This window comes from Bacillus sp. UNC41MFS5, assembly GCF_000686805.1.
This window is the reverse complement of sequence record NZ_JMLP01000005.1, coordinates 115978-173648: the sequence shown is the minus strand read 5'-3', so window position 1 is coordinate 173648 and position 57671 is coordinate 115978. Positions and strand designations below refer to the sequence as shown.

Here is a 57671-nt window from a genome sequence, read left to right as displayed (position 1 = left end):
TAACGGCCGCCTGAAAGTGTGGAGTCACCGTTATTTTTGGCATTTCTTTTAGTTTTAAATAATGACTAATAAGACCTATGATGCTCCCTTTAAACGCCCAAATGGCACCAGTTATCGTCCCAGTGTGCGCTGCATCTCCTAAACCAATCAAAGTATTCCACTCTAAGCCTTTCATGGTAACTTTTCGAAAAAACTTCCTTATAATCCGATGTAATCCAAACACATGATTAAGTATTTTTTTTGCATTTGAAAAATTATTCTCAACATCTTCAGCTGTGATTTGATTGGAGTCTGTGCTAGTTGATTCAGTTGAAGATTCACCCATTTTAGATTTACTTTCTACAACAATGCTAGGAGAATTATCATCCACTTTTATTAACGGAACGTTAATTGTATATTTTATTAATCCAAACCAAATCTTAAATTTTATCTTTAAATCATCATTGTCATTATGATGATAATAATTAATTAGTATTGTTAATTTAGTAAAAAGAATGAGAATGAAAAAGAGCAATAGAATCGACAAAACTACGAGTACCCAGAACAATTTCAATCACAACCTTTCAGCGGGTAGTATTTGCTTTTCCATATAAAAATAAACCTACCAACAAATGTTGATAGGTTTAAGATCACCGTTCCACATGTATGACCGAAGTGTCAGTGAATAGATCATGCAAGCCTTGTTTTTTGGGTAAAAAAGCAATAATTATATATCCTACGATGATTGTTGACGAAATAAACCGACCAATCCATTCACGAAATAGAATCGTCCCCCATGTCATTTGATTACTTTTTAAATCAACTACTTTCAATCCAAACACCATTTTCCCTAGCGTTTGATTTAGATACTTGGTCATTAGTACGAAATATAGGTAGAAGATTAACGCGGATAGAATTGAAACTGGAGCAAACATGGACGATTCCGATAAAGAAATATCCAGCATTCGAAAAACCGGTTTAATCAATATCCTAACGATACTTCCCACTACCACCAAATCAAGAAGATAAGCCCAAAAGCGCATCCAGAAGCCCGCATATCGAATGGAAAGTTCATCTTTTCTGTCGTTCGAGTATTCTTGATACTCATTCGTTTCCATGGATACTCCCCCTATTCCGCATAAAGGTACATAATTCGCGGAGAATTCGGTCTTGATAAGACCTTCAACAAGCCAGCCATTTCCATATCTTTACCCATTAATTTCTTTGCCTGCATTGTAAATAAGGATCCCAAACCAAGTGAGTCTGAATATCGAACAACTTGTGCACCTTTAAGTTTCTCCTGTTTTTTCATTTGCTTCACCACATCGTCTAGGTATCCAAAATCATCAATTAACTGCAAATCCTTGGCTTGACGGCCATCATAAACACGGCCATCTGCTATTTTTTTCACCTGCTCGATTGGGAGGTTTCGTCCCTCTGAAATAACTTTGACAAATCCTTGATATGAATTATTTATCATCGATTGTAAGATTTGTCGTTCCTCCTCGGTCATTTTTCTTGTTGGGCTCATAATGTCCTTATGTTTACCACTTTTAATCGTAACAAAGTCAACACCATATTTATCGGCAAGCCCTTTATAATTGACTCCTTCCATAATCACACCGAGACTGCCAGTCATTGTCTCGGGACTGGCATAGATCTTTTTAGCCGCTGTTGAAATATAATATCCTCCCGATGCGGCCATGGAACCCATTGAGATATAGACTGGCTTTTTGGTTTCTTTTTGAATTTCAGTTAGTTTATCATGAATTTCTGCACTTTCTACCACTCCGCCACCGGGGGAATTGACCTTAATAATTATCCCCTTCACCGAGTCATCCTTTTTAATATGGTTTAACTTTTTCATAAAGTCCTGATGATTGAAACCAGAGCTTTGCAGGATTGAGCCTGTTTCCCATGTATCCTGGATGACCCCATTTACATCAAGAATCACTATTTTTTTTAATTCATTCCCTTCATTGACAACCTCTTCTGTAAAAGGCTGCTCCGCAGAAGCCATAAAATCAGTGAAATTTGTTTCCCATCCTTTAAAAGCAAAAGAGGATAAAAAATTAATGACTAACGAGATGAAAAATAACGCTGCTGCAATGCCTAGTGCGGCCCACCGTTTTCCATTCATAAATACGTATGTCCCCCTTATTGTTTATCTTAAAATTAAGTCCTATTTCATATTGTCTCAATAAAATGCTAAACTAATTTCAGACTAGCATTATTTCTTAGAGAATATTTTCGCGATTGGGATAATGTTACAAAAAGCTCATTTACTAGGGAGGTACATACCATGGAGAATAGACGCAATATTTACTTTTATCACAAACGAGATTCGGACATGCTGTCAAAAGTTGCTCCGCTTGTAGACATTGCAAATCGATATGGATTTACAATTGTCACTGATTACCGAAACGCAAATATCATTGCCAGTGTTGGTGATGATGGAACGTTTCTACAAGCAGTTCGGAAAACTGGCTTCCGGGATGATTGCCTTTATACGGGGATTTCAACTGAAGATAATTTGAGTATGTATTGTGATTTCCGAATTAGTGATAGATCTAAAATGATTGATGCGATTGTCACCAATGAAAATATAAAAGTTCGCCGTTATCCGTTAATTGAAGTAGAAGTTGATGGTCAAGGTACATTTCCTTGCTTAAACGAATTCAGTATTCGCTCTTCAATCATAAAGACACTAGTAATAGATGTCTACATTGATCAGCTTCACTTAGAAACCTTCCGCGGTGATGGACTTATTGTCGCAACACCAACAGGTAGTACTGGCTATAATAAATCGGTGAATGGTTCGATAGTTGATCCACTTCTTCCATGCATGCAGGTGAGTGAAGTAGCCTCTGTAAATACCATTAATTATCGAACACTTGGTTCCTCCTTTATTGTTGGTAGTGAAAGAACACTTACGCTTAAAGTAATATCTGAAGGCAATGACCATCCAACAATGGGCATGGATAATGAAGCATTAAGCATCCGTCACGTGGAGAAAATCAGCATAAAAATAAGTGATAAAAAGTTAAAAACACTTAAACTAAAAGACAATTCCTTTTGGCAAAAAGTGAAGCGGTCATTCCTTTAAAAGGCGGAAGTCTCTATTTATACAAAGTAAAACCTTATCCAGGCGAAGTGGATAAGGTTTTTTCATTTTATTGTATGCTAGTGCCCTTTTCTTTTCGCAAATGGAACCTTTGTGCAGACAATAGCTTTGTTTTTGATAATGAATAAATCGTTAATGCCGACCAAATGAACATAAAGGATAGAAGTTGTATTTTTGAAAAATGTTCATGGTAGACAAATACGCCTAAAAGTAAGGTTAATGTTGGTGCAATATATTGTAGAAAACCTAATAATGATAAAGGGATTTTTTGTGCGCCTTTTGCAAAATACAGGAGCGGTACTGCCGTTGCAACCCCTGCACCCATTAGTAGTAGGTCAGTTTGAACCCCAGAGTTTAAAAAGTCATTCGAGCCGCTAATAAATAAAAAGCCAATATAGATGACAGCAATCGGTGTAATCACTAGGGTTTCTAAGGTTAACCCTACTGTAGAATCTACATTGATTAACTTTTTCGCCAATCCATATAATCCAAAGGAAAGGGCTAACACAATGGCAATCCACGGAAACTGCCCATGGGAAATAGAAATAATTAATACCCCAATTGCCGCTAAGACGAATGACGCGTATTGGTAAACCGTTAATTTTTCTTTTAGCACAATCATTCCTAATAAAATACTAATTAATGGATTGATATAATAACCAAGGCTCGCTTCAATCATATGACCACTGTTAACCGCCCAGATATAAATAAACCAGTTCACACTGATTAACAGGGAGGCAATCGTCAATGCAGCCATTTGTTTTTTATTTTTCGCAAACCCTTTAATCGTTCGGAGAAAAAGTCCCCATTTTTTGGTTAGGAGAAGTATGATGACCATAAAAATAAACGACCATACCACACGACTGGCTAAAATTTCTTTAGCATTAACATGGTCTAAAAGCTTCCAATAGATTGGCAATAATCCCCAAAGTAAATAGGAAAAGCCGGCATGAATGACTCCTTTTTGCGTTTCTGTCTTTTTCATATGTGTACGAGCCCCTATTCTTTCTAGTTTCGAAATAATCTCTATTATAACGCGAAACTACATAAATGGGGGGGAATTTTGCTTCCAATTAAAAAGCAGACGGAATTCCGCCTGCTTTCTTTCCTGATTGCATTATGCTTGTTTCGCTCCCTCAAGTTCCTTTTTCCGAAGTTCAATCCGGCGAATTTTCCCTGAGGTTGTTTTTGGAAGCTCAGGGATATATTCAATTTTCCTTGGATACTTATATGGTGCTGTAAGCGTTTTCACATGCTCTTGTAATGTTTTTGTCAATTCAGGGTCGGTGGAATCAACATCTTCTTTTAAGACAACAAATGCTTTGACAATAAAGCCGCGAATCTCATCCGGACTTGCCACGACTGCACATTCCTTGACAAATGGATGTTTAACAAGTGCATCTTCCACTTCAAATGGTCCAATCGTATAGCCAGAGCTGATAATAATATCATCTCCACGGCCTTCAAACCAAAAATAACCTTCTTCGTCCATTTTTGCTTTATCACCGGTTACATAATAATCACCGCGGAACTGCATTGCTGTTCTTTCCGGGTCTTTATAATAGTTTTTAAATAAAGCTGGTGTTTCTACATGGACAGCGATATCCCCCACTTCACCGACTGCACACACCTGTCCCTCTTCGTTAATGATTTCAACCCTGTTTCCAGGCGTCGGCTTTCCCATGGACCCAGATCTCAATTCCATTCCTTTGGTAACGCCTACAAGCAAGGTATTTTCTGTTTGTCCATAACCGTCACGAACATCAATATTAAAATATTTTCTAAACGTATCTATTACTTCTCGATTTAACGGTTCTCCTGCAGAGACGGCACTATGAAGATTTGGTAATTGGTAATCAGCTAAGTTATCTACCTTCGCCATTAGTCGATATTCCGTCGGTGTACAGCAAAGGACATTTACATCATATTTTTGGAGGAGACTCAAATATTTTTTCGGTTCAAATTTTCCGCTGTAAACTAATCCTGTACCACCAGATCCAAGAACGGATAGAAATGGACTCCAAATCCATTTTTGCCAGCCTGGGCCGGCAGTTGCCCAAACTGTGTCACCATCTTCAATACAAAGCCACTGTGGAGAAGCTGTTTTTAAATGAGCATAAGCCCAGCCATGTGTATGGACAACCCCTTTAGGATTCCCTGTTGTTCCAGACGTATAGGATAAAAAGGCCATATCTTCTCTAAGGGTGTCCGCTGGTTCGAAGGTTTCGGAAGCAGTTGTCATCTCTGTGTCCAAGTCAATCCAGCCTGGTTTAGTTCCACCAATCGTAAATCTTACCAATGTCTGGGTTTTGTTGATTTCTTCAAATTGATCTACGTATGGATAAAAACTTATCACACCTTTTACATCACCGTGTGTTATCCGGTATTGCAGATCTTTTTCCTTTAACATTTCCGAACTTGGAATAACGACCATGCCTGCTTTTAAAGCGGCCAAATAAACGACATATGCCTCAATGAGACGCGGTACGATGACAAGGACCACATCTCCCTTATTTAGGCCATTCTTTGCAAACAGATTTGCCGCCTGGTTCACTTTCTTTATTAATTGTTCGTATGTAACTTGCTGGGTGTCTCCTGCTTCATTCTCCCACTTTAAGGCGACTCTGTTTGGATCCTGTGCAAAACTCTCCACTTCTGAGACTAGATTATACTTATCTGGTGCAATCAAATCTTCCCGCTTCATGCTTCTCCCCCTTAACATTAACAATATTTTATCCTACAATATTAATTATACAAAATTATTAGATAATTTTAAATTATTATTCAGATACAAATATTTTTTACTATCTGGAGCATAAAAAGAGAGCGGGGGGAAACCCCCACGCTCTCTGTAGCCATCGTATTTATTTTTTATTAACGAGAGAATCCGCCGCCTAATTGTGATTCAGCCATTGCTACTAGACGCTTTGTGATTTCACCACCAACAGATCCGTTGGCACGTGAAGTAGTGTCAGCTCCAAGATTTACACCAAATTCAGAAGCAATTTCATATTTCATTTGGCTTAGAGCTTGTTCTACACCAGGAACTACTAATTGATTAGAGTTGTTGCTTGCCATGTGATATCACCTCCTTGTGAGTATAGAATGTGTAGAACTTAAGATCTTCATTCTATATTACAATTGGTAATTGTTCACAAATTGTTCGAATTTTACCTTTTTAAAATAATTCGCTAAATTCGGAGAGCTGTTTGTGATCCGGCCTGATAACAATTCTTTCTGTCTTCTGCACTGCTTCATTGATTAGAGGTTCAAAATCAAAGAAACTTTCAAAGTGCTGAACCTTTTCCCTTTTTGGCTTTGTTTTTGGAGATGCAGGTACAAAGATGGTACAGCAATCCTCAAAAGGTCTGTTTGAGATTTCAAGTGTATCAATTTCTTGCGCAATTTTTATGATATCCGTTTTGTCCATTGTAATCAATGGCCGCAAAATAGGCGTACTCGTTACCTCATTGATCGCTAACATACTTTCTAATGTCTGGCTCGCAACCTGTCCGAGACTTTCACCAGTAATAATTGCCAAACCTTCATGTTTTTTCCGGATTTCATCTGTAATTCGCAGCATCATTCTTCTTGTTGATGTCATCGAGTAATTTTCTGGGATTTGTTCACGAATCGTTTGCTGAATATTTGTAAACGGGACAATATGCAATGTCAACGAACCATAAATTTCAGCTAGTTTTTGTGAAAGGTCAATGACCTTTTCTTTTGCTCTTTCACTCGTAAATGGCGGGCTGAAAAAATGGACTGCTTCCACTTCTACTCCCCTTTTCATTGCCATATAACCTGCCACAGGGCTGTCAATCCCGCCTGAAAGCATGAGCATGGCTTTGCCGCTTGACCCAACCGGAAGCCCGCCAGCACCTTGAATGGTTTCACAGGAAAGATAAATGGCTTCCTTTCTGACTTCAATCCGTAAATTAATATCAGGATTTTTCACATTCACTTTCAACCCCGATATATTCTGCAGTAAATAGCCGCCGATGGTATGATTGATTCCATCTGTATCCAACTCAAACGATTTATCCGATCTTTTGGGTGTAATCTTAAAGGTCTGTCCATCCCTATATAGGGAACGAACTAATTCTAGCGAGGTCTGCTTTAATGCCTCTAAACCTCTTTCTACCTTTATCGCAGGGCTAAAAGACTGGATTCCAAAAATATTCTTCAATTTATCAATAACTTCTGCGCAGTTTTCACCATTTAATAAGACATACATCCGGTCACGACTCGCTTCCACTTTCACGTTCGGAAAAGGAGCGAGTGCGATTCTTACACTTTTTTTTAACTTATCAACAAATTTATTGCGATTTCTGCCTTTTGTTGAAATTTCACCATAGCGTATTAGTATTCGTTCATATTCCATTTATTTCATTACCTTCCTTAATTGGTTTGCAGATTCTTTGAAGACCTCTAAAGCCGTAATTGCTTCTACTATACTATTTTCAACGGAAAGGCTTATTCTGATGGCACTTTCGGCCAATGTCTCCGGAACACCCATTTCTAGAAGCGTCTTACTTGGCGATTTCTTTTTTGAGGAACAAGCACTTGTTGTTGAAACAAAGATGCCTTTCTGCTCAAGCGAGTGTATAAATACCTCAGACTTAATTCCTTTTAGTGAAAAATTTATGATATGTGGGGCCGCATTTTCATGAGGCGTATGAATTTGAACACCTTCTATTTCAGTTAATCCGCTCCTGAGCATGCTTTGGATCTTCTTCATTCTTGCTAACCCTGTTTCAGCTTTCGTTAAGGTCATTCTAAGTGCTTTTGCCATCGCAACAGCACCTGCCACATTTTCAGTACCACTACGGAGTTTCCGTTCCTGATTCCCTCCAGAAAATAATGGAGCAAGTCTTGTACCTTCACGAATATAAAGGGCACCGGTACCCTTTAAACCATGAAATTTATGGCCGGAAATCGAGCAGAAATCCACTCTACTTTCATTTAGTGTAAGGGGAAGTTTCCCAATACTTTGAACAGCATCAACATGAAATAAAATCGTAGGATGTTTTTTTAATAGGTCACCAATTTCTTCTATCGGCTGAACTGTTCCCACTTCATTATTCACATGCATAATCGAAATTAAAATGGTATCTTTCCTAATCGCGCTTTCAAGATCAGCGACACTAATTCTTCCATACTGGTCAACAGGCAGGTAGGTGATCTCGAAACCCTCATGTTCAAGCTGTTCCATCGCAGATCGAACGGATGGATGCTCTACACTTGATGTAATCAAGTGGCGTCCTTTATTTTTATGCAATAGTGCAGTCCCTTTTATTGCCAAATTATTTCCTTCAGTGCCACCTGAGGTAAAATAAATTTCGGAGGGCTTCACCTTTAGGAGCTTGCTCACTTGTTCCCGTGCCTGGGATAACAACTTTTCTGCTTGTGCACCCATATTGTGTAGTGAGGACGGGTTCCCATAATATTCACTAGACACCGTAACAAAAGAATCTAACACTTCTTTAAACGGTTTTGTCGTTGCACTATTATCTAAATAAATCATTTTTTTCTCCTCCGAACTTCCGAACCATTACACTTACAAAAATAAATCTTATCATAAAGATATATAAAAGGAAAAACAAAAAACCGATTCAGCCAAAGAGTGCACTGATCGGTTTCTAATTATTTATTTACTGACAAATGAGGCTTTTATTTTTTTCAATGCATCTGGATCAATAACATCTAGTGTTGCTGCCGCTTGTTCTAGAGCCTCTTGGTATTCATAGTGCCTAAATGCGATTTCTGCTTCTGTTAAGCCTTTAGCAACTTCTGGGAATTTGCTCTTATATCGATTCCCATATTGAATGGCTTTTTCGGCAAGCATCACATTTTCTAATAGCTCAATCGTTGAATTAGTAAGTTTATCCACTGTTAAAACAGCAATTTCTAAATACTGATTCAGAGCGGAAATATTAAGCGGTTTTTCTTCAAGTTGATATTTCACATTTTGAATACTCTCATTTGTATCCTCAAATAAATACTTATAATCCTCTGGTAAGCCTGGGACGTTGCTTTTCGTCACGAGACGAACGGTCTCGCCCACCTTTTTAGTAAGTTCTTTTAGCTTTTCTCTTGCTTCAAATTCATCTTTCCTAAGGGCTTGGAGTTTTAAAGCAAAATCTTGCTGTCCCTCACGGATAATATCCAGCTGTTCTTTAATCTGAGCCAACTCTTCGCTTATGACGCTTTGTGCGATTTCGTTTAATTTTACTTTTTCTATTAGGATTTCAAAATGTTTATAGACAGTGGAAAGTTCCTTTTCCAGATGACGCTGTGTTTCAAAATCACTATCGGACACCTGATAACTTTCTTGAACATGAAGGAATTCACTTGATAGTTGGCTATTTTCTTCATGGGCGGATAGGAGAAGATCACTTGCAATTTGTTCATTTTTTAAGACAAAATGCTTTGCGTGAACTTCTTTTTCCAATAGATCGAAAAGGATATCGATTCTTTCCTTTACTTCTGTTACTCCTTCCACTGCCTCGTCAATCTTCGTCGCTTCGATGAGTACTAAATTCTCAGATAGCTTTTCCTCTAAGCGTTTTAGCTCTTCATCCACGTTGATATGTTCTAAGTAATATTCTTGGCCAGACATTTCACGGTACCCTTCAAGGATATCGGATAGCTGATTCGGAAGAAGCGATTGGCATTCAATTAATAACTGCGGGATTAAGTCCATATCTTTCTTAATCGTTCCCAGCTGACTTTGAATCGCCAAAACGACTTCACGGGCTTCAAGATAATTACCATGTTCCGTTTTATCATCAAATTCCTGAAATTTTTGCGATACGCCATTAAGCAGTTCTTCTAAAGACTTTTCTGAACTGCCAAAACTGTGGCGGTGGGCAAGCAGCCTTTTCTTTGATTCTCGATACTGCTCTTTTAATTCCTCAATTCCAACACGGTTCTTTTCCTCGCTGCCAACCAGTTCATGTAACTCTTCTAAAATACTTTTTATCTGATCCTCTGTTTCTTGTAACTTCCCGGCAATGGCAAGTTGGACACCTTTGGCTTTTTTAAAACGATACCGATCTATGTACTCTTCTGCATCAAAAAGCATTTCTTCTAAATTAGGAAGTTGCACCGTAACAACCTCGTCCCACTGATTTCGCCAACGTTCGAAAAGCTCTTCAGTTTGACCTGTCATATTAAGCAGCTTAACCTTTGACATTTCATCCAGTACTGGACGATTCATTAAATCGATTTTCCAAGCTTCCAATCGATCCATTTCCTTAAAGTACTTTTTCTTAATTAGATACCCTACTACGAATAAGGCCAGTATTAGGATAAAAAATCCAATGAAAAATTTCACAAGTAAGCCCCCTATTTCCAAAAACATTCGTTCCAAATGCGTTATCGTACATCTATTTTAAATGAATCTTTTAATGTTCTGTTCAATGCTATTATGATACCATGTAAACGACATTTTTTGACTATTAATTTCATTTTTTTTGTAAAATAAAAAAAAATAGCGATTGCCGCTATTTGACGACTGCCCCCATTTTCATTGGCACATCTGAGCATAAAGTTTTTTCAATCCACGAATTAATATCCTTTAAATATTTCTGCTCAAAAAATGGTTCATTAGGAAATACGTACAAGACTTCCCTCATATAGTGAGTATTCATAAATGGCATCATGAGTAATCCTTTTAATTGGATGATTAAATAAGGAATTGAATGCGGGCGGAATTCATTCCATTCAAAACCTCTTTCAAAGATTAATTGAAAATAGTATTTTTCTTTAAGTAGGTATGTTGACATAATCTCTCTTACTATTTGCGAGTCCATCGACATTTCTCGGTAGACCAAACTAGCCAATTTACTATTTTCACATTGATAGTGTAATAAATCCGCGACAATTCGTTTTAAACATTCCTTTGCTCCCCTTTCAATGGATGCATAGGCTTCTTCCATCTTACTAATATATTGTTCAAAAAATTGCGTAAAGCAATATTCTAATAGACCTGGTTTATTTTCAAAATGGTAGGCAATCGTTGCCGTATTTACGTTAGCCAGATGGGCGATATCCCTTATGGACGTTCCTGTGTAACCATTGGACTTAAACAATGTGATAGCAGCCTTTACTATTGCCTCTTTAGCATTTTTCTTCATATAATGGCCCCTTTCTGGAATACCCGATAATCCCCTTACTTAAACATTCTTTGTTACACGACAGATTCCTTTATAAAAATATCGACAAAGTCTGCTTATATTCCTGTAAATTTGATAAAATACTTATATTAAATTGTTGAAACAAAGGGGAAATATCATGTTTAACGTCGAAATGTATTCAGGGAGCCGCGAAGAAAATTATAATCTTGTCATAAAGCAGTTGCATGCTCTCATTCATGATGAGGACAATCAAATCGCCAATCTCAGCAATGCAAGTGCCCTGCTGAACCAATTTCTTGATCGAATTAATTGGGTTGGATTTTATTTAATGGATAAAAACCAACAGCTTGTACTGGGACCATTTCAAGGTCTTCCTGCATGTGTCAGAATTCCGGTTGGTAAAGGTGTTTGCGGAACGGCTGCCTTGAAACAGGAAACGGTTCTAGTGGCTGACGTTCATTTGTTTCCAGGTCACATTGCCTGTGATGCCGCTTCCCAATCAGAAATTGTCGTTCCGTTAATAAAGGATGGAGAGCTTTTTGGTGTTCTTGATATTGATTCACCTGAAAAGAACCGCTTTGATGAGTTAGATCAACAAAAACTAGAAGAGTTTGTGGCTGTGCTGGTTGAACATATATAGAAAAGAGCACAGAGGAAGTTTCCTAAAGGGTTCCGTTTTCGGGTGCTTTCTTAATTAAAAGATACAAGAATTGACGTATGAATTGGCATACGTCTTTTTCTTTACTTATCGGTTGGGGGATCAGGTTAATCACCCGAACTGATAAATAGACGGAGAAATTCCGCCTATTAACTCGAAAAATTCGAAAATGGGTGATTTTGCTTTGCATAAACGGAAAACCTCCCCTTATTTAACCCGAAACGAGCTCCATTTTGCATTTAACCGGAAAATTTCCGCTTATTTTACTTTTGCTGGTTACTCAATTAAAAACAAGACATCGTATTTTAAGAAAAGCACCTCTTAAAAAAATTTCCTTTGTACTCTTTCTATTAAATCTTATCCAGCGCTTGTTCGAGGTCTTCTTGAAGATCCTCCCATGCTTCTAGGCCAACAGATAGCCGCAGTAAGGTATCATCAAAGCCCATTTTTCTTCGTTCTTCCTCTGGTACCACGGCATGGGTCATCGTTGCAGGATGTTGGATCAATGTCTCGGCATCACCGAGACTAACAGCAATTTTTATTAATTGCAGCTGATTCATCAACTGTTGCGCTGTTTCCTTTGTTCCTCTTATCGTAAAAGATATAAGCCCACCAGGTTGTTTCATTTGTTTCTTAGCGATAGAAAAATCTTGATGTTCTGGATCGCCAGGAAAATAAACTGTTTCGATTTTCGGATGGTCTTTCAAAAATCGAAACAATTTACTGGCATTTTCACAGTGACGGTCCATGCGTAATGGCAGTGTTTTCAGCCCTCTTAATAAAAGCCAAGCATCAAAAGGTGAGATAATCCCACCGATGTCTTTTTGGGTCGACTTTGAGACCTGTCTAATAAAATCCTTCTTCCCAATGACAAGCCCCGCAATGACGTCTCCATGTCCGCAGATATATTTGGTTGCACTATGAATGACAACATCGCACCCTAGTGTTAGAGGAGTTTGAATATAGGGGGAACAAAATGTGTTATCAACAACAACAGGAATCCCTTTTTCATTCGCCATTTTCGCCACTAGTCCTAAATCTACCAACTTCATTGTAGGATTTATCGGCGTTTCAATATAGATACATGTGGTGTTTGGACGGAGTTCTTGTTCTAATAAATCCGCCGAGTTCATTAACGAAAAGTCGTGGTCGATACCATATTTCTCTTTTAATAACTCTAACAATCCAAATGTACAACCATATACCCCTTGTGAACAAAGAATATGATCCCCAGTCTTTGTTAAGGCCACTAACACTGCACTGACGGCCGCCATTCCAGACGAAAATGCTAAGCCCGCTTCACCTTGTTCAAGAACCGCAATCCTGTCTTCCAATATTTTCACCGTTGGATTCCCCAAGCGTGAATAAATAAATCCCTCTTCTTGACCAGCAAACCTTCTTTCCCCTTGTTCGGCGTTTGCAAAAGTGAAGGTGGATGTTTGATATAACGGGGGAACTAAACTGTCTTGATGTTCATCCGCCTTGTAGCCTGAATGAATAACTTCCGTTTCAAACCGTGATTTCTTTTTCCCCATTTTAGATTCCTCCTGTTTGAAAACGTTTACATTTTATTAATTTATAATATGTCTGTTATGTAAATATCGTTAGGGCACTCTTAAATATGAGTGCCCTTCCCTAACAAACTCTTATATTTTGCGCTTGAATGACAACCTTGTTCTTTCCAGTCCCCTTTGCAATATACAGTGCTTCATCTGCCCGTTTAAATAAGTAGTTGTAGGCATCGACCTGTTCCTTATTCCAATAAGAAACACCACAAGACACCGTAATATGCGGCTCAGAGGATTCGGCTATTTTTTTCACTAATCTTTCAGCTACAGCCGCTCCTTTGTCTAATGGGACCCCCGGAAGATAAAGGGCCAACTCTTCTCCACCCCAGCGGGCACCGATATCTTCTCCACGAATATTGGTTTTTATCAGGTTTGCAACCTGTACTATGACTTGATCTCCTACCTGATGACCATATGTATCATTTATTTCTTTAAAATTATCAATATCGAGCAGTATAAAAGTACCCTCTCCGGACTCTTTCAATGACCCCTGAATTCTTTCATCCAAAAATTTACGTGAATAGAGCTTTGTTAGGTGATCGGTAATAATCATATGCTCTAACTCTTCTCTCAGCATAGAATTCGTAAGTGCAAGAGATGAATGATGGATAAGAGACTGAAGGAGTTTAAAAGTATCAAAAGAAAAGAAATAGGGCTTTTGGTGCATTACAATGGAAAAACCTTTTAATTTTTCGCTATGAATCATTGGAATCGCAAGAATCGAATGAAATCTGGGTGTATTTTTTATGTTTTGGAGGTTGAAATCTCCAATAAATAAAGGATTTTTTTCTCGTTCAATTTTTCCCTTTAAATAATCAATATAAATTTTGGCTTGTGGTGTGTAAAAGTAGGGTGTTGAGCCTGGGAGTATTTTTATCTTAGCATGTTCGTTTGTGAATAAGAAAAATCCAACTTCTTGTGCATCAATGGATGAGATGATTTGTTCTGACATATATGTCATCGTATCAACTAATCGCAAGTTGGAATTTAAGCAATGCGAAGTTTCGTTGATTAATTGCAAATTGGAGATTTCCTGCTTTGATTGTTGATAAAGATAGGCATTTTCCAAGGAACTGCCTGCAGCACTCGCCAGTAACTTAAGAAACTCTACCTCAAACTCATGGAATTCAGCCGCTGTTGCTGCCACTACCTGCAAGACACCATAGGCTACTTGTTTCCCTTTTAGGGGTACATAAATAATCGCATGGTCACCAGGAGCAGAATACTCAAATTGAAGTTCTCCTGATCCATAAGCTTTGATAGCTGCAATATTTTCACTATCATATTCAAGTTCAATAATCGGAAGTTCATTATGACTATATGTATCCTGTGAAAGCAATAAGGAAAAGGAGGAGTCAGGATATAATTCTTTCAAAGTAACACATAATTCACCCAAAAGGTTCTCTACATCCAGGGATGCATGAAGTGCTTCTGTAATCTCTATTAATTGTTTGTATCTTTTTATTTTCCATTGTAAATCACACTCGAGAATATCCATTTAGGTTTCACCCGATCTAATTCCAGATATATACATCGTCCCTTAATTATAGTTAATGTTCAGACACTTTGGCGATATTTATTTGTATAAATTATTAACTTTTATTAAAATAATATTTCTTACAAAATTCTTCTGTACACCCTTCTAAAAAAATATTCTTGACTTTGTTGGAATAAAAATTATATAATACTTTTTGTGTAAAATATTGCAGCCTATTGTGTTCACTTTGAATAGTCTCATTTTATTCCTCATATTTAAATGATGGTGTATCTCGTAACCCTTAGCTGCAAGGGCGAAGGTGCATGAAAATAAAATGGCTGTCAAAGAGTCTCATAACGGTTTTTATTTTACCAAAATAAAAACACGAAGGAGGAGTCATTCATGGCTCGTTATACTGGCTCTAGCTGGAAAATTTCCCGTCGTCTTGGAATCTCTCTAAGCGGCACAGGTAAAGAATTAGAAAAGCGTCCTTACGCTCCTGGACAACATGGTCCAAACCAACGCAAAAAGCTTTCTGAATACGGATTACAATTACAAGAGAAGCAAAAGCTTCGTCATATGTATGGAGTAACTGAGCGTCAATTCCGTAATCTTTTTGATAAAGCTGGCAAATTAGCTGGTATCCACGGTGAAAACTTCATGGTTCTTCTTGAATCACGTCTTGACAACGTTGTATACCGTTTAGGTTTAGCTCGTACTCGTCGTGGAGCACGTCAATTAGTTAACCACGGCCACATCTTAGTTAATGGTTCACGCGTTGATATCCCATCATTCCGCGTAACTCCTGGTCAAACAATCAGTGTTCGTGAAAAATCACGTAACCTTGATGTGATCAAAGAAGCAATCGAAGTTAACAACTTTGTTCCTGACTTCTTAACTTTTGATGCTGACAAATTAGAAGGTACTTTCACTCGCTTACCTGAGCGTTCTGAATTACCAGCTGAAATTAACGAAGCTCTTATCGTTGAATTCTACTCACGTTAATTGATTTGCTTATTAAATAGCAATCACAAAAACCCTAGAAGCGTTGATTTTAACGCAGTTTCTAGGGTTTTTTATTTATGTTATTTTTAAGTATTCGTGGACATGAAAACCTCTATTTTCAACTTTTAATAAGCTTTTATGATTCTTAAATGTTTATAGAATGGTTATCTATTTTTCCTAGATTACTGCTTGTTTTAGGAACAATAGGTTCAATTTTGCCAAGCCAAAAGAGATAGGTTAAGGCACCGATTAAGGTGGCAGTTCCTGACACTATAAGTGCAGGGGTAAATGAGTGGGTAGTAGAAATTATAAAACCGGTTACAATCGGACCCAAAATGCCACCCATATTTGACACACAGTTTTGAAGTCCTCCAACAACTGAAGTCATATTTACAGGGGCTACGTCTCCAGGAAGTGACCAAATAGCACAAGCAGCAGTCGTTAAACCCGCATAGGAAATCGATAGTAAAGCGATGGAAAGAACAGCTGAATTAACCAGCCCCGCAAAAGCAATCGAGGTTGCTAATAACATACCTCCACCTAGGTTCAATTTACGAACAAAGGTTAAGGAATAGCCTTTAGAATAAAGATGGTCGGAAAACCAGCCCGCTAAAAGTTCAGCAACTAGACCAAAGAGTGGAGGAATCATGGATACCCAACCCATTTTCATCAATTGGAAGCCTCGTTCTTGTACAAGATACGTTGGGAACCAAGTGATAAAGAAATAAATGGCATAGTTTAACATGAAAAACCCTACACACATTGCTAAAATATTACGGTATTTAAGAAGTTGATACCATTTCATCGGCTGGGTATTTTCAAGGCCATCCTTTTTGGCCTGTCCATCACGAATATAGGTTAGTTCTTCTTTGTTTACATACATATGCTTTTCCGGATCACGATAATAAGCCCACCAAATGGCTACCCAAACCAATCCTAACAGACCAGATACGATAAATGGAACTTGCCAGCCAAAGGCAGTCATTAACCAAACAACAAAGGGCATCGCTAGCGCCGTACCCACTTTAGAACCGCTGTCGAAAATAGCAGAAACTCTTGTCCGTTCTCGATCAGGGAACCATTTTGCTGTCACGCCAGCATTGCTTGGATATGCTCCTGCCTCCCCCATTCCTAATAGGGTACGAAAAATGAGGAGGGATTTCATTCCTTGGCTAACAGCTGTCAATGCGGTGGCAATGGACCACCAGGCAACGCTTAAAGCAAGAGAGAATCGTTGTCCAACTTTATCGGCCAGCCAACCAGCAGGAATCTGAAATAACGCATAGGTCCAAAAGAAAGCTGACATGACAATCCCCATTTGTGCCGCATTTAGTCCAAATTCCTTCATGATCGTGGGGGTGGTAGCTGACAGGACTGTACGGTCCAAATAATTAATGGCTATGGCTGCCCACATGAAGATGGCAATCTTCCATCGAACTTTCGTTCTTTTTTGATTTATTTCTCTCATTATAAAACCTCCTATAATAGAAATCGCTTCCAAATTAAATTAAGAATATTATAACAATTTTAGGCATTCCTTGGTTAATCAATTGATAGATTGCCATCGTGCAAAGTCTATAGAGGATAAAATTCTGAGTCTTACCATTTTCTGCTTTATTTCTAATCATTTAAACACAATCTCAAAATTAATAAATGAACCTTTTTAACTTAATGCCGTCCCCCTAAAATCTAAGAAGATTTTAGGGGTTTAATGGAATCTATCTTTCTATGCTTTTACAAATACTGTTTTAATTGCAGTAAAGAATTCGACCGCAGCCTGACCCTGCTCACGGGAGTGCGAGCTGGACTGTTTCATGCCGCCGAATGGTGCCTGTAATTCAACACCCGCAGTTTCCGCATTAATCCGTACAAGTCCGGCATCGATGTCGTTGATAAACGACATCATGGTGCCGATGTCTTTTGTATAAATGGAGGCACTAAGCCCGTACTCGACATCATTAGCCTGTGTTAACGCTTCTTCAATTGATTCCACTTTAATAAGTGCCAGCACCGGACCAAAGATCTCCTCCTGGGCAATGACCATTCCATTTGTAACCTCTTCAAATATGGCCGGCTGGACAAAAAAGCCGTTTTCGCCTCCGTTCTCCGTGTACCGTTCACCGCCGTATATCAATCTTGCACCCTCTGCTTTCCCTTTTTCAATATAAGAGAGAACGGTTTTCATCTGATTCTCACTGGCACATGGTCCCATCCATGAGTTGCCTTCCATGCCGTTTCCAATTGTAATTTCTTTGACCTGTTCAAGCAGCTTCTCTTTAAATGCATCGTATACCTCTGCCTGAACGAATACCCGGCTTGTAGCAGTACATTTTTGTCCAGTCGAACGAAGGCCGCCGTTAATTGTTCCTTCTACCGCCAGATTTAAATCCGCATCTGCTGTAATAATGACAGGATTTTTCCCGCCCATTTCCAGCTGATATTTTGCTCCGCGGGCAAGAGCTGCCTGACCAATTTGTTTCCCAGTGGCATTGGAGCCTGTAAACGTAATGCCGTTTACGTCTGAATGGTTAACGATTGCTGTGCCGACTTCTGATCCAGCCCCGGTAACCATATTGACTACACCTGCCGGGATGCCGGCCTCATGCATACATTCCATAATCTTAGCTGCTGTAACAGCTGCTTCCTGTGCCGGTTTAAACACAATGGTATTCCCATAAATCAAGGCAGGGGCCATCTTCCAGATTGGGATGGCTACCGGAAAATTCCAAGGGGAAATTACACCGATGACTCCAAGCGGAACGCGTGTCGTAAACATTAACGCCTTGCTGTCAGTGGATGGAATCACATCACCCGCTTTGCGCATCCCCTCACCAGCATAGTAACGGAGGATTGCAATCCCACGAATTGTCTCACCTTTTGCTTCAGGGAACGTTTTACCCATCTCTCTTGTCATCGTTTCGGCAACCTCTTCAAGCCGCCTTTCCAGACTATTTGCTATTTTATAGAGATAATCACCTCGTTCTGCTCCTGAAAGACGGCGCCACTCTTTTTGCGCTCTCTTGGATGCAGCCACAGCCATGTCAACATCTTCCCTTGTCGAGCACTGTACGTAGCCGACGATTTCATTTTTATTGGCAGGATTAATGGCTGCGCCGACTTTATTTCTGAGGGATGATACCCATTCACCGTTAATATAGTTAAGATGGGTTTTTACCTGAACTGAAGTGGTCATGATTAAAACTCCTTTCCATATTCCTAAAATGTAGGGCCAATGCGCCAAATACCAAAATCATACTGCTTCAGAATTTCTGCCTTCGTCAGCTTTCCAGAAGCAACAAGCTCAATTTCATCAAAAATATGCTGGCCAACCGACTCAATTGATTCAATGCCTTCGATAATCGTTCCGGCATTCAAATCGATGTTATCTCCCATACTTTCAAAAATTCCAGTGTTGGTTGCAATTTTTATAACAGGAGCAATAGGTGATCCAGTAGGTGTACCTCTTCCTGTAGTAAACAAAACGATTTGGGCTCCACCAGCCACCATCCCCGTTAGCTGTTCAATATCATGTCCCGGTGTATCCATCCAAACTAGACCTTTTTTGGATGGGACTTGTGCATAATCGATTACTTCTTGTAAAGGGCTGCTGCCAGACTTATTGGAAGCACCTAACGATTTTTCTTCGAGAGAACTCAACCCTCCCTTGATATTTCCAGGGCTTGGATTCCCTGTACGGATATCTACTCCCATCATGATAGCCCGATTTTCCATAGCACCGATTACTTCATATACTCGCTTGGCTGTCCTGTCATCAACTGCACGTTGTGCCAATAAATGTTCAGCACCAATTAGTTCTGTCGTTTCGGCTAAAATCGCAGTCCCTCCGTGATCAACCAGCATATCGCTAACGACCCCTACTGCTGGATTGGCTGATAGGCCGGAACATGCATCCGAACCGCCGCACTCGGTCCCGATAATGAGCTCATTGAAATCACAGAGTTCCTTCAATTGAGCGGAAGCATCCTGTACCATTTTCACTGCTATTCTAGATCCTTCAGCGATGGCACCAAGTGTTCCATTGTGGTCCTGAATGGAAACCACTTCAACCGGCTTTCCTGTCTTGGCTATCTCTCCTGCAACACTGCGTGCTTGATGGGTTTCGCAGCCTAGCCCTAGAACTACCACGCCATAAACATTTGGATTGGCCCCCATTCCTACATAAGTACGGAATGTTTGATCATAATCTACACCTACCTGTGCACATCCATGCTGATGTATAAAAGAGACCGTACCTTGCACTAATTCGGTAATTTGTTTTGCTGCCTGGGTTGCACAAGTAATCGTAGGCAAGATTAACACGTGGTTTCTTACCCCTACCTGACCGTTTGGGCGCCTATATCCCCAAAACTTCTTTCCACTATTCAACTTTATCCCCCCGTCCTCTTTTTCCTTCCAGATTGTGAATATGAACATGTTCACCAATATCAATCTTTGTAGTGGCTGAACCAATCACTTCACCATATTTAAGAATATCCTCCCCCTTGGAGATCGACTTGACAGCGAACTTATGCCCGAATTCAATTTTTTCCTTTAATTCAACGTCAAAGCTGTTCCCCTGGCATGTGACCTTGACATGACTGCCTGCTGGAATACCCTCTAAAGCCACAGCCACTTTATCATTCGGCTTCATCATCACCGTTTTAAAAGCTGTACTCATCTTAAATCTCCCCTGCTTTATATTGGTCTTCTTTTAAAAATAGTTAGTGAATGGGTTACAAATTGTGTACAACATTTTTTGCAAGATAGACAGTATTTTGTAAAACCCCAATATCAGATATGTCAATTTCTATTTGGTCTCCATCTGCTAACGTAAATTCATTTGGGGGAACAATACATGTGCCTGTCAATAAAACAGTGCCGTTAAAAATCAGATTATCTTTAAGGAGATATGAAACAAGCTCATCAAATTTCCGCTTTAACTGGCGGGTATTAGCGCTCCCTTCCACCACTTTTTCGCCGTTCCGATAGATTCTGCAGGTAATTTCAAATTGATAAGGATCTAGAACCGCTTCAGATAGAAGAATGGCTGGACCAATAGAACAAGAATTTCTCCAGATTTTTGCCTGGGGTAAATAAAGCGGGTTTTCCCCCTCAATATCACGGCAGCTGAGGTCATTTCCAATGGTATAACCTAAAATTTCTCCCTCGCTATTAATGACAAGCCCTAATTCCGGCTCAGGGATTTGCCACTTAGAATCACTTCGAAGATATAGCTTATCATTTGGACCCACTGTCCTTGCGGCTGTGGATTTAAGAAAAATTTCAGGACGTTTGGCATCATATACCTTGTCATAGACAGTGGTTAAACCGTTTATACCATCAATAGATTCGAAGTTTCTGGCGTCCCTGCTTCTTTCATATGTAACACCAGCCGCCCACACTTCAGGAGCTTCAATCGGAACGAGCAATGATAGTTTTTCTAGAGATTGTGATAGTGGATCTAAGGTTGAGATAGCGTTTTCAACAAAGTGAAGAAGAGAAGTATCTTGATCTTTTGCTTGCTGAGCTAACTCAAAGAAGTCTTTTTGCGGCAGTGGATAGATAAGCCCCTCATTTGTTAAAGCAGCAAGAACTGAAACTGAATTTTCATTTAAATAAGAAATAATACGCATATAGTCCTCCTTTTAAATATTAATTACAGCGTTAAAATGGTTGTTTCACTCCCAATTAAATTTTTCTTGCGTTCTCACTAACTTTAAATGCAAATTTCGTGCCAAAATGAAAGATGAATTCATTTTTCAAAAAAATAAACACCAAACTACCTATCAAATCAAGGTTTGTCATGTTCTAACAAAAATAACTCCTATTCATTAAAGAACAAGAAACTATTTAATTTAATTGCTTATTCACTTCAAATCTTTCATATTTGAAATTCATATTTCAAATATGAAAGATTAAAGACTAATTTAAAGTATAAAAAAACAAGGGGTCTGCATGACCTCCCTTGTAAAAAAAATTGTTTCTTTTTTTCTATTCTTCTATAAATCTTTTCGTTAATCTAACTAGTCTCTCAACTTACGCCAAAGGGTAGTTTTACTTATTCCAAAATCCTTGCAAAGTCTATCCTTGTTTCCATGATAACGCTCAAGAAGCTGCTTCCAGAGCTGATTTTCCATGTCCTCAAATCGATTTGAAATGGTGACCTGTAACTCGTCTTGATTTTGTCCCCCTCTGTCGTAAAGTTTCCCTTTCTTCTCAGCCAACAGCTCACAAATCTTGTACTCTGTTAACTCTTCACCCTCCTCAGTACTAATGACTAACCTTTCGATGAAGTTTTGCAATTCCCGCGCATTACCAAACCAATCGTAACTTTTTAGACAATCAAAAATTAGATCCAGCGGCAAAAACAAAACCTTTTGCTCTTTTATACATTCGCTCTTGAAAAAGGATATAGCCATAGGGACGATGTCGTCTTTTCGCTGCCTGAGTGGCATTAATTGTAACTCCAATACACTCAGCCGGTAATAAAGATCTTCACGAAAACGCCCCAATCGAACTTCTTCACGCAGATCCCGGTTTGTAGCGCAGATGATCCGAACATCGATAGGAGTTACCCGATCTCCTCCAACACGTCGAACCTCCTTTTCTTGCAATACCCTTAGAAGTTTCGCTTGAAAATTAAGGGATATTTCCCCTAATTCATCGAGAAATAATGTACCTCCATGGGCTAATTCAAAAAGCCCCATCTTACCTCCTTTCAGTGCCCCTGTAAAAGTACCCTCGACATATCCAAAAAGTTCACTTTCAAGTAGATTTTCACTCAATGCAGCACAGTTAACGGAAACAAAAGGTCCCTTAACCCGCTTACTCTCATTATGAATGCTCTGTGCAAAGAGTTCTTTTCCTGTCCCTGTCTCACCATAAATTAAAACTGTACCGTTAGATTTAGCATACTGTCTGGCTTGTTGAATACATTTGAGCATTTCAGGGCTACCTCCCTGAATATCATTGAAGGATTTCTTGGCCACTAATCCTTTTTCATTAAGCCTAGTCCTGATGTTCATTTCTAAATTTTGAATTTCACCAATTTCTTGAAAAATAGCCACTGCTCCATGGAATCTACCATGAATGATAATAGGAATCCGGTTACAAACAATCTTCTTTCCATTAATCTTAAGAAGGATATTTTTTTCCTCATCATGTTCGGATAAAACTTTATTCAATAGACTTTCGGGTAAGCACTCCGTTAACTTATTCCCGAGTACCTGGTTTATTGGCACGCCAAATATTCTCTCAGCTGATGCATTATAAACGGTAACCTTCTCGTTATTATCTATTGTAAGTACTGCCTCAGTTGTAAAATTAAGAATCGCTTCAAGCTGCTTTAAACGAGCCTTCTCCTTTTCCATTGATTTTAAAATTGTTGCGGCTTCATTAAGGGCAATTTGAAGGGACATAGGACCCGATTCTAAAAGACAGCCATAAATTCCACGCTCTATTGCTTGTTGTGTGGCTACTACATCACCCACTACTGCATCTATTCCCTGTTCTTCAATTAGATGTTTCACCTTCGCAGGTATTTCGTTAGCATCTTGACAGGGCAAGATTTGCAAATCTATGTCCATAATGTTATTAAAATGCTTAGCTTGAAATAAAATATTTAACGTCGTGATAAAGGCGATTTTTTTAAAACCTTGCTCACTTGCCTTACTTAACGCCATTAAAATGTCGACAGACGTAACGGGTATTTCAATGACAGGTAAATCGAATGAATTTCGTAAAGCTTGGGCTGTTCCCCCACGAGAGATGAGGATCTTTACACCTTGATTGATATAAGTGCTGATTTCATCAAGATTCTCCTTGAGATTCCCCGGAATAACAGTATAGGGTATATCACAAATTTCATTCATTCTTTCGGCTTGCTCTACTAAGGCTTCATAGGGGGCAATGACGAGTATATTGTTCATTAAGTAGACACCTCTATCTTTTTAAAATAATCTGCGAAATTAATCGCGGCTTTATCTCCCCCATAAACAGGGAGGTGATCAAACCATTCCCCACAGATCCACATCTTTTTTAGTTCGTTTGATTTGGAGCAAAAGAAAAAGCACCACATTGGGTGCTTCCGAATGTTTTTATTCCACTAACAAAAAAACACGAAAAATATTCTGTTTTTTTGTTAGTGGAGAATTAGTATTTGTTTAGCTCCTTAATCGGAGTTTGAATGATAACTGGATTCTTTTTAGGATTCAACCATTTCAAGATGTTTACAACATTCTTTTGAGATGTTGAGGTACATCCGAGCGTGTAGCCACTTCCAATGTGAAAGAAGATAGCACTGCCTTTATACGGAGTTCGTTTTGTATTGTAGTTAATAACGAAACCGTAGGTATAAGCTGAGATATTCATGTTTTCAGCACTCTTCCATTGACCTCGTGTTTTACTTCTTGATTGCCAAGTGTTGTAAAGTTTTGAAGTTGGGTCATCTACCCAAACATCATCGTTTGTGATTTTTCGGTAAGGCATTTTGGTACCCGGATTTCCATAACGTCCAAATGCTGTTCCAATTGAATACTTCCCAATTGGCGACTTTTTACCGCCTTCATTCATATTTGCTGCAGAGGCAAATCCATATTTACCAATATGGCCTGTTGTGGTTAAAACAGGAACCCATTTACCTTGGGAATTTCTTTCAAATGTACGAATTTGAGCATTAGGGGTATTGTACCCATTAGAAGTGACAAGAATTAACTGTTTGTTGCTTCCTACTGTCTTTAAACCTTCCGCCAAATTCTTAGTAGTTAGGTACTGATTGGATGCCCAACCTGTTTTACCACCAACAGTTACTCTATCCCAAGACCCTTTAGTTTGTGAAACTGTTACAGCTTGGTATTTCTTAACAGTTGTTACCACTTTGTAGTTTGTTCCCGGACCAGTTCTAACATTCAATGCATTGGCTGTGACATATTTTGTTACGCTTGTCGCAGCATGAACCGGTTTAACCGCATGAAATCCTGTAAATAAAACAAACATTGCAACAAAGATTGCAAATCCTTTTTTAAACATCTACTTCAATCCCCATTCTAGTCATGATAACTTATTTATTTTTTATTATATAACGATTATATCATTCTATTTCAATAGGAATTAAAGCACATTTAAAAGGGCCGTCCTGGCCCTTTTTTGTTTTTCCCTAGAGGATACTTGTTTGAACCAGATCAATCTACCTAGGTAATAGTCTGCCTTTTGTCTCCATTTGCAAAGCATAGAGGAATTTTTTAATGTCGATTCGGGTAGTTGTGGTCTGGTTTTTTCCTTCCAGTTCGAGCATCTTCATTCTTACTTGGGTGTAGTCGAACAATTTGGATGAGTAGTACTCAAATGTTGGGTTGGCATAATCGGTTAATCCCAGTGAAGCAAGATGCTCGAGCACCTGTTGGAGGATGCGACGGATCCGTTGTTCCATAGCCTTACCTTCTTTTCTTATTTCCTCCGGAGAGACGGACGAACCAAGCCGCTTTTTGGCCGCCTGCTCATAAAGATCCTTCATAGGCGGGAGCTCCCGATTTCCCTCCATGTCCCATTGATGTAAAATTTCTAGAAGATCCAACAAATCCTTTTCACCGTTTTTGCCAACAATTCCAAGTTCAAGCAAGATACTTTTGGCAGAGGACGGAAACAAAGGTTGTTTACTTGGGAGAGTGTTCTCAAACAGCCGTTTTTTTGTATTATGTGTATTTAAAAAGCTTAATGACTTTTGAATGTTATGAAGTGATTTTTCCAGTAACAGATATTCACTTACTTTCTTAATGACACTTACCACCTCAAGCCGGTTAATCGGCTTTGTGATATAATGCTCGACACCCAGGGAATACGCTTCACTAATCATATCCTTCGTTTCGACTTGGGAGATCATGATGATTTTCCCCCGAAAGGAGGGAGCAATTTCTCTGACTGTCTCAATCCCGTCCCTGATGGGCATGAGCAGGTCAATCATTAGAATATCAACTTCCTGTATATCGAGGGTATGTGCATCTACTTCAGACCCGTCAGCTGCCTCCCCCACAACCGAACCCAATCCCTCTTCTTCAATAATATTGGATAACATCCCTCTGATAGTTGGGGTATCATCGACAATAAAAAATTTCACTGTAAATCACCCCTTTTTCGTTAAATTCACAACCGGAAGCTGAACTTCAAAGGTGGTTCCTTTTTCTTTTGAAGACTCAATCAGGTTAATTTTGCCATCAAGATCTTCAATGACATTTTTGGTGTAGGATAAACCAATTCCATTAGAAGCGATTCCGGCTTGGTCAAATTTCGTCGTAAAGCCTGGTTCAAAAATATACACTTTGTTTTTGTTAGAAATCCCGTTTCCATTATCCTTAATAGTTATTTTGACTAGGTCTTGAACCTTTTCAACCGTTACCACAATCTGCCCCTCCTGATAGATAGCTTCCACAGCATTGGCGACAAGATTATTGATTAGGGAAAGGAGGATAAAAGTGCGGTACTCCGGATGTTCACCGGAAATTCTTACTTGGAAATCAATCGTTTTCCCGAGCAACTCACTATAATTTTTATTCGAGATGGTTGCAACAAAAATGATTTCCTGAATGTTCATAAAATCATCTAATTTTTCTTTGGCCATTAATTTGGACAAACCGGCATATATACGTTGATTATCTTTTTTAATCTCGTGTAATTCCCCGGCGATTTTCAGCATCGCTTGCGCTTGTTTCTGATTGTTTAGAGCTTTCAAATCACGATAAATTGCATAGCAAGCACTGGTTAACTTCTCCGCATCTTTCGCTGATTTTTCCAATTGAAACATTTCTACATACAAATTTGAGACTAATAGTAAAACCTCTTCGGTCCGCTTTTTTTGCTGCTCTTCAGCCAACCTAGTTTCCCGTACTAAGATGGTATTGAAAAAACCGAGGACAAAGAAGCTGCGGATGATCGCTACCCCTATAATAATCAAGAAGCTCGAAGTTGTCATTTTCATATCGGTTGTAAAATGGCGAATGGTCATTTCGGTAACATTCCCCATGATTTCGAGCACCATGCCAAGCAGACCAATGAGAAGCGGCCGATGATACAATTTCTTTACCTTGAAAATATGGAAAAACATGCCGAAGACCATGTAATAAAAAAATACAGGAAAATGGATAGGGAAATCGAATGAGCCAACCTGTACCTTGTCCAGAATCATCCGAAAACAAACAACTGCACTTCCCGTTAAAAAGCCGGCTAAAACGGGATGAATTTTTCGTGACCATAACAAAATGAAGAAGAAAACAGTTGTACTCATGCTGAATCTTAAATCAGCTCCGCTTAAGGGGTAAAACTTTAATTCTCCAGTTATGGGCACAGCAATAATCATAAATAAATACGCTAATAATTTATCGCGAATACAATCACTCCCTTTCTATCGTAAAAAAAATATTATAAATTGTAAAAATATTTTTAATCCATTTTGTAGTTTTTTGTAGTTTATCGTAGTACTACAGGTATGATGTAAATGTTGGAAACGTTTACAGACTATATTCTACTTTAATACTATCAAAAAACTTATCGATGGGAGAGAAGCGAGTGAAAAAAATTAGTTTAGCATGGCAAATTTTTATTGGTTTAATTCTTGGGATTATTGTGGGTGCCATTTTTTACGGAAATCCTCATATTGAGCAATTCTTACAGCCGATTGGAAACATCTTTTTACGATTAATTAAAATGATTGTCGTGCCGATTGTTATTTCGTGCCTTGTTGTCGGTGTTGCCGGTACGGGCGATATGAAATCGTTAGGGAAGCTCGGCGGAAAAACGCTCCTTTATTTTGAAATTATAACAACGATCGCAATCGTTGTTGGATTATTAATCGCCAATGTTTTCCATCCGGGTACAGGCGTGGACCGTTCACAACTCGTTAAATCGGACATCAGCTCCTATGTAACGACTGAAAAAACAACGGAGTCACACTCCCATATTGATACAATTGTGAATATCGTACCGACTAATGTGGTGCAGGCGTTCGCAAATGGGGACATGTTGGCAATTATTTTCTTCTCCGTAATGTTTGGACTTGGTGTTGCGGCAATCGGTGAAAAAGGCAAGCCGATTATTGCGTTTTTTAGGGGTACTGCTGATGCGATGTTCTATGTGACCAATCAGATTATGAAGATTGCTCCATTTGGGGTGTTTGCCTTAATTGGGGTTACGGTTTCGAAATTTGGGTTGGAATCATTAATACCGCTAGGAAAATTGGTTATGACCGTTTATGGTGCAATGATATTCTTTGTTATTGTGGTCCTTGGCATTGTTGCGAAAATAGCCGGCTATAATATTTTTAAGCTATTAGCTTATTTAAAAGACGAATTAATTTTAGGGTATTCCACAGCAAGTTCGGAAACCGTCCTTCCGAAAATTATGGAAAAAATGGAGCGAATCGGCTGTCCGAAAGGGATTACTTCATTCGTAATTCCGACTGGCTATTCCTTTAATCTCGATGGCTCAACCTTGTACCAGGCGATTGCAGCACTGTTCATCGCGCAAATGTATGGCATTCATATGAGCATTGGACAACAGATTACATTAGTGCTTATTTTAATGATTACCTCAAAAGGGATTGCAGGTGTCCCTGGTGTTTCAATTGTCGTCCTGCTTTCAACCTTAGGAAGTGTCGGTATTCCAGTCGAGGGCTTGGCGTTTATATTAGGCGTAGACAGGCTGCTGGACATGGCCCGTACATGTGTAAACATTGTTGGTAACTCACTAGCTGCTATTGTTATCACAAAATGGGAAGGTCATAAAGTCAAAGAACACATCGAAGAACAAGCTGCATAAGCGATCATATTGGAAAAGGCACAACTAGTGAATAATAGCTAGTTGTGCCTTTTTGGTTTGATTTTTATAGATGTTGGTACCGGGGCTTTTTCTATCGTCGATTGACCCATTGGATTGATTTCCGATATAAATACGCTAGTATGATATAGATAACGATAACAATAGCGGCAGTCCAAAGTCTTTCTTGTAAAACACCGTCTGCGAATAATACAGGACCTAATCCGAAAAATGTCACTAATGCGATGAGAATGATAAATATGAAGTGTAGTAAAAATTTCACTTGATTCACCCCCAGACAGCAATTTCCTTTGTATATTAGACGAATACAATTAACACGTTGTTACAAGGATTCTGTTGCAGACAAAAAAAGGGCTTTGAACTCCAAAGCCCTTCTCCTATTAGTATTTGATTAATGTGTACTTCTTCTTACCTCTTCTAATAATCGTAAACTGCCCCTCGATTCGATCTGTTTCCGTTAGAGCATAAGTCGTGTCAGTGATTTTTTCGCCATTAACTGTGACGGCACCATTTGCGATGTCTTCACGTGCTTGACGCTTGGATGGAGAAATTTTCGCCGCAACTAAAAGGTCTACCAAATTCTCTTCATTTTGTGAAGTATATGCCGGAACATCTTTAAAGCCCTGAGCAATTTCTGCCGCTGAAAGACTGCTTACATCCCCGCTAAATAACGCTTGAGAGATTTTAATCGCCTGTTGTAAAGAATTCTCTCCATGTATTAACCGAGTCATCTCTTCCGCTAATACCTTTTGTGCTTTACGAAGATGAGGCTCTTCCTGAACAGCTTTTTCTAATTGTTCAATTTCCTCGTGCGAAAGGAACGTGAAAATCTTTAAGTATTTAACAACATCAGCATCTGCTGTATTAATCCAGAACTGGTAGAACTCATAAGGTGTTGTTTTTTCAGGATCTAACCAAATCGCACCGCTTTCCGTTTTCCCAAACTTTGTACCGTCTGCTTTTGTCACAAGTGGAATAGTTAACCCATATGCCTTCGAGCCTTCTGGCTGAACTTTACGGATTAATTCCAACCCTGTAGTGATATTCCCCCACTGGTCACTTCCTCCGATTTGCAATCTACAATTGTGATGCTCATATAAATGAAGGAAATCCATTGCTTGTAAAATGGTGTACGTGAATTCTGTGAATGAAATACCTGTCTCAAGGCGGTTCGCAATGGTGTCTTTTGCAAGCATATAATTCACACCGATATGTTTACCAATATCACGCAAGAAGGTAACAACATCCATAGAGCCTGCCCAATCATAGTTATTAACCATGATAGCCCCATTTTCGCCTTCAAATTGGAAAATAGATTCAAGCTGCTTCTTAATACCCGCTACGTTATCTTGAACCGTTTCAAGAGTTTGCAGCTTTCGTTCTTCACTTTTTCCACTTGGGTCACCAATTAATCCTGTTGCTCCGCCAACTAATACAATCGGACGGTGTCCGTGCTGTTGAAATCTTCTTAGTGTTAAGAACGGCAGTAAATGGCCGATGTGCATACTATCTGCGGTCGGGTCGACACCGCAATATAAGGAAATTGGCTCCTTGTTTAATGTATCCTTCAAACCTTCTTCATCGGTTTGCTGGTAGATAATCCCTCTCCATGCTAAATCCTGTAACAAATCCATAAATATTCCCTCCAATTTTGTAAAAAAATAAAAACGCCCCTGCAAAAAATGCAGGGACGTAAATTTACGCGGTACCACCCAGCTTGAGGAAAATTCCTCCAACTCAAAAAATTAACGGTTTAGACCGTCCTCTGCTACTAATAATCAATTTTCACAGAGAAAGCTCAAGGAGGTAATTCATTCTTCTATATGTATCAGCTTGCACCACCGCTGACTCTCTACAAACAGGGATAGAAGAACTACAGTTGGTTCCCTTCACAGCTTTTTATTAAATTAATGTATAGCTTTTTTTACCATAATAATAGTTCCTTGTCAAACAAAACTGGAAATTTCAGATAATGTAGAACTTTGTCAGTTTTTATACCTTTGATATGCTATAATGTATGTGATTTTAGATGAGGTGATACTATAGATGGTCGAAAAATTACAAGCATGGCTCGAAAAATCAAAATCCGTACTGAACATATTTACCCATAGAAAAACGGTTAAAAGTGCAAGAATCACATATCAAGTCGTTTGGAATCTGTTTCTCCTTGTCTTAACAGTAGTAATTCTAGGTGGATCATTTGCTACAGGTGTCGGTGCTGGTTATTTTGCCTCACTTGTTAAAGATGAACCTGTCCGCTCCTATGACAGCATGAAAAAGGATATTTATAACTACACGGAAACATCTGAGCTATATTTTGCCGATAATAAATATCTTGGAAAACTCCGTACAGATTTAGAACGGGAAGAAGTAAAACTAGACGATGTATCCGATTATTTGGTGAACGCAGTTGTTGCAACTGAAGACGAATACTTCTACAAACATAAAGGTGTCGTACCAAAAGCCGTATTTCGGGCTGTCTTCCAAGAAGTGACAAACTCCGCTGTTCAATCCGGCGGTAGTACTTTAACACAACAATTAATTAAAAATCAAATTCTAACCAATGAAGTTTCATTTCAAAGAAAAGCGAGTGAAATATTACTTGCCCTTCGTTTAGAGAAATTTTTTGATAAAAAAGAAATTTTGGAAGCTTATTTGAACGTATCTACGTTAGGAAGAAATTCGTCTGGACGAAATATTGCCGGTGTCCAAGCAGCAGCAAAAGGAATCTTTGGTAAAAAGGCAAGTGATTTAACACTGCCACAAGCAGCCTTCATTGCAGGATTGCCTCAAAGCCCATTCGGATATACCCCTTTCACAAGAGAAGGAACGATAAAAGAACCAAAATATCTTGAACCAGGTCTTACACGGATGAAAACAGTCCTAAAAAGAATGTTTGATGGAGGCTATATTAACCAAAAGCAATATGCGGAGGCCTCGGCCTACGATATTAAGAAGGATTTTATCAAACCCGTTCCCAACCCACTTGAAAAATACCCGTGGCTGACAGTCGAAATAGAAAAGCGTTCAATAGAAGTTTTAACTACTGTCTTAGCAAAAAATGATGGGATTTCAGAAAAAGAGTTAAAGAACGATGATAATCTCGCTTATAAATATCAAATTTTAGCTAGAAATGCTTTGCGTCAAAATGGTTACCAGATTCATTCGACAATTGACAAAAAAATCTATGATGCCATGCAGAAGGTAAAGGATAATTATCAATATTACGGACCTGATAAACCTCAGGAAAAAAAGGATCCTGAAACTGGTGAAGTGAAAACGGTTATGGAGCCTGCTGAGGTGGGTGCAGAGCTGATTGAAAACAAAACTGGAAAAATTATCAGTTTTGTGGCTGGAAGGAATTATGATGATCAACAGCTTAATCACGCAACCAATGCGATTAGACAAAACGGCTCCACAATGAAACCGCTTCTAGTATATGCACCAGCGATTGAGTTAGGAAAAGCAGCTCCAGGCACGCCGCTGCCAAACGTAGCGTTAAGTCTAAATCCCGGCAGTAGTGCTCCTTGGCCGCAAAACTATGACTATCGATACAGCGGACTGGTTTCAGCAAGATATGCCCTGGCGAAATCCTATAACGTACCAGCGGTTAAACTTTACAAGAGTATCGTAGAGCAACGTCCAGCCAAGTATCTTGAAAAAATGGGATTTACCTCTTTAAGAAAAGATGACTATACAAATCTAGCTACTTCCATAGGCTCAATGACAAATGGAGTAACAATTGAAGAAAATACAAATGCATTCAGCACCTTTGCTAACAATGGAAATTTTATTGATGCCTATATGATCGATAAAATTGTTGATAAAAATGGCAAGGTTATCTATCAGCATAAAGTAACACCCGTTAAAGTCTTTAAACCACAAACAGCTTATTTAACCATTGATATGATGAGAGACGTAGTTAAAATGGGGACGGCTGCAGGTGTTAGAAGCCAATTAAACTTTAGCAGCGACTGGGCTGGGAAAACGGGTACAGGAAATCAATATATTGACTCCTGGTTCGTTGCTTCAAACCCTAATGTCACCTTTGGTCTTTGGAGAGGATATGATACACCAAAATCGCTCCAGACTTCCGGAATGTCTTATAGTGCACGGACCAATAACTTATGGGCGAAGCTAATGAATGCCGCCTATAAAATTAGACCAGATTTAATTGATCCAGACAAGTCATTTAAAATGCCAAAAGGAATCGTGAAACGCTCCTATTGTGCTGTTTCTGGAATGCTTCCTTCTGAAGCATGTTCAAAAGCCGGCTTAATCGAAAGTGATTACTTTAATGCCAATAATGTACCAACTAAAGTAGACGATAGCTTAATTGAAGCAAACTATGTCACGGTTGGCGACAAAAAATATTTGGCCTTAGATTCTACACCAAAAGAGTTTTCCCAATTTGGTCTTGTCTTAAATCCTGATTTTATTAAACGGATTGTTGGAAGTAGCTTCCACAATTATAGTCAACTGATTCCACAGAAAGATCGTTGGGGAAAAATTCTGGTTTCAACCGCAAGAATGTCCGATAACGGAAAGAACCCTGCTAGTGTTAGCGTACAAGCTAAAGGAAATACCTTATCATGGTCAGCCTCAGAGGATAAGGATGTTGTTGGTTACCGCATCTATCAAGGTGGGGTAAGTTCTAAAAAAGTAGGCAGTCTAGTCAATGGTTCTAAGCGGTCATTTAAAGTGGGGACCGGATCATTTTATGTAACAGCAGTTGATATTGCCGGTAAGGAGTCTGCTCCATCGAATCTAGTTGATGCAGGAGTCATCACACCAACAGATCCAACTAATCCTGTTGTACCGAATGACCCAAACGTTCCAACTCAACCGAATCAACCAACTAATCCAACAACACCTTAAAAAAACGCACCGACAGCAAATGTGTCGGTGCGTTTTTTTTATTTTGAAATTGGTCGGCTGCTTTTTAATCTTCCATCGTAGAAAGGTCACCAGTTGGAAGGTTTAATTCCCATGCCTTTAATACGCGTCTCATAATCTTACCGCTTCTTGTTTTCGGCAGTTTATCACGGAAATCAATTTCACGTGGAGCAGCGTGGGCGGCAAGTCCTTTTTTGACAAATTGACGAATTTCTTCTTTTAGTTCGTCTGTTGCCGAGTAACCGTCCCGGAGTGCAATGAAGGCCTTAATGATTTCACCGCGAACTGGGTCTGGTTTTCCGATGACACCTGCTTCTGCAACGGCAGGATGCTCGACAAGCTTGCTTTCTACTTCAAATGGTCCCACGCGCTCTCCTGATGTCATAATGACATCATCTACACGTCCTTGGAACCAGAAATAGCCATCTTCGTCCATGTATGCTGAATCGCCTGAGACATACCAATCACCTGGCATAAAGTAAGATTCATATTTCTCAGGGTTATTCCAAATTGTATGCATCATGGAAGGCCAGCCCTTTTTAATCGCAAGGTTCCCCATTCGATATGGAGGCAGCTCGATTCCTTGATTATCAACAATCGCTGCTTGTACACCTGGAATTGGTTTACCCATGGAACCAGGCTTAATCTCCATACAAGGGTAATTACTAATCAGCTGCGCACCAGTTTCTGTCATCCACCAGTTATCATGAATGCGTTTGTTGAATACTTTTGCCCCCCATTTAACTACCTCTGGGTTTAAAGGCTCTCCAACACTTAGGACGTGACGGAGGCTGCATAGGTTGAATTTCTTAACCAATTCATCACCTGCACCCATTAACATCCGAAACGCTGTTGGTGCACTGTACCAGACCGTTACCCCAAAGTCTTCAATCATTTGATACCAGGCTTCCGGACTAAAACGCCCGCCTACAATCACATTCGATGTTCCTGTTAGCCATGGTCCAAAGATTCCGTAAGTTGTGCCTGTTACCCAGCCTGGGTCTGCCGTACACCAGTAAACATCGTCTTCTTTTAAATCGAGCACCCATTTTGCTGTTTGATAATGCTGAATCATGGCATTATGTACATGCAGTACGCCCTTTGGTTTCCCAGTCGACCCTGATGTATAATGCAGGATGAGACCATCGGTTCTGTCTACCCATTCAATTTGAAGATCTTTACTTGCAGATTCAAATTTTTTCAGAAAGTCAATATATGGTCCTTGTTCATCTACATTGCTACCAATAAGGAAGATAGACTTAAGTGCTGGCAGCTCTTGAACAGGTACACGTTCCAACAGTTCAGGTGTGGTAACTAAAACTTTCGCCTCACTGTCTTGCAAGCGGTCCCTGACAGCCCCTTCCATGAATGCCTCAAATAATGGACCAACAATTGCACCAAGTTTGATGGCACCCAATACCGTAAAATAAAGTTCAGGAGAACGCGGCATAAAAATAAAGACGCGGTCACCTTTATCAACATCACCGTATGTTTTTAACACATTGCCCGCTTTGTTTGATAGTTCTTTCATTTCCTTAAAAGTATACTTTTCATTTCTAGAACCATCGCGATAATAGAGGGCTACTTTATTTTTCCGGAAGGTTTTTGCGTGACGGTCGATTGCCTCGTAAGCCATGTTGACAAGACCAGTTTCACTCCATGTAAATTCCCTTTCCGTTTCCTTCCAATCAAAGTCCCTGTACTTTTCTTGATAATTTACTAGATTATGATCCCCTTGTACGACTGGTAACGCTTCCACTTTCATTCAATCTCCCCCTTTGACCTAATGTTAAAATTACTATATTACAAATATATACTATTCGCAATTTTTTAAAAAGTAAATTATATGTATTTTTTATTTTTACTTACTAAATGCCTAGAAAATATTATTTTTATCTTACAGAAAATTTTGTGAAGTTACTTATCATTGATAGATTTTATGTATAATAGAATTAATATGGATTGATTTTCCCAAGGTAGGTGACCGTATGGAACACAAAAAGACATACAATGCCAAACAATTAAAAACACCTCATGGTTCTTTAATTGTTGAAGGACCTATTACTGCAGATAAACTAGCAGGCTTCGATTTCCACGAAGACCTTATAGCCTTTCGCCAGCCAACACAGCAGCATCAGGCCTTAATTGGAATAGCAAACCTTACAGAAGGCAGAATTATTATTGCCAGACATCAAAATACCATTGTTGGTTATGTAACCTTTCTATACCCTGATCCGCTTGAACGATGGTCAGAGGGCAAAATTGAAAATTTAATCGAATTAGGTGCGATTGAAGTCATTCCAAAATATAGAGGATGTTCTGTTGGTAAAAATCTGCTCATAGTCGGCATGATGGATGATGCGATGGAAGATTACCTCATCATCACGACTGAATATTATTGGCACTGGGATTTAAAAGGGACCAAATTGAATGTGTGGGAGTACCGGAAAATTATGGAAAAAATGATGAATGCGGGTGGTCTTGAATGGTATGCAACCGATGATCCTGAAATTTGCTCGCACCCTGCCAACTGTCTCATGGCACGGATGGGGAAAAGAATCGATCGAGAAACCATTCAAAAATTTGATCGGCTTAGATTTATGAACCGATTTATGTACTAACTCAATTTTTGTTCATGTTAAATACTTAAGCTAAGGAGGATGTTCAAATGATAATAGAACAAATCATGAAAACAGATGTCGCCACACTTCTTCCGACAGATACCATTGCAGATGCCATTCAATTAATGGAGTCAAGAAAAATACGCCATATCCCTATTATCAACCAGGAAAAACATTTAGTGGGCCTTTTAACAGTGGCAAAAATCCATGAAGCAACTCCCTCTATTTTCCATGCGAATGAGCATCCAGAAGATATGAAAAAACCACTTAACGCAATTATGGAGCGAAACGTTATTACCGGGCATCCCTTAGATTTTGTAGAGGAAGTAGCTGGCGTTTTTTATGAGCATAAAATCAGTTGTCTTCCTATCATAAATAACCGAGAATTGGTCGGAATCGTGACTGAAACAGATTTACTTCGGACAATGGTGGAATTAACGGGGGCCCATCAGCCAGGTTCTCAAATTGAGATCAAGGTCCCTAATCTTGCCGGTAAACTTAGTGAAATAACCACTGTGATTAAGAATCGGAATGCAAATATTCTGAGTGTCCTCGTCTACCCTGATAAGTTGGATGATCAGTTTAAAATACTTGTGATTAGAATACAGACAATGAATCCTACTGTGTTAATTCACGATCTTAAACAGGCAGGTTTTCAAGTGCTTTGGCCTAATCTCCCGGGGATTTCAATATGAGTGATAAGTGTTCCTTCGTATTTTCAGATGAGCTGCTGAAATATAAATTCAGTAATCAGCATCCTTTTGACCAATTCCGGCTTAAATTAACAGTGGACTTATTAGAAAAGATGAATGTGCTTCATTCAGAAAATGTCATCCCGCCAAGGATAGCCACTGATGAAGAGCTAGCGTTAATTCACGACCTGAGTTACATAGAAGCAGTCAAAAAAGCAGGCAATGGTCAATTGTCTCCAGATATAGCAGAAAACTATGGTCTCGGAACAGAAGATACCCCTATATTCCCAAACATGCATGAAGCGAGCGCCCTACTTGTTGGAGGGACACTAACAGCCGTCGATCAAGTTATGACAGGTAAGGCCCAGCATGCTCTCCATTTAGGCGGTGGGTTACATCACGGATTCAGAGGAAAAGCGTCAGGATTTTGCGTGTATAATGACAGTTCGGTCGCCATCAAATATTTACAGGAAAAATTTAATGCTCGTGTTTTATACGTTGATACAGATGCTCATCATGGAGACGGGGTTCAATGGTCCTTCTACGATGATCCAAAGGTGTGCACACTGTCCATCCATGAGACAGGAAGATATTTATTCCCTGGCACTGGCAATGTAAATGAACGCGGACAAGGGGTGGGCTATGGTTATTCATTTAACGTACCCGTTGATGCATTTACCGAAGATGAATCTTGGCTTTACGCCTATACACATGCTCTTAGAGAAGTAGCAGATTTTTTTAGACCCGATGTGATCCTTACCCAAAATGGTGCAGATTCTCATTTTTTGGACCCATTAACACATCTTTCTTCAACCATGAAAACCTATCGTGAAATACCTAGACTAGCCCATGAAATCGCCCATCAATATTGTAATGGAAAATGGATTGCTGTAGGCGGCGGCGGTTATGATATCTGGCGGGTGGTACCGAGAGCGTGGGCTCTTATTTGGCTTGGGATGACTGAAAACTCAAACTGTTATGGCAGTTTACCTCAAGAATGGCTAGATACTTGGCAAAAAGAAGCTCCTGTAGGATTACCAAAAGAATGGGACGATCCAGAAAACTTATATACCCCCATCCCAAGAAAAGCAGAGATAACCGAAAAGAATTTATTAACCCTTGAAAAAGCACTCTACCCAATTAGAAGCCAGCAAAAAAGTGAATCGGTATAAAAAGATGGGTTGACCAAGTTTGGTCAACCCATCTTACCGATTATTTTGTTGATCGACGGTGTTCAATCCGGTGTGGGAGAACCACAATTTGGTCTGACACCTTTTCTTTGTTCATCAATTTGGTTAAGAGTCGCATCGCAACCGCCCCAATATCATATAACGGCTGAACGATGGTTGTTAATTGCGGACGCACCATCAGTGACAGCCTTGTATTATCAGATGTGATTACCTCAAAATCCTCAGGGATTTTATAGCCTTTGTCCTCTGCACCGTGCACAACTCCAAGAGCCATTTCATCAGAACCAACCAAGATCGCCGTAGGTCTAGCTGAGATTTCCAGTAGTCTTTCGATTGCTTCAATCCCAGAGTCGTAAGTATAATCACCTTCCACAATAAGCTCCTCATTATAAGCAATACCGGCTTCTTGTAATGCCCTTTGATACCCTCTCAGTTTCTTGATTGTATTCTTAGGTTCATGGAGTGGACCCACGACAAAAGCAATATTCTTATGACCTTTTTCGATAAATTCCTTGATGGAGTCATATACTGCTTCCTCATAATCAATATTCACGGAAGGGATCGTGTTCGATTCTTCAATTGAACCCGCAAGCACAATCGGTACAGGTGATTTTTCAAATTCCTCGACATGGTCAGCTGTAATATTGCCACCCATGAATACTAGCCCGTCCACTTGTTTGCCAAGCATTGTATTGAGCAAATGTAATTCCTTGTCTTTGTTTTGGTCTGAATTGCTTAAAATGATGTTGTACTTATACATCGTCGCAATATCTTCAATCCCACGAGCCAATTCTGCAAAAAAGATATTTGAGATATCAGGAATAATTACCCCGACAGTTGTTGTTTTTTTACTAGCCAATCCTCTTGCCACAGCGTTCGGACGATAGCCTAGTCTTTCAATTACTTCTAACACTTTTTTCCTTGTTACTGGTTTAACGTTCGGATTTCCGTTTACTACACGGGAAACCGTAGCCATCGAAACATTTGCTTCTCTTGCAACATCATAAATTGTAATATTCACCTAAAATACACTCTCCTAGAACGATCATCGTTTTCATTATTTTACAACAGGTTGTATAAACTTAATCATTAGTTTTTTGTTTTTGTTTGTGAGAACGTAAACAATCTTTAATATGTATTTAATCATACGACAAGAAGGGAAAAGCCGCAATTGCATTTGTCAACATTTTATGCAAAATAACTAAATATTATCAAAAAAACCTCCTGCAATGAAAATGCAGAAGGTTTTAAATCATATTTTCTTACAATTAGACGCGAACATAGTTGGATGCAAGCAGTTCGTTATAGAATTTATCAAACTGATTAAGATCCATTTGCTGCTTTTGATCAGAAAGTGCTACAGCTGGATCTGGATGTACCTCCGCCATCACACCATCTGCACCAATTGCAATAGCAGCTTTCGCACATGGTAATAACAGGTCTCTTCTACCAGTAGAATGTGTTACGTCAACCATGACAGGTAAATGTGTCTCTTGCTTTAAAATCGGTACCGCTGAAATATCTAGAGTGTTTCTTGTGGCGCGTTCGTACGTTCTTATGCCTCGTTCACAAAGAATAATTTGGCTATTCCCCTGTGACGCAATGTACTCGGCAGCATTAATAAATTCTTCGATTGTTGCCGCAATCCCTCTTTTTAACAATACAGGTTTATTTACAGAACCGGCTGCTTTTAACAATTCAAAGTTCTGCATATTTCGTGCCCCAATTTGAATGACATCGATATAATCAATCGCCATTTCTATATCGGCAGGGCTGACAATTTCACTGATTACTGCCATATCGAATTCCTTAGCGACACGTTTTAGGATTTTTAAGCCTTCTACCCCTAACCCTTGGAAATCGTAAGGAGAAGTTCTTGGTTTATAAGCACCGCCACGAAGAAGCTTTAAGCCTTTTTCTTGCATGGATCTCGCTACAGTTGCTACTTGTTCATATGATTCAACTGCACACGGACCGAATACAAAGTGAGGCTTTCCATCGCCTATTTTTTCACCCTTTAATGTAACAATGGTATCTTCTGGCTGTCTTTTTCTAGAGACGAGCAATGCCTTACTATGGTCATCCTGTTGGAGGTCAAGACCTGCTTTAAAAATCTCTTTAAAAATATGATCAATCGTCGAATTTTCAAAAGGACCATCATTATGCTCTTTTATTTTATCAAGCATCTTTCTTTCACGCACTGGGTCGTAACGGTACACACCTTGGTTTTCTTTCACCCGGCCAATATCCGAAACTAGCTGTGCTCTCTCATTAATTAACCTTAACAATTCTAAGTTTAGCTCATCGACCCGTGCCCTCAATTGTTCTAATTCGATTTTTTTGCCCATCCTTCGTCCCCGCCTTTTCCTTTGCTAAACAGATCTCCCTTTAAAAAGGTCTGAATGCATATATGTTCTTTTGTGAAAAGCTAAACGTGTACACTCAAATATTTACATTTTTATAATTAGGCTTATTATATCGGATATGTTTTTATTTGTCACTAATTTTTTCTTTAATGGTTAAACGCTTTTAAGCGCTAAAGTATTTTATGTGATAATAGAACGAAATCAGCTAGTACATTTAACGAAAACTTTAATGGATTTATTGATTCTCACCAACAGCACCTGTTAAGGAACGGCTTGTAATTTTCCAGTGGGAAGCATTCCATAATGGCTCCCCATTTGAAAACAGGATCGTTTGCGGCGATTCATGTTTGATTTGGAATTTTTCTGCCACTTCATTAGACAATGGACGGGAATCCTGAACGGCTAGGAAATATGTAGGTACAGACTGATTTTCATTTGCAAACTTTTCATATTCCTTGTAAGCCGCGTGGCTAATTGGACATGTTAAACTGTGCTTTAAAAGAAAGAACTTACTTTCCTTTTTTAATACTTCATCAAATTGTTCTATGGAATCGATTTTCTCTAACATGTGTACATTCCTCCAAAAATGAAATAAACGGTGAAGTAATTTTATCACTCCACCGTTTCTATCACAAATAAACTGATTCAACTCATCCATGTTTTTTAAAGTTTGACCTTATTTTCTTCCTCGGCTAATGCCTTTTCAGCTTCTTCAAGTTTTCGTCTTATTTCAGTGCTATCTAGGGTTCCAATTTCGATGGATTTCTTTGCTTTACTCTTTTCTTTCAAGGTTTGAATAGGAATATATGTTGATTCTGATTCATCATCTTCCCGTTCGCCTTGGTTTGTTACTTTTCCTTTTACCTTATCCAAAAGTCCGGTAGATTGCAGGACAATCCCTTGGGACAGGGAGGAACTTTTGGAGACTAATTCATTACTTTTGCTCATTACATTTTCTCTTATTGTCGATGTCTTATCGATAATGGAACCAGCTTGGTTACTAAACGTATTCCGCAGATCTTTTCCCGACTTGGGAGCCAAAAAGAGTGCTGTAGCAGCACCAACAACTCCTCCAATAATTGCACCAAGCAGAAAACTATTAGATGACCCCTCATTTCGAGTTTGATTCGTCTCTCTTGAATCAAATTCCCTATTTGACATCTTCAAATTCCTCCTCTATTTTCTAATGTGATCTAACCTTCTTACCCTCACTTAAGCTAATCTCATTTTTTGATTGCTTTCTTGCCTGCCATTTATCCTTTAATTCCAGGATGACATTACTCCATTGCACAATTTGCGAAATTTTTTCTTTGCTTTCCTCAACTTGGTTGTCCACTGATTTGGTAATATTTTTTAGTGTTCCATTAAATTTAGTGACTGTTGTGCCCACGTCTTTTACCGCTTCAACCACACTAGTCAAACTTTCAGTTTTCTCTTTTAGGTCATCAGCTAATGCGTTTGTTTTTTGTAAAAGTATGGTCGTTTCAGCTGTTACTCCATCCAACTGTTTTTCTAATCCAGTTAATGTTTTCGAAACGCTTGTAAGTGTAACTTGAAATGATTTGAGTGTTGTCGATAAAAAGATGACAAGCACAAAAAACGCGATTGCTATCAAGGCTACGCTTAAATATAAAATTATTTGCATCGTGCACCTCCGCCTTAATCCTATCAATATGTATATCCCATCCAGGAAAGATATAAACCTCGCTAATTATCTTATACTACTTCCATATTTTTGTCCTCTTTTCCTGCCGTTTCTTTAAAAAATTTCAACATGTATGGCCACTATAGTTTTATTTTTCAACTTTAAGGCTTGATTCGGTTACAATATGTTAGTAAGAACATAATTTTTTGTTGGAGGCGTAAAGAATGAAAGATCCTCGTATTGAGAAACTAGCAAAAAACTTAATTAATTATTCGGTCCAGCTTCAAAAAGGAGAAAAGGTTTTAATTGAGAACTTCGGGCTGCAGCGTGAGCTTGTGACCGCCCTCGTAAAGGAAGCCTACTTAGCCGGGGGATACCCATTTGTGCTGTTAAAGGACCATCAGGTAGACCGTTCACTCCTATTCGGAGCACAAGAAGAGCAATTTAACATGATGGCCGAATTCGAAGCAAATGTAATGAGTAAAATGGATGCATACATAGGTCTTCGTTCCGGTGATAACATCAGTGAACAATCCGATGTCCCAGATGATAAAATGAAAATCCACGGAAATACGATTGGTAAAAAAGTTCATCGCGACATTCGTGTTCCAAAGACAAAATGGGTTGTCCTTCGCTACCCAACTTCTTCCATGGCTCAATTAGCTAAGATGAGTACAGAGGCATTTGAAGACTTTTATTTTGATGTTTGTAACCTCGATTACGGAAAAATGGATAAAGCAATGGACAGTCTGAAAGAGCTAATGGACCGAACAGACAAAGTACGAATCACAGGTCCAGGAACAGACCTTAGCTTTTCAATTAAGGATATACCAGCCATAAAATGTGCAGGACGATTAAATATTCCTGACGGTGAGGTCTATACGGCCCCTGTTCGCGACTCTGTCAATGGCGTAATTACGTATAACACCCCATCACCATACCAAGGGTTTACGTTTGAAAATGTGAAGTTAACCTTCCGAGATGGAAAGATTGTTGAAGCAGAGTCAAATGATTCTAGTCGGATTAATAAAATCTTTGATACTGATGAAGGTGCGCGGTATATTGGAGAATTTGCCATTGGCGTTAATCCATTTATCCTTAATCCAATGCAAGATATCTTGTTCGATGAAAAAATTGCTGGCAGCTTCCATTTTACACCTGGGCAATGTTATGATGATGCCTTTAATGGCAACCATTCCAATATTCACTGGGATATGGTTAATATTCAGCGGCCGGAGTATGGCGGTGGAGAAATCTACTTTGACGATGTCTTAATTCGAAAAGATGGCCTATTTGTTCTTCCCGAATTAGAAGTGTTAAACCCTGATAATCTAAAATAAAAAAAAGGATGCCAACTATATGCTGGCATCCTTTCTTTTTTAGTTCGCTAACTGTTTTTCATAGGATTCTTGGAACTTTTGAATGTCTCCAGCCCCCATAAAAATAATGACGCTATTGTCATAGTCATTTAAAACTGAAGTATTTTCTTCCGAAATGACTTCAGACCCATCGATTCTTGCCTGAAGGTCTTTGATGGTTAGTTTTCCATGATTTTCACGAGCAGACCCAAAAATCTCACATAAATAGGCTTTATCTGCTTCTCTTAAACTTTTGGCAAAGTCTTCAAGGAACGCTTGAGTGCGTGAAAAAGTATGTGGTTGGAAGACCGTCACAATCTTACGGTCGGGATATTTTTGCTTAGCCGCATCAATTGTTGCTTTAATTTCAGTCGGATGATGGGCATAATCATCGATTAATATTTGTGAACCAATTCTTTTTTCTGAAAATCTTCTCTTTACACCTTGGAAGGTCATTAATTGGTTCTTCACTACTTCTACACTAAGTTCTTCATAATGACACAGACCGATAACGGCAAGTGCGTTTAAAACGCTATGATCGCCGAAAGTTGGGATAGTGAATGTGTCATAGAATGTATTACGAATGAAAACATCAAAAGTCGTTCCAGTAGTTGTCTTCACAAGGTTTTTTGCTTGATAGTCATTTTCCTCGCCAAAACCATAAAACAAGACGGGAACCTTTGCCTGAATTTTCTGAAGCTGTTCATCATCTCCATAAGCAAATATTCCTTTTTTCACTTGGATGGCCATCTCTTGAAACGCAGAAAAGACATCATCAATGTTTGCAAAATAATCAGGATGATCAAAATCAATATTCGTCATGATTGCATAATCAGGGAAGTAAGACAAGAAGTGTCTTCTGTATTCACAAGCTTCAAATACGAAATATTCTGAGCCTTCTTTTCCTTTACCTGTCCCATCACCAATTAAAAATGATGTTGGCTTAGCTCCTTCAATCACATGGGCAAGTAAGCCTGTTGTAGACGTCTTTCCGTGCGCACCAGTAACTGCTACACTAGTAAAGTTTTGCATAAAATCACCTAAAAACCGGTGGTAACGAACAATAGGAAGCCCGAGTTTCATCGCCTCTTGAATTTCCTCATGTGTATCTGGAAAAGCATTCCCTGCAATAATCGTCATTCCTGGCTTGATATTCTCCTTTTGGAAAGGAAGAATGGTAATCCCTGATTGCTCAAGGGCCAGTTGTGTAAAAAAGCGCTTTTCGACATCGGAGCCTTGCACCTGAAATTTCATATCATGCAGAACTTGTGCGAGTGCACTCATTCCAGACCCCTTTATACCGACAAAATGGTAAATAGTCATAGAAGAACCTCCAACAACGTCTATCTGTAAAACAGTATATGACATCTGTCTGTATTTGCTAACAAGAAAACAGAGGGCTATTGTACACTATAACTTCAATAACCTCTAAAAAACATATTTAATAATTATATCATTAATTAGCCTGAAAAACTATTTGCAAACAAATTCTTTAAATTCTGGCTAGTTTTTTCACTATATATTATTTGTCCTAGTCATGAAAGAATACTATCAATTAATTATTTGCATTAGCCTCTAAAATCGATTCTAAATCTGCTTGGGTAATTAATACTTCACGCGCTTTGCTTCCATTTGCACTAGTAATATAGCCACTAGTCTCAAGCATATCCATCAATCTTGCAGCACGATTATAGCCTATTTTAAAGCGCCTTTGCAGACTTGATGTTGATGCTCCGCCTTGTTCAATGATAAATTCACAGGCCTCATAAAAAAGTTCATCTTCCGTTTCCGTTACTTGAGCTTTTTTTAATAATTCTTCTTGCTCAAACAAGTAATCTGGTTCGCGCTGTTCCCTTACGTGACCTACGACCAGATCAATTTCTTCATCCGAGACAAACGTTCCTTGCAAGCGGACAGGTTTAGATGAACCATTTTCTAAAAATAACATATCACCGCGGCCAAGTAACTTTTCTGCCCCGCTAATATCAATGATTGTGCGTGAATCCACTTGAGAAGAAACAGAAAAGGCGATTCGGGTAGGAATATTGGCTTTAATTAAGCCGGTTATTACATCAACTGATGGCCTTTGTGTGGCGACAATTAAATGAATCCCACAGGCTCTTGCCTTTTGAGCAATTCTACAAATAGCTTCTTCCACATCTGCTGGTGACATCATCATTAAGTCGGCTAACTCATCGATAATAATCACAATAAATGGAAGTTTGTCCGCATACTGTTTATGCTTTATTGCCAGTTCGTTAAAGCGATTAATGTCACGAACACCGGTATGGGCAAACAATTCGTAGCGTCTTTCCATTTCGTCGACCGCCCATTTTAATGCAGCTGTCGCCGCCTTAACATCCGTAATAACCGGACTGACAAGATGTGGAATACGGTTGTATGGTGCGAGTTCGACCATTTTTGGGTCAATTAATAATAGCTTCAAGTCTTCTGGCCTGGCTTTAAAAAGTAAGCTAACTAAAATAGTATTAATGCACACACTCTTCCCTGACCCTGTCGCACCAGCAATCAAACCATGCGGCATTTTCTTCAAGTCTGTGACAATCGGCTTTCCGGCAATATCCAGACCAAGCACAGCTGTTAAGGGCGAGGTAGATTCATTGAAAGTACTACTTTGAATAATTTCGTTAATGAATACAGGACGTGACTTTTGGTTGGGAACTTCAATCCCAATCGTATGCTTTCCTGGGATGGGAGCCTCCATCCTAATATCTCTAGCAGCAAGGCTTAACTTAATATCATCAGTTAAGTTGGTAATTTTGTTTACCTTGACACCTGGCTCCGGCTGAACTTCAAAACGAGTTACCGAAGGACCTTGTGTTACATTAACGACACTGGCACCGACATTAAAGTTTTTTAATGTTTCGTTTAAAATTTCCTCTTGCTCTAATAACCATTTCGTATCATTCACCACTGTCACAGGAGGATTAAGCAAACTAGATGTTGGGAGCACATAATGACTATCATCTGGTTTATCCTGGGTGATTTCTTCCTCTCTTGGGAATAGATCGATTACTTGGTTATTCTGTTCCGGCTGCACATGTTCTTGCGGCCGCACAACTTGCGCTTCCAATCCCCTATTTCTCTTTCGCTCTTCCCATTTTTGTTTATCTTGTTTTAACATCATCACATTAAATGGCAAATGGGAACGCTTTGGTACTGTGGGTTCTGGTGTAGTCTCTGGTACTGGTGTAGTCTCTGGTTCTGGTGTAGTCTCTGGTTCTGGTGTAGTTTCTGGTCTTGAGATGGTCTCAGGTTCTGTGATGATCTCTAGTTCTGATTCGGACTCTGGTTCTAATATAGTTTCTAATTCTAATATGGTCTCTAGTTCTGGTAAATCCTCTTCTGCATCATTTGAATCGTTTGAATCGTTTGCTGTTGCTATTAATTCTTTTACCTCTTCATATGAGTCTTCATCCTGTGCTTCTACTACGAATTCTTTTTGAATCATTTCTCCATGAAATGTTTCCACTTCGTGGATTTCCATGTCAATTTCTGATTGTTTAGTGATTTCTATTTCAGTTGACATGCTTTCTGAAGGAGTTAGACTGTCCATCAGATTTTTTTCATCCTCTTCTAGAAAGTGGCTTAATTCATGCTCGACAATTTTATTCGTATTCTTCGGACGATTAAACCCAAAAACGGGAGAAGGAATTTCTGTCGGTTGGAAGGGAACGCTCTTCTTCATAGATGGTTCTTTTTTAAGTTTAGGCAGTTCCTGTTTAACCGTTTGAACTTCTGGTTTTTCCTTAATGATTCTCTTATCCGGTTCTGGGTGCAAATTTTTTCTTTTTTGGCGTAATGTTTCTTCTTTTATCTTGAGTGTTTCCCTATGTTTTGGACGTAATGTTTCTCCTTTTGCCTTTGGTGTTTCCTTAAGTTTTGGCGGATGAAAAAGATGATTACTCCCTTTTGGGTATTGATAAGATACCTTGGTCTCTAAATCCTTAAAATTTTCATTTTTGTTTAGAAACGGCAGACCTTCTTGTTTATGTATTATGTAACTTTCAAATTCATCATCATCTTCTTCTTTTCTTAATTTTTGAAATAGGTTTTGGAACCAGCTCAAAACTATCACTCTTTCTACTAACTACTTTAAATCTATCACTTTATTCTATCAGTTTTTTAGATTTTTTCGACATAATTCTAATAAATGAGGCAAAATACACTCTGTGAAAATAGTTCAATGAAAAAAGATCACTTTGAATGTGATCCTTTATCTATTTTTAATTATTTGTTTTTTCCTAAAATAAAAATAGGTTCTAATTCACCATTTTCATATAAAAATGATAAGGCTGTAATTGGCACACGACCATTTGCAAAAAAGCTCATGGCCATTTGAGCCATCACATCATACCCTCGATCATTACGAATATCAGCAATAATTAACACATCCTGGTGTGGAACAGCCAGCACCATCGTCCCCGTCATCTTCTTTTCGAATTCATTTAAGAACACCTTATTTAAGATCCGGCTCGCATCGTATCCATCATTTGTGTTTAAAAAGTAAAAGCTGTTGCCGGCGACTTGATCCTCTTTTAGAGGAGTAGAAAGGGATCTGGCATTAAATAAAGCAATTTCCTTAATTCTGTTTGCTTCCCAGCCCTCTTTTGCCATGATACGAGAGTCGATTAACCGATAGGTATTGCCTTGGTCATAGGCATAATAAATCTTTGTTTCCGCGGTGTGCTCATCAATTAAAAATGGCACCCCCTCTTCTGCTTCCATTGGGAAGGATGAGGAGCGAATTACGGGGAAGATTTTTTTCTCATGATCGGTTAACTGAACTGCGTCCTCCATAGCTCGAAGCCCTTCTTCGATATAATAAACGACTTCATCGATGGCTTTTTCCTTTTCGATATGCCATTTGGCAATAATCCCAGGCAAAGCGACTGTTATTCCTTTGCCTGACTCTTTACTTTCAAAGCGCAGTTGGTCCTTCTCCCGATCATAGGAAATCATCCGATCTTCACGAGCCAAGCGCCTCTCTAATTCGGTTCTCATTACTCTGCTATCCATTTTCATTTTGAATTCCTCCATTTTAGGAGCTGCATGTCTATTTTACATTAAAAACCCTCCATCTCAAAGTGATGGAGAGTTACTTACTCATTATTTTAAACCTGAAATAAAGTTTTCTATTTCTTCTTGTGTCTTTCGGTCTTTGCTTACGAATCTGCCTAGTTCGTTTCCGTTTTCAAATGCGATAAAGCTTGGGATTCCGAAGACATCTAATTGTTGGCATATATCGATATACTCATCTCGATCAACATGAATAAATGTATACTCATTAAATTTTGATTCTATTTCTGGTAAAATTGGCTCAATAATTCGACAATCTGGACACCAGCCTGCAGAAAACATGAAAATTGTTTTTCCATGATCGCGCAGCTGTTCAAATTGCTCTACTGACTCTAAATTCTTCAAATTCAACGCCTCCGTTTGAAACTTTTGCTCATTTTTATTGCTATCTTCTTAAATCATAGCAGTAGACTGCTTTTCAGTCCAATCATCTGCCCCTTTTGTATTGTCCCACTAATAGGTTCATAACATGAGTAAACATTTCAGAGCGATTGACCATTCCGTTAGTAAAAATACCGACCGCCCCCTCTTGTTTCCTTACATTTTTACTTTTCACATAATCTTCCATAACTGGTCCGAGTTCTTCACCTGCCCTTAATCGGACCGCTACTTCTTCCGGAAGAGGAATTCTTGCCCCGCCGGCAATAATCGGTTCTCTATCGTTGGCTACAAGTGCTCCCCAGTTACAAATAAATAATCCATAACTCGTTTCTTGTACACCTCCTTCAAGTCCAATCCCAATATCACCACTTCCTAAGTTTAAGGCACCTTTTGCCCGATTAATAGCTCCTTTAATTGTTTCTTCGTCGGAAAACGGCTGCTCATTAACACCTGATGGAATGTCTAAGTCAATAAACTCATGTGTCTCAGTAAAACAATTTTTCACCGCAGTAATTTTAGCAGGGTTCTTTGACCCAATGATAATTTTCATGATGATATGTACTCCTTTTGACAAAGTAAAGGGAGCATAAAAATGCCCCCTAAAAACATCAACTTAACTGTTAGCTTTAATCGTATCAACCGTTGTTTTGTCACATGCCTTGACTAGTTTAACAATTAGTTCTTTCGCAGCTGCATAATCATCCACATGAACGATTGAAGCATGGGTATGAATATAACGCGAGCATATACCAATAACCGCACTTGGAATACCCTCATTTGATTGATGGACCCGGCCGGCATCTGTTCCTCCCTGTGAAACAAAATATTGGTAAGGAATTTTATGCGTTTCAGCTGTATCGAGGACAAACTCTCTCATCCCACGGTGCGTGACCATTGTCCGGTCAAGGATGCGAAGCAATGCCCCTTTACCTAATTGGCCAAATTCATTTTTATCGCCCGTCATATCATTAGCTGGACTTGCGTCGAGTGCAAAAAAGATATCCGGATTAATCATATTAGCGGCAGTTTGGGCACCACGTAAACCGACTTCTTCTTGGACCGTTGCCCCTGAAAATAGTGTATTTGGTAAAGCCTCATCTTTTAATTCCTGAAGTAACTCAATAGCTAAACCACAACCATAGCGGTTATCCCATGCTTTGGCTAATATTTTTTTCGGATTGGCCATCGGCGTAAATGGACAAATTGGCAGAATTGCCTGCCCTGGCATAATCCCCAACCGTTTCGCATCTTCACGATTATCTGCACCGATATCTATCAACATATTTTTAATTTCCATAGGTTTATTACGTTTTGCATCGTCTAAAAGATGTGGGGGGATCGAACCAACGACACCAATCACTGGGCCATTATTAGTCATCACTTGAACACGCTGGGCAAGAATTACTTGACTCCACCAGCCGCCGAGCGGCTGAAAACGAAGCATTCCATTTTCCGTAATAGCCGTTACCATGAAGCCTACTTCATCCATATGACCGGCAACCATGACCGTCGGGCCTGTCTCCACTCCTCTTTTCATGCCAAAAATACTGCCCAGATTATCTTGAACTAGCTCATCTGCGTATTGAGATAATTGTTCCCTCATAAATTTTCTGACTAAATGTTCATTTCCGGGAGCACCGGGAAGTTCTGTTAATGTTTGAAAAAGTTTTAAGGTTTGATCGTTCATTTTTTGAGCTCCTTTACGTTTCTCGAGTTAATTTATGTATATATTTAATTTTACAGAACATTGGTTTCTCTTTCCATCAATTGAATTTAATATTTGTAATAGTATGTTCCTATCCATAAATACGATATACTGAGAAGAGAATCCTATCTTTTCCAAATTTATCTTGGGAGGTCCTTTATGAACTGGAAGTCATTTCTCCTCGGTGCAGCGGTCGGTATGATTAGCGGGTATGCTGCCAAAGAAATCATTTATAGTAAAACTAATGTATCGCCCGAAAAAGTATTAGAACAAGTTAAAAAGCAATTTACTAAGAATGGACCAATCAATGGTTCCTGGATACATATGGAAGCAGAGCCGTATGAAAAGCAGCACATCAATTACCTCGTTTACAAAGGAGGCATTTCTAAAAACAATGATGGTACAACCGAGCAATTCGAATTCATTGCCGATGCCCAAACAGGTACCCTTTTGGATATTCGATCTTTGTCCAACGAACTTGTTTCATAGTAAGAATAGCCGTACCTGACAGGTTACGGCTATTTTTTTGCTTAATTTTCTCTTTTAATACTTTCAACAATTTGCTTTCCATCTGAATCCCATTTCACTGCCCGGTAAAAAGCATCGTGATAAAAACTAAACCATGCGTCGTTCTGTAATCCATATGGAAGCCATTTTTCCTTAGCTGCAATCGAGGTCATTGGATAGTCGTCATAAGCCATCACCCATAACACAGGTTGATGGGCATGAGTTGCCATCAGATCAGCCATATGAATTAACATTTCTCCCCGGTCCTCTATGACTAGAATCGAATGTCCATTACTGTGACCGCTAGTATGAACCATGGTCAGCGCCCCTAAGTTCCATTTTTCTTCAAAAGGAATTACCTGAGCTTCAATCGCTTCCCAGTTTTCTCTCCAATATGTATTTTTCGAACGAATATTAGGATTACGCATTTCATCCCATTCTACTTGTGAGGTAATGATTTTTGCATTAGGAAAGGCAGAAACGTACTGTCCATTCTCTACCTTTGTCAGGCCGCCTGCATGGTCAAAATGCAAATGAGTCATCAAGACGTAGTCGATATCTTCTGCATGCAAACCTAACTTAGCTAAAGATTCATCCAGTTCTGATTCTTTCGTTACACCAAAATTTCTTAATTGTTTTTCTGATAATTTCCCTTTACCAATCCCCGTTTCGACTAAGAAATTTTTCCCATCCATTTGAATGAACATCGGATCTGTTGGTAATTCAATTAGATTTCTTTCATTAGAGGGGTATTTTTTCGCCCACATTCCTTTCGGTACAACTCCAAACATAGCACCGCCATCTAAATTTGTTACGCCTCCTGATAACCAGGTTAGTGTCACACCGCCAACTTTTACTGTTTCCAACGATTCTTCCCCCTTTGCTCCTTTTCTATATTTTAACATTGTCTGATTATTTGAAGAAATAAAAAAGAACAGCTCACTAATGAACTGTCCTGAAAAAGTTAGTTTTGATATTTTACTTCGCAGCGATAAATACGGCTTCCTTTTTCTGAAAATTTCTCTTCGTACTCAGTCATGATGTTACCTTCATAATCACTTTTATGGAGGTCTAGACTAATGTACTTTAATAATAATCCGTACTCTGAAAAGCTAATTAAAGAATGTTCAAATAACCCTTGATTGTCCGTTTTAAAATGGATTTCTCCACCATCAGCCATAATATCCTCATAAAGCTTTAGGAAGTCCTTATAAGTTAATCTTCTTTTTCTATGACGATATTTTGGCCATGGATCAGAGAAGTTCAAATAGACCTGGTCCACATCATTCTTGGCAAAATATTTCGGCAAATCCACTGCATTTACATTAAGGAGCCTGAGGTTCGGTAAATCGGCTTCAATTAAACGTTCCAGTGCGGTAATGATGACACTGTCGTATAATTCAATACCAATATAATTTATCGTCGGATTCGCTCTAGCCATTTCCGTAATAAATTGACCTTTGCCTGTACCCACCTCAATATGAAGTGGCTGATTGTTATTAAAAACTTCATGCCATTTTCCTTTATGTTCTTCAGGATTGGCAACAATATATTGAGGATGCTGCTCTATTTTTTCCTTTGCCCAAGGTTTATGTCTAACTCTCATTTATGACACTCCTAAAAATAATTTTGTTCGTTACATATATCATGCACCATTTTTCAGTACAAGTTTAACTTAATGGAAAATAAGATCATGAATAAACAAAAAAAGAATTCACAACCTAACAGTGTGAATTCTTGTTTTTAAATAACACTTGAGAGGGTGTACATTCATGCCATTAAGTCATGATGACCAAGTCACTTTATTAAAAGATATATTAAACAATCATCAAACCGATTGCTGCGGGTCTGTTGCCGAATGTGAACAATTAGAGCGATTAGTGAAATCTCTTATGGTAAACACTGAGATTGATCAAAATGTTAAGAATATCTTACAGGAAGTATACCAATACAGCCACCATGGAGTTGGTACAGCTGATTTGGATCAACACATTTTATCTAACCAAGAAAACTTATCAAGTTGGGTAAGTAATATTGATCAATTTTCCTAATTAGAGAATTTCATCTAAGAACTTTATCCATTTGTTCATTTCTTCCAAGCGATTTTTATTCTTATACCATTGAATTGAAGAAAGCGTCTGAATGGTCACATACCATTTCATTCGTAACTTTAGGTTATCAGTCAGCTCTTTGCCATACATGCTTAACCAATCCTGCCAATTCTCTTTTGGAATATACCAATAAAGGAGCAATCCTAGGTCAATGGCGGGGTCTGCGATCATTGCCCCGTCCCAATCAATCAGATACAACTGGTTGTCTTCCGCAAGCAGCCAGTTGTTATGGTTAACATCTCCATGACAAACCACTTTCTCATCGCAATAGACATTTAATGCTTCCTTTTTTAAAAAGTTCATTGCATTTTGCACTTCAGGCAAGGAAAGTACCTGCTCATCTAACTCGTTTACCACCGATTTCAAAATAGGCTCTGGATGTAATGGAGAAGTCTCTATCCGGCTTAACATACCCAGCATTGGTTCTGAGCAATGAATCTTCTTTAGCAGTCTTGCAACGAGTTTTTGATTCATTTCTGACGGCTTTAGTTCTCTACCGGGAAGCCACTGCTGAGCAGTAATTACGTCTCCACTTTCCAACCTTTTTGTCCAAACAAGCTTTGGAACAATACCTTCCGCTGATAATACGGCAAGGAACGGAGACGAATTCCGCTTCAAAAAAAGCCTTTGATCTTTATATTTTGCATAAAAGGCTTCACCTGTTTTGCCTCCAGCAGGGGTAATTTCCCACTCTTGTCCTAGTATATGATCCAAAATTGCTCACCTTCAATTTATGCCGTTCTTATGGGCTTATTCCCCTATATCAGGGGTATAACCTGCGCTGCCGGAAGGTCTTATATTACCACAGTTTCATCAACAGCTTTTATTTTTTTGAAATAAAAAAAAAGCTATTGAAACCATTGCACACAATAGCCATCTTATTAAATTTTATCTTGAATTACCTTTTTTCGTCAAGTATATCTCCAGAAACTATTTTTTTAGCAAAACATTTATGGAGACTGGCTCGATACTCAGTTCTTTCCCATACATAATCCGCTTGGCAGTAATCCCTGCGTTTTCATGATCAACTAAGACCGTCCAATCCCCGTCGGGTAACGTAATTTTATGCTCTTTAGTGGTGGGATTGATTAGTAAGATTAGTTCATTATCACCTTTAAACCAATAACCCAACAGGGGTGAAGCTAAGGGCATTTGGTGGATATGTGATCGGATTTCTACAGAAGTTCTCATTCGGAAACAAGAAAATTCCTTACGTACTTGAATCAGTCCTTTTACATATTCTACGTTATCTTTATAAATAATCTTTCTTTCCCAGTCCAGTTGATTGATTTCATCAGAGGAACGATAACTATTCCCTTCCCCCTTTTTTGTTCGAAAGAACTCTTGGCCACTGTGTAGAAAGGGGATTCCCTGAGACAACAAAACAATCGCTGTGGCGAGCCGATGATACTTTATTCGTAAAGAATCATCAGCATCGGGGAGACATGCTTGAAGTTTATCCCACATCGTGTGGTTATCATGACATTCTACATAATTTAATGACTGAAAGGGTTCATTAAAAGTACCTTGCCCCTGTTTGGTAAAACCGATGCTGCCAGTTATAACTTCATTTGCTGCCCCGAGATAATGATCATTACCTAAGGCAAAGCCTTTATCAAATAAGTTAAATGAACTCCCTTTTATAGAATCACGAAATTTATCATTGAATTGAGCGATATGTGGCATTTTCGCCTGATTTCCGATTGTTGCTTTTTGCTCTGAAGGAAGTGGTGTGTTGAGGTTCCAGCCTTCACCAATGATTATCGTCCCTGTTGAAAGCCTATCACAAACTTTCCTTACCTCTTTCATCGTCTCCACATCCAGGATTCCCATTAAATCAAAGCGAAACCCATCAATATGATATTCCTCCAACCAATATTGAATTGAATTCAAAATATATTTTCTGACCATTTTGCGTTCCGAAGCAATATCATTTCCTACTCCCGTACCATTTGAAGGAAGTCCAATCTCGTTATGACGAAAATAATAACCTGGAACCACCTTTTCAAAGGATGAAGTCTCACGAACATAAACATGATTATATACGACGTCCATGATTACTCTAAGGCCAAGACTATGAACTTGATCAATTAACTGCTTTAATTCGATAATTCTTGAATATGGATTGGCAGGATTCGTTGAATAGCTTCCTTCAGGGGCATTGAAATGAAGAGGATTGTATCCCCAATTATATTCCTTATTTCGATGCAGTTCATCCACACCTGCAAAATCATGGAAAGGAAGAAATTCAATATGGGTAACACCTAAGTCTTTAATATACGCTAACCCCGTAGGTTCCCCATCCATTCCTTTTGTATTTTGCTCGCCAGCACCTAGATAAAGACCCTTATTCTTTACACCACTTTTTGGATGAATCGTTAAGTCCCTTATGTGGGTCTCATATATGATGGCATCCACTGAATTTTCAATTTCAGGTAAGTTAGGACGCGATCGCTGGGTATTATCAAGTTTTACAACCACTCCAAGTTCTCCATTAACGGTCACAGCTTTAGCATAAGGATCGACAGCCTCACGCCATTCTTGATTGACTAAGATAAGAAAACTATATTGATAGAGCTCTAAATCACGGTTAACAGAAACGGTCCAAATGCCGTGATCTTCTCGTTTCATTTTTACAATTTCTGAAAAACTGCTATTCGATGGACGTAACTTTAATTTAACCTGTGTGGCGGTAGGTGCCCAAAGCTTAAACCGGGTTAGCCCCGGTTGAAAGGTAACACCGAGATCCTTTCCGTCATAATAAAATTTCTCGTCAAATTCTTCAGTTCGAATCACGGCACCAATTTGGAGGTCGGTTTTCCCTCCATGCTCGTCGATAATCACATATTGTTTTTCAAAGGAAAACTCTTTTGAAAATTCACAAATATATTTCATTTTATTATCTATTTGTCTCTTCTCGAGGATTTTCAATGTGTGTTCTTGAAAATCGGTTGTAATCGAAAAGGAGGACGACAATCCGTGATGATAGGAAAGAGGAAGAAGAATCGTAATGATCTTCATCTCATCTAGATAGGCAAAGAAATTTCGGTCAGTAGCAATCATTCGAGTCCCTCTCTTTCATCTCCACTTCTTTCGGACCTAATCTTCTTGTTAACACTTCCAGCGCGCTTGCTTGAAGGTCTATCTTCAATGGTGTAAATCCGATATGCTCCCCATCGGCATGGACAAAAAGTTTTGTTGGAGAATGGATGGAAACACTCCTGCCCGTATAAGTTTTCACTTCTTTAAAATGGATGTGCTTTCCCCAAAATACACTTATAAAAACAAGCAGCAGTTTCCATCGTGATAATTGATGGACCACGGTAATGTCAAAAAGGCCATCATCTGGTTCAGCTGCAGGGGCAATTTTCATCCCACCGCCATAATAGGGTTGATTGGAAGCAGTTACAAACCATGTCTGTTCAAATATATGCTTTTTCCCGTCAATTGATAAATCAATTGTTGAGGTTTTATAAGTAAATAATTTTTTTAACAAAAAATAAACATAAACCATTCTGCCCATCGAAAGTTTATTTAATATGGCTTTCATCCGGGAGTGATTCACTTCATAAGAAATGATGGCATCAAATCCAGCACCCATGTTATTAATAAAAAAGTGTTCATTTGATTCAGCCACTGTAATTTTCCCAATATCGATTGACAAACCCTTTTGTTTTGCCAGACGGAGTATTACTGCTAATGCTTCAATAGGATCAACAGGAATTTGAAAACCTCTAGAAAAGTCATTTCCAGACCCGCCAGGAATAAATCCTAGTGTAATTTTATTATCCTTGACTGCCCCATTCATCACCTCGTGCATCGTTCCATCTCCACCCACAGCAATAACTATCTTTTGCTCAGAATTCTTTTGCGCAATTTGGCTTGCAAGGAACTTAGCATGTCCAGGGTATTCGGTAAAAAATGCAAGGTACTTTACATGATTAGCTTTTAGTTGGTGCTCCACTCTTTCCCATATCTTAAAGCAATGACCGTTGCCAGCTTTGGGATTAATAATAAAGTATATTTGCTTCATACTACCAACCTTTATTTATTTTATGTTTTTGTGCTGGTTAAAGGATATATTTTTATTGCTTCATACTTTGGTGTTTTGTTCAGGTGTGTTTGATAAAGCACCACATCAACAGCATCAAATGAAAGGGGCGTAGGCTGGAGTTCTTCCCACAATTTAAGCATTTCGTTTTGGAAAGGATGTTCGCCTATCCATTTTCTCGCAAGAGTAATATGGGGACGGAATGGTCTTGTTTCCAGTTGAAACCCTGCCTGCTCAGAAGCGGAAAATACTTTTTTTCTAATTATTTGTAAAT

50 protein-coding genes, 2 pseudogenes and 1 other annotated feature (2 of these 53 only partly in view) are annotated in these 57671 nt (G+C 38.9%); of the genes and pseudogenes, 11 read left to right on the top strand and 41 right to left on the bottom strand.

All coding sequences use genetic code 11. The features are described from left to right. The 3 genes from BR30_RS0100910 to sppA all read right to left on the bottom strand — a co-directional run. Window positions 1-547 carry the 5' portion of a DUF2953 domain-containing protein gene (locus tag BR30_RS0100910; protein ID WP_026563313.1) on the bottom strand. 146 nt of this gene lie to the left of the window's left edge, so only the first 547 of its 693 coding nucleotides appear in the window; the start codon lies at window positions 545-547; its stop codon lies off the left edge, out of view. Between the two features lie 82 nt (window positions 548-629). Beyond that, entirely contained in the window at window positions 630-1097 is a 468-nt protein-coding gene (locus BR30_RS0100905) for an RDD family protein (protein WP_026563312.1), read from the bottom strand. Between the two features lie 11 nt (window positions 1098-1108). Further along, entirely contained in the window at window positions 1109-2119 is a 1011-nt protein-coding gene (sppA, locus tag BR30_RS0100900) for a signal peptide peptidase SppA (protein ID WP_026563311.1), read from the bottom strand. A gap of 162 nt (window positions 2120-2281) precedes the next feature. On the opposite strand from sppA, the gene BR30_RS0100895 reads away from it, so the two are divergent. Beyond that, entirely contained in the window at window positions 2282-3085 is an 804-nt protein-coding gene (locus BR30_RS0100895; protein ID WP_026563310.1) for an NAD kinase, read from the top strand. Window positions 3086-3152: 67 nt separating this feature from the next. Here the strand turns inward: BR30_RS0100895 and rarD are convergent, their stop codons facing one another. The 7 genes from rarD to refZ all read right to left on the bottom strand — a co-directional run bounded on the left by rarD (window position 3153) and on the right by refZ (window position 11244). Further along, the gene (rarD, locus tag BR30_RS0100890) at window positions 3153-4088 is read right to left on the bottom strand and encodes an EamA family transporter RarD (protein WP_026563309.1); all 936 of its coding nucleotides are present in this window, start codon (window positions 4086-4088) and stop codon (window positions 3153-3155) included. A 132-nt stretch (window positions 4089-4220) separates the two neighbouring features. After that, window positions 4221-5807 (bottom strand): acyl-CoA synthetase MbcS, encoded by a 1587-nt coding sequence (gene mbcS, locus BR30_RS0100885; protein ID WP_026563308.1) that lies wholly within the window; start codon window positions 5805-5807, stop codon window positions 4221-4223. 170 nt (window positions 5808-5977) lie between these two features. Further along, window positions 5978-6181 (bottom strand): alpha/beta-type small acid-soluble spore protein, encoded by a 204-nt coding sequence (locus tag BR30_RS0100880; RefSeq protein WP_026563307.1) that lies wholly within the window; start codon window positions 6179-6181, stop codon window positions 5978-5980. Between the two features lie 100 nt (window positions 6182-6281). Further along, entirely contained in the window at window positions 6282-7487 is a 1206-nt protein-coding gene (thiI, locus tag BR30_RS0100875) for a tRNA uracil 4-sulfurtransferase ThiI (RefSeq protein WP_026563306.1), read from the bottom strand. Continuing rightward, window positions 7488-8630, bottom strand: coding sequence for a cysteine desulfurase family protein (locus BR30_RS0100870; protein WP_026563305.1), 1143 nt, complete (start codon window positions 8628-8630; stop codon window positions 7488-7490). It lies immediately after the preceding gene. A 123-nt stretch (window positions 8631-8753) separates the two neighbouring features. Then, complete coding sequence (gene ezrA, locus BR30_RS0100865) at window positions 8754-10442, bottom strand: septation ring formation regulator EzrA (RefSeq protein ID WP_026563304.1); 1689 nt, start codon at window positions 10440-10442, stop codon at window positions 8754-8756. 169 nt (window positions 10443-10611) lie between these two features. After that, entirely contained in the window at window positions 10612-11244 is a 633-nt protein-coding gene (gene refZ / locus BR30_RS0100860) for a forespore capture DNA-binding protein RefZ (RefSeq protein ID WP_026563303.1), read from the bottom strand. Window positions 11245-11401: 157 nt separating this feature from the next. On the opposite strand from refZ, the gene BR30_RS0100855 reads away from it, so the two are divergent. Then, the gene (locus BR30_RS0100855) at window positions 11402-11884 is read left to right on the top strand and encodes a GAF domain-containing protein (RefSeq protein ID WP_026563302.1); all 483 of its coding nucleotides are present in this window, start codon (window positions 11402-11404) and stop codon (window positions 11882-11884) included. 368 nt (window positions 11885-12252) lie between these two features. On the opposite strand, the gene megL is transcribed toward BR30_RS0100855, so the two are convergent. Together megL and BR30_RS0100845 are read right to left on the bottom strand one after the other, a co-directional pair. Continuing rightward, the gene (gene megL / locus BR30_RS0100850) at window positions 12253-13437 is read right to left on the bottom strand and encodes a methionine gamma-lyase (protein WP_026563301.1); all 1185 of its coding nucleotides are present in this window, start codon (window positions 13435-13437) and stop codon (window positions 12253-12255) included. 100 nt (window positions 13438-13537) lie between these two features. Then, window positions 13538-14968 (bottom strand): sensor domain-containing diguanylate cyclase, encoded by a 1431-nt coding sequence (locus BR30_RS0100845; RefSeq protein WP_026563300.1) that lies wholly within the window; start codon window positions 14966-14968, stop codon window positions 13538-13540. A gap of 381 nt (window positions 14969-15349) precedes the next feature. Between BR30_RS0100845 and rpsD the strand changes: the two genes are divergently transcribed. Further along, window positions 15350-15952 carry a 30S ribosomal protein S4 gene (rpsD, locus tag BR30_RS0100840; RefSeq protein WP_026563299.1) on the top strand — a complete coding sequence of 201 codons (603 nt, stop codon included), beginning with the start codon at window positions 15350-15352 and terminating at the stop codon, window positions 15950-15952. Window positions 15953-16097: 145 nt separating this feature from the next. Here the strand turns inward: rpsD and BR30_RS32490 are convergent, their stop codons facing one another. The 9 genes from BR30_RS32490 to BR30_RS0100785 form a co-directional block, all read right to left on the bottom strand. Next, window positions 16098-17420: an MFS transporter gene (locus BR30_RS32490; protein WP_035444918.1), complete on the bottom strand. Its 1323-nt coding sequence runs from the start codon at window positions 17418-17420 to the stop codon at window positions 16098-16100. A 258-nt stretch (window positions 17421-17678) separates the two neighbouring features. Then, window positions 17679-19145, bottom strand: coding sequence for an alpha-ketoglutaric semialdehyde dehydrogenase GucD (gene gucD, locus BR30_RS0100830; protein WP_026563298.1), 1467 nt, complete (start codon window positions 19143-19145; stop codon window positions 17679-17681). A gap of 23 nt (window positions 19146-19168) precedes the next feature. After that, window positions 19169-20338 carry a UxaA family hydrolase gene (locus tag BR30_RS0100825; RefSeq protein WP_026563297.1) on the bottom strand — a complete coding sequence of 390 codons (1170 nt, stop codon included), beginning with the start codon at window positions 20336-20338 and terminating at the stop codon, window positions 19169-19171. Then, window positions 20331-20630 carry a UxaA family hydrolase gene (locus tag BR30_RS0100820; protein ID WP_026563296.1) on the bottom strand — a complete coding sequence of 100 codons (300 nt, stop codon included), beginning with the start codon at window positions 20628-20630 and terminating at the stop codon, window positions 20331-20333. The genes BR30_RS0100825 and BR30_RS0100820 overlap by 8 nt, the downstream gene beginning before the upstream one ends. 55 nt (window positions 20631-20685) lie before the next feature. Continuing rightward, the gene (locus BR30_RS0100815) at window positions 20686-21585 is read right to left on the bottom strand and encodes a fumarylacetoacetate hydrolase family protein (RefSeq protein ID WP_026563295.1); all 900 of its coding nucleotides are present in this window, start codon (window positions 21583-21585) and stop codon (window positions 20686-20688) included. Window positions 21586-21975: 390 nt separating this feature from the next. Beyond that, on the bottom strand, window positions 21976-23880 hold the full coding sequence (locus tag BR30_RS0100805; protein ID WP_026563294.1) for a sigma 54-interacting transcriptional regulator: 1905 nt from the start codon (window positions 23878-23880) through the stop codon (window positions 21976-21978). Window positions 23881-24103: 223 nt separating this feature from the next. Continuing rightward, complete coding sequence (locus BR30_RS0100795; RefSeq protein WP_026563293.1) at window positions 24104-24979, bottom strand: SH3 domain-containing protein; 876 nt, start codon at window positions 24977-24979, stop codon at window positions 24104-24106. A gap of 157 nt (window positions 24980-25136) precedes the next feature. Further along, window positions 25137-26063 carry a response regulator gene (locus BR30_RS0100790; protein WP_026563292.1) on the bottom strand — a complete coding sequence of 309 codons (927 nt, stop codon included), beginning with the start codon at window positions 26061-26063 and terminating at the stop codon, window positions 25137-25139. A gap of 6 nt (window positions 26064-26069) precedes the next feature. Next, window positions 26070-27227 (bottom strand): sensor histidine kinase, encoded by a 1158-nt coding sequence (locus tag BR30_RS0100785; protein ID WP_231507601.1) that lies wholly within the window; start codon window positions 27225-27227, stop codon window positions 26070-26072. 281 nt (window positions 27228-27508) lie between these two features. On the opposite strand from BR30_RS0100785, the gene BR30_RS0100780 reads away from it, so the two are divergent. After that, complete coding sequence (locus BR30_RS0100780) at window positions 27509-28756, top strand: cation:dicarboxylate symporter family transporter (RefSeq protein ID WP_026563290.1); 1248 nt, start codon at window positions 27509-27511, stop codon at window positions 28754-28756. Between the two features lie 91 nt (window positions 28757-28847). On the opposite strand, the gene BR30_RS0100775 is transcribed toward BR30_RS0100780, so the two are convergent. Together BR30_RS0100775 and tyrS are read right to left on the bottom strand one after the other, a co-directional pair. Beyond that, window positions 28848-29036 carry a DUF6954 family protein gene (locus tag BR30_RS0100775; RefSeq protein ID WP_026563289.1) on the bottom strand — a complete coding sequence of 63 codons (189 nt, stop codon included), beginning with the start codon at window positions 29034-29036 and terminating at the stop codon, window positions 28848-28850. Between the two features lie 118 nt (window positions 29037-29154). Then, on the bottom strand, window positions 29155-30408 hold the full coding sequence (tyrS, locus tag BR30_RS0100770; RefSeq protein WP_026563288.1) for a tyrosine--tRNA ligase: 1254 nt from the start codon (window positions 30406-30408) through the stop codon (window positions 29155-29157). Between the two features lie 49 nt (window positions 30409-30457). Beyond that, window positions 30458-30676, bottom strand: a binding site (T-box leader). Window positions 30677-30820: 144 nt separating this feature from the next. Between tyrS and BR30_RS32485 the strand changes: the two genes are divergently transcribed. Next, window positions 30821-33652, top strand: a complete 2832-nt coding sequence (locus BR30_RS32485) for a transglycosylase domain-containing protein (protein WP_081825311.1) — start codon at window positions 30821-30823, stop codon at window positions 33650-33652. 64 nt (window positions 33653-33716) lie between these two features. On the opposite strand, the gene acsA is transcribed toward BR30_RS32485, so the two are convergent. After that, a complete protein-coding gene (acsA, locus tag BR30_RS0100760; RefSeq protein WP_026563287.1) occupies window positions 33717-35435 on the bottom strand; it encodes an acetate--CoA ligase in 1719 nt (572 codons plus the stop codon). Window positions 35436-35658: 223 nt separating this feature from the next. Here acsA and BR30_RS0100755 point away from each other — a divergent pair, with 223 nt between their 5' ends. The 3 genes from BR30_RS0100755 to BR30_RS0100745 are packed head-to-tail and all read left to right on the top strand — an operon-like array spanning window position 35659 to window position 38155. After that, window positions 35659-36291: a GNAT family N-acetyltransferase gene (locus tag BR30_RS0100755; RefSeq protein WP_026563286.1), complete on the top strand. Its 633-nt coding sequence runs from the start codon at window positions 35659-35661 to the stop codon at window positions 36289-36291. Window positions 36292-36338: 47 nt separating this feature from the next. Beyond that, window positions 36339-36986 carry an acetoin utilization AcuB family protein gene (locus BR30_RS0100750; protein ID WP_026563285.1) on the top strand — a complete coding sequence of 216 codons (648 nt, stop codon included), beginning with the start codon at window positions 36339-36341 and terminating at the stop codon, window positions 36984-36986. Beyond that, window positions 36983-38155 carry an acetoin utilization protein AcuC gene (locus BR30_RS0100745; protein WP_026563284.1) on the top strand — a complete coding sequence of 391 codons (1173 nt, stop codon included), beginning with the start codon at window positions 36983-36985 and terminating at the stop codon, window positions 38153-38155. Before BR30_RS0100750 ends, BR30_RS0100745 begins: the two co-directional genes overlap by 4 nt. 40 nt (window positions 38156-38195) lie before the next feature. On the opposite strand, the gene ccpA is transcribed toward BR30_RS0100745, so the two are convergent. The 5 genes from ccpA to BR30_RS0100720 all read right to left on the bottom strand — a co-directional run bounded on the left by ccpA (window position 38196) and on the right by BR30_RS0100720 (window position 42184). Then, a complete protein-coding gene (gene ccpA / locus BR30_RS0100740; RefSeq protein ID WP_026563283.1) occupies window positions 38196-39194 on the bottom strand; it encodes a catabolite control protein A in 999 nt (332 codons plus the stop codon). A 247-nt stretch (window positions 39195-39441) separates the two neighbouring features. Beyond that, window positions 39442-40521, bottom strand: a complete 1080-nt coding sequence (locus tag BR30_RS0100735; protein ID WP_026563282.1) for a bifunctional 3-deoxy-7-phosphoheptulonate synthase/chorismate mutase — start codon at window positions 40519-40521, stop codon at window positions 39442-39444. 253 nt (window positions 40522-40774) lie between these two features. Then, on the bottom strand, window positions 40775-41107 hold the full coding sequence (ytxJ, locus tag BR30_RS0100730) for a bacillithiol system redox-active protein YtxJ (RefSeq protein ID WP_026563281.1): 333 nt from the start codon (window positions 41105-41107) through the stop codon (window positions 40775-40777). A gap of 95 nt (window positions 41108-41202) precedes the next feature. Then, window positions 41203-41700 carry a YtxH domain-containing protein gene (locus BR30_RS0100725; protein WP_026563280.1) on the bottom strand — a complete coding sequence of 166 codons (498 nt, stop codon included), beginning with the start codon at window positions 41698-41700 and terminating at the stop codon, window positions 41203-41205. Window positions 41701-41722: 22 nt separating this feature from the next. Beyond that, window positions 41723-42184, bottom strand: a complete 462-nt coding sequence (locus tag BR30_RS0100720; protein WP_026563279.1) for a DUF948 domain-containing protein — start codon at window positions 42182-42184, stop codon at window positions 41723-41725. A 224-nt stretch (window positions 42185-42408) separates the two neighbouring features. On the opposite strand from BR30_RS0100720, the gene BR30_RS0100715 reads away from it, so the two are divergent. Then, window positions 42409-43524 carry an aminopeptidase gene (locus BR30_RS0100715; protein WP_026563278.1) on the top strand — a complete coding sequence of 372 codons (1116 nt, stop codon included), beginning with the start codon at window positions 42409-42411 and terminating at the stop codon, window positions 43522-43524. 39 nt (window positions 43525-43563) lie between these two features. On the opposite strand, the gene murC is transcribed toward BR30_RS0100715, so the two are convergent. The 6 genes and pseudogenes from murC to BR30_RS0100685 all read right to left on the bottom strand — a co-directional run bounded on the left by murC (window position 43564) and on the right by BR30_RS0100685 (window position 50710). Next, a complete protein-coding gene (gene murC, locus BR30_RS0100710; RefSeq protein WP_026563277.1) occupies window positions 43564-44865 on the bottom strand; it encodes a UDP-N-acetylmuramate--L-alanine ligase in 1302 nt (433 codons plus the stop codon). Between the two features lie 232 nt (window positions 44866-45097). Then, window positions 45098-46741, bottom strand: a pseudogene (locus BR30_RS38775) (DNA translocase FtsK); the annotation flags it as partial. A 1052-nt stretch (window positions 46742-47793) separates the two neighbouring features. Then, window positions 47794-48582: a DUF1444 domain-containing protein gene (locus BR30_RS0100700; protein WP_026563275.1), complete on the bottom strand. Its 789-nt coding sequence runs from the start codon at window positions 48580-48582 to the stop codon at window positions 47794-47796. A 90-nt stretch (window positions 48583-48672) separates the two neighbouring features. Next, window positions 48673-49011, bottom strand: a pseudogene (locus BR30_RS0100695) (thioredoxin family protein); the annotation flags it as partial. Window positions 49012-49069: 58 nt separating this feature from the next. After that, entirely contained in the window at window positions 49070-49573 is a 504-nt protein-coding gene (locus tag BR30_RS0100690; protein WP_026563273.1) for a DUF84 family protein, read from the bottom strand. Between the two features lie 63 nt (window positions 49574-49636). After that, a complete protein-coding gene (locus BR30_RS0100685) occupies window positions 49637-50710 on the bottom strand; it encodes a M42 family metallopeptidase (RefSeq protein ID WP_026563272.1) in 1074 nt (357 codons plus the stop codon). A gap of 177 nt (window positions 50711-50887) precedes the next feature. On the opposite strand from BR30_RS0100685, the gene BR30_RS0100680 reads away from it, so the two are divergent. Further along, complete coding sequence (locus BR30_RS0100680; RefSeq protein ID WP_026563271.1) at window positions 50888-51217, top strand: PepSY domain-containing protein; 330 nt, start codon at window positions 50888-50890, stop codon at window positions 51215-51217. A gap of 41 nt (window positions 51218-51258) precedes the next feature. Here the strand turns inward: BR30_RS0100680 and BR30_RS0100675 are convergent, their stop codons facing one another. Together BR30_RS0100675 and trmB are read right to left on the bottom strand one after the other, a co-directional pair. Next, window positions 51259-52101, bottom strand: a complete 843-nt coding sequence (locus BR30_RS0100675) for a YtnP family quorum-quenching lactonase (protein ID WP_026563270.1) — start codon at window positions 52099-52101, stop codon at window positions 51259-51261. A gap of 98 nt (window positions 52102-52199) precedes the next feature. Then, on the bottom strand, window positions 52200-52841 hold the full coding sequence (gene trmB, locus BR30_RS0100670) for a tRNA (guanosine(46)-N7)-methyltransferase TrmB (protein ID WP_026563269.1): 642 nt from the start codon (window positions 52839-52841) through the stop codon (window positions 52200-52202). Window positions 52842-53007: 166 nt separating this feature from the next. On the opposite strand from trmB, the gene BR30_RS0100665 reads away from it, so the two are divergent. Then, window positions 53008-53286: a YtzH-like family protein gene (locus BR30_RS0100665; RefSeq protein ID WP_026563268.1), complete on the top strand. Its 279-nt coding sequence runs from the start codon at window positions 53008-53010 to the stop codon at window positions 53284-53286. Here the strand turns inward: BR30_RS0100665 and BR30_RS0100660 are convergent, their stop codons facing one another. From BR30_RS0100660 to thpR, 4 genes are all read right to left on the bottom strand, one after another. Continuing rightward, window positions 53287-54060: a phosphotransferase family protein gene (locus tag BR30_RS0100660; RefSeq protein ID WP_026563267.1), complete on the bottom strand. Its 774-nt coding sequence runs from the start codon at window positions 54058-54060 to the stop codon at window positions 53287-53289. A 216-nt stretch (window positions 54061-54276) separates the two neighbouring features. Continuing rightward, window positions 54277-56409 carry a type I pullulanase gene (pulA, locus tag BR30_RS0100655; protein ID WP_026563266.1) on the bottom strand — a complete coding sequence of 711 codons (2133 nt, stop codon included), beginning with the start codon at window positions 56407-56409 and terminating at the stop codon, window positions 54277-54279. Continuing rightward, window positions 56396-57379 (bottom strand): diacylglycerol/lipid kinase family protein, encoded by a 984-nt coding sequence (locus BR30_RS32480; protein ID WP_035444914.1) that lies wholly within the window; start codon window positions 57377-57379, stop codon window positions 56396-56398. Before BR30_RS32480 ends, pulA begins: the two co-directional genes overlap by 14 nt. 20 nt (window positions 57380-57399) lie before the next feature. Further along, window positions 57400-57671, bottom strand: the end of a protein-coding gene (thpR, locus tag BR30_RS0100645) for an RNA 2',3'-cyclic phosphodiesterase (RefSeq protein WP_026563265.1). Its footprint extends 307 nt past the window's final position; 272 of the gene's 579 nt are visible here — the last part of the coding sequence; its start codon lies off the right edge, out of view; it ends in the stop codon at window positions 57400-57402.

Excerpts from the sequence above, each read along its gene's own strand:
- BR30_RS0100905 (WP_026563312.1), bottom strand. The coding sequence starts at position 1,097 with ATGGAAACGAATGAGTATCAAGAATACTCGAACGACAGAAAAGATGAA.
- sppA (WP_026563311.1), bottom strand. The coding sequence starts at position 2,119 with ATGAATGGAAAACGGTGGGCCGCACTAGGCATTGCAGCAGCGTTATTT.
- BR30_RS0100895 (WP_026563310.1), top strand. The coding sequence starts at position 2,282 with ATGGAGAATAGACGCAATATTTACTTTTATCACAAACGAGATTCGGAC.
- rarD (WP_026563309.1), bottom strand. The coding sequence starts at position 4,088 with ATGAAAAAGACAGAAACGCAAAAAGGAGTCATTCATGCCGGCTTTTCC.
- mbcS (WP_026563308.1), bottom strand. The coding sequence starts at position 5,807 with ATGAAGCGGGAAGATTTGATTGCACCAGATAAGTATAATCTAGTCTCA.
- BR30_RS0100880 (WP_026563307.1), bottom strand. The coding sequence starts at position 6,181 with ATGGCAAGCAACAACTCTAATCAATTAGTAGTTCCTGGTGTAGAACAA.
- thiI (WP_026563306.1), bottom strand. The coding sequence starts at position 7,487 with ATGGAATATGAACGAATACTAATACGCTATGGTGAAATTTCAACAAAA.
- BR30_RS0100870 (WP_026563305.1), bottom strand. The coding sequence starts at position 8,630 with ATGATTTATTTAGATAATAGTGCAACGACAAAACCGTTTAAAGAAGTG.
- refZ (WP_026563303.1), bottom strand. The coding sequence starts at position 11,244 with ATGAAGAAAAATGCTAAAGAGGCAATAGTAAAGGCTGCTATCACATTG.
- BR30_RS0100855 (WP_026563302.1), top strand. The coding sequence starts at position 11,402 with ATGTTTAACGTCGAAATGTATTCAGGGAGCCGCGAAGAAAATTATAAT.
- megL (WP_026563301.1), bottom strand. The coding sequence starts at position 13,437 with ATGGGGAAAAAGAAATCACGGTTTGAAACGGAAGTTATTCATTCAGGC.
- BR30_RS0100845 (WP_026563300.1), bottom strand. The coding sequence starts at position 14,968 with ATGGATATTCTCGAGTGTGATTTACAATGGAAAATAAAAAGATACAAA.
- rpsD (WP_026563299.1), top strand. The coding sequence starts at position 15,350 with ATGGCTCGTTATACTGGCTCTAGCTGGAAAATTTCCCGTCGTCTTGGA.
- BR30_RS32490 (WP_035444918.1), bottom strand. The coding sequence starts at position 17,420 with ATGAGAGAAATAAATCAAAAAAGAACGAAAGTTCGATGGAAGATTGCC.
- gucD (WP_026563298.1), bottom strand. The coding sequence starts at position 19,145 with ATGACCACTTCAGTTCAGGTAAAAACCCATCTTAACTATATTAACGGT.
- BR30_RS0100820 (WP_026563296.1), bottom strand. The coding sequence starts at position 20,630 with ATGAGTACAGCTTTTAAAACGGTGATGATGAAGCCGAATGATAAAGTG.
- BR30_RS0100815 (WP_026563295.1), bottom strand. The coding sequence starts at position 21,585 with ATGCGTATTATTTCTTATTTAAATGAAAATTCAGTTTCAGTTCTTGCT.
- BR30_RS0100805 (WP_026563294.1), bottom strand. The coding sequence starts at position 23,880 with ATGAACAATATACTCGTCATTGCCCCCTATGAAGCCTTAGTAGAGCAA.
- BR30_RS0100795 (WP_026563293.1), bottom strand. The coding sequence starts at position 24,979 with ATGTTTAAAAAAGGATTTGCAATCTTTGTTGCAATGTTTGTTTTATTT.
- BR30_RS0100785 (WP_231507601.1), bottom strand. The coding sequence starts at position 27,227 with ATGAGTACAACTGTTTTCTTCTTCATTTTGTTATGGTCACGAAAAATT.
- tyrS (WP_026563288.1), bottom strand. The coding sequence starts at position 30,408 with ATGGATTTGTTACAGGATTTAGCATGGAGAGGGATTATCTACCAGCAA.
- BR30_RS32485 (WP_081825311.1), top strand. The coding sequence starts at position 30,821 with ATGGTCGAAAAATTACAAGCATGGCTCGAAAAATCAAAATCCGTACTG.
- acsA (WP_026563287.1), bottom strand. The coding sequence starts at position 35,435 with ATGAAAGTGGAAGCGTTACCAGTCGTACAAGGGGATCATAATCTAGTA.
- BR30_RS0100755 (WP_026563286.1), top strand. The coding sequence starts at position 35,659 with ATGGAACACAAAAAGACATACAATGCCAAACAATTAAAAACACCTCAT.
- BR30_RS0100750 (WP_026563285.1), top strand. The coding sequence starts at position 36,339 with ATGATAATAGAACAAATCATGAAAACAGATGTCGCCACACTTCTTCCG.
- BR30_RS0100745 (WP_026563284.1), top strand. The coding sequence starts at position 36,983 with ATGAGTGATAAGTGTTCCTTCGTATTTTCAGATGAGCTGCTGAAATAT.
- BR30_RS0100735 (WP_026563282.1), bottom strand. The coding sequence starts at position 40,521 with ATGGGCAAAAAAATCGAATTAGAACAATTGAGGGCACGGGTCGATGAG.
- ytxJ (WP_026563281.1), bottom strand. The coding sequence starts at position 41,107 with ATGTTAGAGAAAATCGATTCCATAGAACAATTTGATGAAGTATTAAAA.
- BR30_RS0100725 (WP_026563280.1), bottom strand. The coding sequence starts at position 41,700 with ATGTCAAATAGGGAATTTGATTCAAGAGAGACGAATCAAACTCGAAAT.
- BR30_RS0100720 (WP_026563279.1), bottom strand. The coding sequence starts at position 42,184 with ATGCAAATAATTTTATATTTAAGCGTAGCCTTGATAGCAATCGCGTTT.
- BR30_RS0100715 (WP_026563278.1), top strand. The coding sequence starts at position 42,409 with ATGAAAGATCCTCGTATTGAGAAACTAGCAAAAAACTTAATTAATTAT.
- murC (WP_026563277.1), bottom strand. The coding sequence starts at position 44,865 with ATGACTATTTACCATTTTGTCGGTATAAAGGGGTCTGGAATGAGTGCA.
- BR30_RS0100700 (WP_026563275.1), bottom strand. The coding sequence starts at position 48,582 with ATGGATAGCAGAGTAATGAGAACCGAATTAGAGAGGCGCTTGGCTCGT.
- BR30_RS0100690 (WP_026563273.1), bottom strand. The coding sequence starts at position 49,573 with ATGAAAATTATCATTGGGTCAAAGAACCCTGCTAAAATTACTGCGGTG.
- BR30_RS0100685 (WP_026563272.1), bottom strand. The coding sequence starts at position 50,710 with ATGAACGATCAAACCTTAAAACTTTTTCAAACATTAACAGAACTTCCC.
- BR30_RS0100680 (WP_026563271.1), top strand. The coding sequence starts at position 50,888 with ATGAACTGGAAGTCATTTCTCCTCGGTGCAGCGGTCGGTATGATTAGC.
- trmB (WP_026563269.1), bottom strand. The coding sequence starts at position 52,841 with ATGAGAGTTAGACATAAACCTTGGGCAAAGGAAAAAATAGAGCAGCAT.
- BR30_RS0100665 (WP_026563268.1), top strand. The coding sequence starts at position 53,008 with ATGCCATTAAGTCATGATGACCAAGTCACTTTATTAAAAGATATATTA.
- pulA (WP_026563266.1), bottom strand. The coding sequence starts at position 56,409 with ATGATTGCTACTGACCGAAATTTCTTTGCCTATCTAGATGAGATGAAG.
- BR30_RS32480 (WP_035444914.1), bottom strand. The coding sequence starts at position 57,379 with ATGAAGCAAATATACTTTATTATTAATCCCAAAGCTGGCAACGGTCAT.